Source organism: Caballeronia sp. LZ016 (assembly GCF_031450805.1).
Taxonomy (GTDB): Bacteria; Pseudomonadota; Gammaproteobacteria; order Burkholderiales; family Burkholderiaceae; genus Caballeronia.
This window is the reverse complement of record NZ_JARTVY010000002.1, coordinates 1-56,543: the sequence shown is the minus strand read 5'-3', so window position 1 is coordinate 56,543 and position 56,543 is coordinate 1. Positions and strand designations below refer to the sequence as shown.

53 protein-coding genes (1 of these 53 running past the window's edge) are annotated in these 56,543 nt (G+C 63.7%); 32 read left to right on the top strand and 21 right to left on the bottom strand.

The window, feature by feature from the left end; genetic code table 11:
- A protein-coding gene (locus P9220_RS13775; RefSeq protein ID WP_309765552.1) for a GntP family permease crosses the window boundary here: on the bottom strand, positions 1–590 show its beginning. It extends 811 nt beyond the left edge of the window; only the first 590 of its 1,401 coding nucleotides appear in the window; its start codon is at positions 588–590; the stop codon falls past the left edge of the window.
- 264 nt (positions 591–854) lie between these two features.
- Here P9220_RS13775 and P9220_RS13770 point away from each other — a divergent pair, with 264 nt between their 5' ends.
- Together P9220_RS13770 and P9220_RS13765 are read left to right on the top strand one after the other, a co-directional pair.
- Positions 855–2,297 (top strand): sigma 54-interacting transcriptional regulator, encoded by a 1,443-nt coding sequence (locus P9220_RS13770; RefSeq protein WP_309765551.1) that lies wholly within the window; start codon positions 855–857, stop codon positions 2,295–2,297.
- Between the two features lie 75 nt (positions 2,298–2,372).
- A complete protein-coding gene (locus tag P9220_RS13765; RefSeq protein ID WP_309765550.1) occupies positions 2,373–2,627 on the top strand; it encodes a hypothetical protein in 255 nt (84 codons plus the stop codon).
- Between the two features lie 27 nt (positions 2,628–2,654).
- On the opposite strand, the gene P9220_RS13760 is transcribed toward P9220_RS13765, so the two are convergent.
- Entirely contained in the window at positions 2,655–3,224 is a 570-nt protein-coding gene (locus P9220_RS13760) for a lipocalin family protein (protein WP_309765549.1), read from the bottom strand.
- Between the two features lie 409 nt (positions 3,225–3,633).
- Between P9220_RS13760 and P9220_RS13755 the strand changes: the two genes are divergently transcribed.
- The 3 genes from P9220_RS13755 (at position 3,634) to P9220_RS13745 (ending at position 5,724) form a co-directional block, all read left to right on the top strand.
- Positions 3,634–4,596, top strand: coding sequence for an AEC family transporter (locus P9220_RS13755; RefSeq protein WP_309765548.1), 963 nt, complete (start codon positions 3,634–3,636; stop codon positions 4,594–4,596).
- 128 nt (positions 4,597–4,724) lie between these two features.
- Positions 4,725–4,862 carry a hypothetical protein gene (locus tag P9220_RS13750; protein ID WP_309765547.1) on the top strand — a complete coding sequence of 46 codons (138 nt, stop codon included), beginning with the start codon at positions 4,725–4,727 and terminating at the stop codon, positions 4,860–4,862.
- Between the two features lie 307 nt (positions 4,863–5,169).
- A complete protein-coding gene (locus P9220_RS13745) occupies positions 5,170–5,724 on the top strand; it encodes an NADPH-dependent FMN reductase (RefSeq protein ID WP_309765546.1) in 555 nt (184 codons plus the stop codon).
- A 56-nt stretch (positions 5,725–5,780) separates the two neighbouring features.
- Here P9220_RS13745 and P9220_RS13740 read toward each other — a convergent pair whose 3' ends face one another.
- Together P9220_RS13740 and P9220_RS13735 are read right to left on the bottom strand one after the other, a co-directional pair.
- Positions 5,781–7,220, bottom strand: coding sequence for a hypothetical protein (locus P9220_RS13740; RefSeq protein WP_309765545.1), 1,440 nt, complete (start codon positions 7,218–7,220; stop codon positions 5,781–5,783).
- 124 nt (positions 7,221–7,344) lie between these two features.
- Positions 7,345–9,594: an ATP-binding protein gene (locus tag P9220_RS13735; protein WP_309765544.1), complete on the bottom strand. Its 2,250-nt coding sequence runs from the start codon at positions 9,592–9,594 to the stop codon at positions 7,345–7,347.
- 571 nt (positions 9,595–10,165) lie between these two features.
- On the opposite strand from P9220_RS13735, the gene P9220_RS13730 reads away from it, so the two are divergent.
- From P9220_RS13730 to P9220_RS13695, 8 genes are all read left to right on the top strand, one after another.
- A complete protein-coding gene (locus P9220_RS13730) occupies positions 10,166–10,534 on the top strand; it encodes a response regulator (protein WP_309765543.1) in 369 nt (122 codons plus the stop codon).
- A complete protein-coding gene (locus P9220_RS13725) occupies positions 10,527–11,150 on the top strand; it encodes a chemotaxis protein CheC (RefSeq protein ID WP_309765542.1) in 624 nt (207 codons plus the stop codon). The genes P9220_RS13730 and P9220_RS13725 overlap by 8 nt, the downstream gene beginning before the upstream one ends.
- A gap of 11 nt (positions 11,151–11,161) precedes the next feature.
- Positions 11,162–12,103, top strand: a complete 942-nt coding sequence (locus tag P9220_RS13720; protein WP_309765541.1) for a diguanylate cyclase — start codon at positions 11,162–11,164, stop codon at positions 12,101–12,103.
- A 1,352-nt stretch (positions 12,104–13,455) separates the two neighbouring features.
- Positions 13,456–14,304, top strand: a complete 849-nt coding sequence (hpnD, locus tag P9220_RS13715) for a presqualene diphosphate synthase HpnD (protein ID WP_309765540.1) — start codon at positions 13,456–13,458, stop codon at positions 14,302–14,304.
- Entirely contained in the window at positions 14,304–15,590 is a 1,287-nt protein-coding gene (gene hpnE / locus P9220_RS13710) for a hydroxysqualene dehydroxylase HpnE (RefSeq protein ID WP_309765539.1), read from the top strand. Before hpnD ends, hpnE begins: the two co-directional genes overlap by 1 nt.
- Positions 15,590–17,569, top strand: a complete 1,980-nt coding sequence (gene shc / locus P9220_RS13705) for a squalene--hopene cyclase (protein ID WP_309765538.1) — start codon at positions 15,590–15,592, stop codon at positions 17,567–17,569. Before hpnE ends, shc begins: the two co-directional genes overlap by 1 nt.
- 53 nt (positions 17,570–17,622) lie before the next feature.
- Positions 17,623–18,279, top strand: coding sequence for a phosphorylase (locus tag P9220_RS13700; protein ID WP_309766741.1), 657 nt, complete (start codon positions 17,623–17,625; stop codon positions 18,277–18,279).
- A gap of 103 nt (positions 18,280–18,382) precedes the next feature.
- On the top strand, positions 18,383–18,853 hold the full coding sequence (locus P9220_RS13695; RefSeq protein ID WP_309765537.1) for a hotdog domain-containing protein: 471 nt from the start codon (positions 18,383–18,385) through the stop codon (positions 18,851–18,853).
- A gap of 42 nt (positions 18,854–18,895) precedes the next feature.
- Here P9220_RS13695 and P9220_RS13690 read toward each other — a convergent pair whose 3' ends face one another.
- A complete protein-coding gene (locus tag P9220_RS13690) occupies positions 18,896–19,891 on the bottom strand; it encodes an MlaA family lipoprotein (protein WP_404989551.1) in 996 nt (331 codons plus the stop codon).
- On the bottom strand, positions 19,888–22,548 hold the full coding sequence (locus tag P9220_RS13685) for an MMPL family transporter (protein WP_309765536.1): 2,661 nt from the start codon (positions 22,546–22,548) through the stop codon (positions 19,888–19,890). Before P9220_RS13685 ends, P9220_RS13690 begins: the two co-directional genes overlap by 4 nt.
- 253 nt (positions 22,549–22,801) lie before the next feature.
- Here P9220_RS13685 and P9220_RS13680 point away from each other — a divergent pair, with 253 nt between their 5' ends.
- Positions 22,802–23,419 (top strand): ABC transporter substrate-binding protein, encoded by a 618-nt coding sequence (locus tag P9220_RS13680; RefSeq protein ID WP_309765535.1) that lies wholly within the window; start codon positions 22,802–22,804, stop codon positions 23,417–23,419.
- Between the two features lie 24 nt (positions 23,420–23,443).
- On the opposite strand, the gene P9220_RS13675 is transcribed toward P9220_RS13680, so the two are convergent.
- Together P9220_RS13675 and P9220_RS13670 are read right to left on the bottom strand one after the other, a co-directional pair.
- Positions 23,444–24,082 (bottom strand): response regulator transcription factor, encoded by a 639-nt coding sequence (locus P9220_RS13675; RefSeq protein WP_309765534.1) that lies wholly within the window; start codon positions 24,080–24,082, stop codon positions 23,444–23,446.
- The gene (locus P9220_RS13670; RefSeq protein ID WP_309765533.1) at positions 24,072–25,499 is read right to left on the bottom strand and encodes a cache domain-containing protein; all 1,428 of its coding nucleotides are present in this window, start codon (positions 25,497–25,499) and stop codon (positions 24,072–24,074) included. Before P9220_RS13670 ends, P9220_RS13675 begins: the two co-directional genes overlap by 11 nt.
- A 160-nt stretch (positions 25,500–25,659) precedes the next feature.
- Here P9220_RS13670 and P9220_RS13665 point away from each other — a divergent pair, with 160 nt between their 5' ends.
- From P9220_RS13665 to P9220_RS13650, 4 genes are all read left to right on the top strand, one after another.
- A complete protein-coding gene (locus P9220_RS13665) occupies positions 25,660–27,744 on the top strand; it encodes a carbon starvation CstA family protein (RefSeq protein WP_309765532.1) in 2,085 nt (694 codons plus the stop codon).
- 25 nt (positions 27,745–27,769) lie between these two features.
- Complete coding sequence (locus tag P9220_RS13660) at positions 27,770–27,964, top strand: YbdD/YjiX family protein (RefSeq protein ID WP_035962904.1); 195 nt, start codon at positions 27,770–27,772, stop codon at positions 27,962–27,964.
- A 127-nt stretch (positions 27,965–28,091) separates the two neighbouring features.
- Positions 28,092–28,328, top strand: a complete 237-nt coding sequence (locus tag P9220_RS13655; RefSeq protein ID WP_309765531.1) for a type II toxin-antitoxin system Phd/YefM family antitoxin — start codon at positions 28,092–28,094, stop codon at positions 28,326–28,328.
- Positions 28,325–28,720 (top strand): type II toxin-antitoxin system VapC family toxin, encoded by a 396-nt coding sequence (locus tag P9220_RS13650; protein ID WP_309765530.1) that lies wholly within the window; start codon positions 28,325–28,327, stop codon positions 28,718–28,720. Before P9220_RS13655 ends, P9220_RS13650 begins: the two co-directional genes overlap by 4 nt.
- A 66-nt stretch (positions 28,721–28,786) precedes the next feature.
- Here P9220_RS13650 and hpnH read toward each other — a convergent pair whose 3' ends face one another.
- A complete protein-coding gene (gene hpnH, locus P9220_RS13645) occupies positions 28,787–29,944 on the bottom strand; it encodes an adenosyl-hopene transferase HpnH (protein WP_309765529.1) in 1,158 nt (385 codons plus the stop codon).
- 13 nt (positions 29,945–29,957) lie between these two features.
- Positions 29,958–30,923 (bottom strand): 4-hydroxy-3-methylbut-2-enyl diphosphate reductase, encoded by a 966-nt coding sequence (gene ispH, locus P9220_RS13640; RefSeq protein ID WP_309765528.1) that lies wholly within the window; start codon positions 30,921–30,923, stop codon positions 29,958–29,960.
- Positions 30,924–31,310: 387 nt separating this feature from the next.
- Between ispH and P9220_RS13635 the strand changes: the two genes are divergently transcribed.
- Positions 31,311–32,513 carry a glycosyltransferase gene (locus P9220_RS13635; RefSeq protein ID WP_309765527.1) on the top strand — a complete coding sequence of 401 codons (1,203 nt, stop codon included), beginning with the start codon at positions 31,311–31,313 and terminating at the stop codon, positions 32,511–32,513.
- A 14-nt stretch (positions 32,514–32,527) separates the two neighbouring features.
- On the opposite strand, the gene P9220_RS13630 is transcribed toward P9220_RS13635, so the two are convergent.
- Together P9220_RS13630 and P9220_RS13625 are read right to left on the bottom strand one after the other, a co-directional pair.
- A complete protein-coding gene (locus P9220_RS13630) occupies positions 32,528–33,073 on the bottom strand; it encodes a hypothetical protein (protein WP_309765526.1) in 546 nt (181 codons plus the stop codon).
- 231 nt (positions 33,074–33,304) lie between these two features.
- Complete coding sequence (locus P9220_RS13625; protein ID WP_309765525.1) at positions 33,305–35,551, bottom strand: NADP-dependent isocitrate dehydrogenase; 2,247 nt, start codon at positions 35,549–35,551, stop codon at positions 33,305–33,307.
- A 592-nt stretch (positions 35,552–36,143) separates the two neighbouring features.
- Here P9220_RS13625 and P9220_RS13620 point away from each other — a divergent pair.
- Together P9220_RS13620 and P9220_RS13615 are read left to right on the top strand one after the other, a co-directional pair.
- Positions 36,144–38,546 (top strand): hypothetical protein, encoded by a 2,403-nt coding sequence (locus P9220_RS13620; RefSeq protein WP_309765524.1) that lies wholly within the window; start codon positions 36,144–36,146, stop codon positions 38,544–38,546.
- 222 nt (positions 38,547–38,768) lie between these two features.
- Entirely contained in the window at positions 38,769–39,626 is an 858-nt protein-coding gene (locus tag P9220_RS13615; protein ID WP_309765523.1) for a hypothetical protein, read from the top strand.
- 94 nt (positions 39,627–39,720) lie between these two features.
- On the opposite strand, the gene hpnA is transcribed toward P9220_RS13615, so the two are convergent.
- Positions 39,721–40,731, bottom strand: a complete 1,011-nt coding sequence (gene hpnA, locus P9220_RS13610) for a hopanoid-associated sugar epimerase (protein ID WP_309765522.1) — start codon at positions 40,729–40,731, stop codon at positions 39,721–39,723.
- A 168-nt stretch (positions 40,732–40,899) separates the two neighbouring features.
- Between hpnA and P9220_RS13605 the strand changes: the two genes are divergently transcribed.
- The 5 genes from P9220_RS13605 to P9220_RS13585 all read left to right on the top strand — a co-directional run bounded on the left by P9220_RS13605 (position 40,900) and on the right by P9220_RS13585 (position 47,064).
- Positions 40,900–44,058, top strand: coding sequence for a response regulator (locus P9220_RS13605; RefSeq protein ID WP_309765521.1), 3,159 nt, complete (start codon positions 40,900–40,902; stop codon positions 44,056–44,058).
- A 28-nt stretch (positions 44,059–44,086) separates the two neighbouring features.
- Positions 44,087–44,923 (top strand): CheR family methyltransferase, encoded by an 837-nt coding sequence (locus tag P9220_RS13600; RefSeq protein WP_309765520.1) that lies wholly within the window; start codon positions 44,087–44,089, stop codon positions 44,921–44,923.
- Positions 44,924–44,925: 2 nt separating this feature from the next.
- Positions 44,926–45,516 (top strand): chemotaxis protein CheB, encoded by a 591-nt coding sequence (locus P9220_RS13595; RefSeq protein WP_309765519.1) that lies wholly within the window; start codon positions 44,926–44,928, stop codon positions 45,514–45,516.
- Between the two features lie 41 nt (positions 45,517–45,557).
- Positions 45,558–46,697 (top strand): hybrid sensor histidine kinase/response regulator, encoded by a 1,140-nt coding sequence (locus P9220_RS13590; RefSeq protein ID WP_309765518.1) that lies wholly within the window; start codon positions 45,558–45,560, stop codon positions 46,695–46,697.
- A gap of 70 nt (positions 46,698–46,767) precedes the next feature.
- The gene (locus tag P9220_RS13585; RefSeq protein ID WP_309765517.1) at positions 46,768–47,064 is read left to right on the top strand and encodes an acylphosphatase; all 297 of its coding nucleotides are present in this window, start codon (positions 46,768–46,770) and stop codon (positions 47,062–47,064) included.
- Between the two features lie 3 nt (positions 47,065–47,067).
- On the opposite strand, the gene egtD is transcribed toward P9220_RS13585, so the two are convergent.
- Positions 47,068–48,036 (bottom strand): L-histidine N(alpha)-methyltransferase, encoded by a 969-nt coding sequence (gene egtD, locus P9220_RS13580; RefSeq protein WP_309765516.1) that lies wholly within the window; start codon positions 48,034–48,036, stop codon positions 47,068–47,070.
- A 197-nt stretch (positions 48,037–48,233) separates the two neighbouring features.
- Here egtD and rarD point away from each other — a divergent pair, with 197 nt between their 5' ends.
- On the top strand, positions 48,234–49,211 hold the full coding sequence (gene rarD / locus P9220_RS13575) for an EamA family transporter RarD (protein ID WP_309765515.1): 978 nt from the start codon (positions 48,234–48,236) through the stop codon (positions 49,209–49,211).
- A 131-nt stretch (positions 49,212–49,342) separates the two neighbouring features.
- Here rarD and P9220_RS13570 read toward each other — a convergent pair whose 3' ends face one another.
- A complete protein-coding gene (locus P9220_RS13570; protein WP_309765514.1) occupies positions 49,343–49,816 on the bottom strand; it encodes a hypothetical protein in 474 nt (157 codons plus the stop codon).
- Between the two features lie 356 nt (positions 49,817–50,172).
- Between P9220_RS13570 and P9220_RS13565 the strand changes: the two genes are divergently transcribed.
- Both P9220_RS13565 and P9220_RS13560 read left to right on the top strand, forming a co-directional pair.
- Positions 50,173–50,496, top strand: a complete 324-nt coding sequence (locus P9220_RS13565; protein ID WP_309765513.1) for a hypothetical protein — start codon at positions 50,173–50,175, stop codon at positions 50,494–50,496.
- Between the two features lie 94 nt (positions 50,497–50,590).
- Positions 50,591–51,037 (top strand): hypothetical protein, encoded by a 447-nt coding sequence (locus P9220_RS13560; RefSeq protein WP_309765512.1) that lies wholly within the window; start codon positions 50,591–50,593, stop codon positions 51,035–51,037.
- A 99-nt stretch (positions 51,038–51,136) separates the two neighbouring features.
- Here P9220_RS13560 and P9220_RS13555 read toward each other — a convergent pair whose 3' ends face one another.
- Both P9220_RS13555 and P9220_RS13550 read right to left on the bottom strand, forming a co-directional pair.
- A complete protein-coding gene (locus P9220_RS13555; RefSeq protein WP_404980249.1) occupies positions 51,137–51,745 on the bottom strand; it encodes a transglycosylase SLT domain-containing protein in 609 nt (202 codons plus the stop codon).
- A 69-nt stretch (positions 51,746–51,814) separates the two neighbouring features.
- Positions 51,815–53,224 (bottom strand): MFS transporter, encoded by a 1,410-nt coding sequence (locus tag P9220_RS13550; RefSeq protein WP_309766738.1) that lies wholly within the window; start codon positions 53,222–53,224, stop codon positions 51,815–51,817.
- A gap of 153 nt (positions 53,225–53,377) precedes the next feature.
- Here P9220_RS13550 and P9220_RS13545 point away from each other — a divergent pair, with 153 nt between their 5' ends.
- Both P9220_RS13545 and P9220_RS13540 read left to right on the top strand, forming a co-directional pair.
- Positions 53,378–53,698 carry a hypothetical protein gene (locus tag P9220_RS13545; RefSeq protein ID WP_309765510.1) on the top strand — a complete coding sequence of 107 codons (321 nt, stop codon included), beginning with the start codon at positions 53,378–53,380 and terminating at the stop codon, positions 53,696–53,698.
- A gap of 68 nt (positions 53,699–53,766) precedes the next feature.
- Positions 53,767–54,315 carry a DnaJ domain-containing protein gene (locus P9220_RS13540; protein WP_309765508.1) on the top strand — a complete coding sequence of 183 codons (549 nt, stop codon included), beginning with the start codon at positions 53,767–53,769 and terminating at the stop codon, positions 54,313–54,315.
- 9 nt (positions 54,316–54,324) lie between these two features.
- Here the strand turns inward: P9220_RS13540 and P9220_RS13535 are convergent, their stop codons facing one another.
- From P9220_RS13535 to P9220_RS13520, 4 genes are all read right to left on the bottom strand, one after another.
- Positions 54,325–54,573: a hypothetical protein gene (locus P9220_RS13535; protein ID WP_309765507.1), complete on the bottom strand. Its 249-nt coding sequence runs from the start codon at positions 54,571–54,573 to the stop codon at positions 54,325–54,327.
- A 318-nt stretch (positions 54,574–54,891) separates the two neighbouring features.
- Complete coding sequence (locus P9220_RS13530) at positions 54,892–55,266, bottom strand: VOC family protein (RefSeq protein ID WP_309765506.1); 375 nt, start codon at positions 55,264–55,266, stop codon at positions 54,892–54,894.
- An 11-nt stretch (positions 55,267–55,277) separates the two neighbouring features.
- A complete protein-coding gene (locus P9220_RS13525; protein ID WP_309765505.1) occupies positions 55,278–55,601 on the bottom strand; it encodes a hypothetical protein in 324 nt (107 codons plus the stop codon).
- A 129-nt stretch (positions 55,602–55,730) separates the two neighbouring features.
- Complete coding sequence (locus tag P9220_RS13520; protein WP_309765504.1) at positions 55,731–55,937, bottom strand: hypothetical protein; 207 nt, start codon at positions 55,935–55,937, stop codon at positions 55,731–55,733.
- A gap of 210 nt (positions 55,938–56,147) precedes the next feature.
- Here P9220_RS13520 and P9220_RS13515 point away from each other — a divergent pair.
- On the top strand, positions 56,148–56,543 hold a 396-nt coding region (locus tag P9220_RS13515; protein ID WP_309765503.1), incomplete at its 3' end, for a DUF2380 domain-containing protein.

The window sequence follows — 56,543 nt, the reverse complement described above, 5'->3', positions numbered from 1 at the left end:
AAGCTCAGGCCCACGACGATGATGAACGCCGAGCCGATCACGCCCAGCCAAGGCGCGGCCCAGCCGGTCGTCTTGAAAAACGTCGTCGGAATGATGTTCTGGATTTGCGGCGTGCCGGGAAGCGAATCCATCGTGAACGAGAACGCGCCGAGCGCGATCGCACCGGGCATCAGCCGCTTCGGGATATTGCTTTGCCGATACATCTCCGCCGCGAACGGATAAACGGCGAACACGACGACGAACAGCGACACGCCGCCATAAGTGAGCAGCGCGCACACCGCGACGATCACCGCATTCACCCGCGACTTGCCGATGTAACGGATGGCGGCCGCGACGATCGACTCGGAGAATCCCGACAGTTCGATCACCTTGCCGAACACCGCGCCGAGCAGGAACACGGGGAAGTAGAGCTTCACGAAGCCGACCATCTTCTCCATGAAGATGCCCGAGAAAACCGGCGCGACGGCGGCGGGATCGGTGAGGAGGACGGCCGCGAGCGCGGCTATCGGCGCGAAGAGAATGACGCTGTATCCGCGATAGGCGGCCAGCATCAGGAACGCCAGGGCGGCGAGCACGATGAGGAACGACATTGAGTCTCCGTGATGGTTGTTTTTTGCAATGATTCCGCGCGCCTTGTCAGAGCGCTTTCGGCGAGCCGCGTGATGCAGGTTCCGTGCCAATGGCCGTCCTTGCTCACGGCGAGGGCGTCGGCAAGATGAACGCGAGTCTCGATACCGCGAAAGTGTCCACAAAACGAGACGTCCCCGCTAGCCGGAGCCGATCTGCCGCGCAGCCGCTAGTCTCCGAAATGAGATACCCTGTCGCCGATACGAGAAAAACGGAGACATGCGCTCATGCGCAACGACTGGATCAACGTGCCGCCGGACTACAGCGACGTCCTGCGCCGCGCGATGGAATCGCTATTCAAGACCTTCGAAAATCTGAGCGAAGGCACGTTCATCGTCGATGCGGACTCTCGCGTCGTGTGGATCAACAAGCGCTATGCCGCGCGCTTCGGCTTCTCCGATCCGAACGACGCCATCGGCCTCGATTGCGAAGCCGTTATCCCGAATAGCCTGATGCGCGAAGTCGTCGCGACGGGCAAGCCGATCCTGCTCGACGTGCTCGAGACGGACCGCGAGCCGCTCGTCGTCACCCGGCTGCCGCTCAAGGACGATCAGGGCGCGACGGTCGGCGCGATCGGCTTTGCGCTCTTCGACGAGATGAAGGCGCTCACGCCGCTGTTCGCACATTATTCGCGCGTGCAGCAGGAACTGATCGCGACGCGTCAGTCGCTCGCGCAGGCGCGGCGCGCCAAGTACACGTTCGCGAGCTTCGTCGGCACGAGTCCGGCGAGTCTCGAAGTCAAGCGCCAGGCGCGGCGCGCGGCCCTCGTCGATTCGCCGGTGCTGCTGCTCGGCGAAACCGGCACCGGCAAGGAACTGCTCGCCCACGCGATCCACGGCGCATCGACGCGCGCCGCGAAGCCGCTCGTCACCGTGAACGTCGCGGCGATCCCGGACACGCTGCTTGAAGTGGAATTCTTCGGCGCGGCGCCGGGCGCGTACACCGGCGCGGAGCGCAAGGGGCGCGTCGGCAAGTTCGAACTGGCGCACGGCGGCACGCTCTTTCTCGATGAAATCGGCGACATGCCGCTGCCGCTGCAGGGCAAGCTGCTGCGCGTGCTCCAGGACAAGGAGTTCGAGCCGCTCGGGTCGAATCGCATCGTGCGCGCCGATGTGCGGATCATCGCGGCAACCTCGGCGGACTTGCCGACGCTCGTTGCGTCGGGGCGGTTCCGCGCGGATCTGTTTTACCGGCTGAACGTGCTGACGATTCACGCGCCGCCCTTGCGCGAACGTCTCGGCGATATCGAGGCGCTCGCCTATGCGATCCTCGAAGAGCTGTCGGGCGAAGCGCGCACCGGTCACATCAGCCAGTTCGTGCTGCATGACGACGCATTGCGTCTGCTCACCGCCTGTGCGTGGCCCGGCAACGTCCGCGAGCTGCGCAATACGCTCGAACGGGCGCTGATGCTGTCGGAAAGCGAGCATATCGATGCGCGCGCGCTTGCGCCGTTCATCGACTCGAAGCCCGCGACGCTGCCCATGTTGGATGAAGGCGTGTCCTCCGTGTCACCGATGCCGTACACCGAAGCGATGAACGACTTCGAACGGCGCTTTCTGACCGATGCGCTGCGCGCAAGCGGCGGGCGTGTCGCGGATGCGGCGCAGCGCATCGGCATCGGACGCGCGACGCTTTACAAGAAAATCGCGGCGCTCGGCATCGCGGTGTGATGCGAAAGCATCGCGTGGCATACTCGCGCAATTCATCGGAATCAAGAATAACGAACCGGAAACAAGGGGTGCGCAATGCAAATCGGCAAGGGAATCGGCCTGTTCGTCATGTTCGCGGCGGGCGCGCTGGCGCTCGGCGGGTGCAGCAGCTCGCCGCCGCTTTTCTCCGCCGATGGCCGGCCCACCCAACTCGTCACGTGCCCGGCTTATGGCGGCTGGCGTCTTTGTACCGATAACGCGAAGGTCGCGTGCCCCGGCGGCTACGACGTGCTCGATCAATCCAGCGAGAACAACCAGAACGCGCTGCTGCTGGCGTGCAAGGCAAATTGACGCGGCACGGCCGGTAAGCGGCGCGCTTCAGTCGTGCTGCGTTTCCCGCAACATCGTCACGTCGTAGCCGAGCGCGCTGGCGCGTGCGAGCAGCGTGCGGCGCAGTTCCGCCGAAGGACGCGCCTCACGCGTGAGAATCCAGAGATAGCGGCCCGTCGGTTCGCCGACGATCGACCACGTGTAGTCGTCGGCGTGATCGAGAATCCAGTAGTCGCCGACATAGAACGGACCGAAGAACGACACCTTCAGCTTCGCGCCATTCGAGCCGGCGACGACTTTCGCGCGTCCTTCCGCTGCGCGATATCGCCCAGATAGTCCGCCCTCGCGGCACGCATTGATGACCGAAATGAGTCCGTCATCGCGGCGCGCATAGTTCGCCGTGACGGCTTCGCAATTGCGCTCGAAGCGGTTCTCGTAACGCGCGAATTCGAACCAGTGGCCGAGGTATCGATCGAGATCGACGGCCTTCGACGGTTCCGGCACGTTGTCGTTACCGCTCGGTGTCGCTCCCTGCACCGCACACGCGGCCAGTGCGCCGATGCCCCCGATCAAGACGAGCACTGCCGCACCGTACGTCCAAGGTCTTTTGATTTTCATTGCTGTTCGAATCCGAGTGGGACCCCGAGGCAAGCAAGGCCCGTTCCGGCTCTCCCGCAAACGCTCACCTTTGCGGTGGCGAGCGTGTCGGCGGGGCGCAGCGGATACGTCCGCTCCCGTGCGCGACGCACCCGGATTCAGCGTAGCCGAGGCGGCTCCCGAATCTTCTCACCGAAGGACCAAAGGACGGCTCTACAGCGGCAGGCCGACATTTCGCAGCAATACGGCACCGGCTCCTGGAAACGTTGTGCGTCAAGCACTTGCACAACCTGGCGATGCCGATGAACGGTCCATCCGTGAGCCGATGCCGTCGCTGCCGTCTCACCGTTGCCCGGCTCCCGAACTCTCTCACCTCTGCGATGAAGGGTATGCTTTGGCTCCTTTCCATCGCGTCGCGCAAGCGCCTCCCATGTCATCGCTGGTTTCCACGCTGCCCGCGCTTCTCGCCCCGCTTTTCTCGATCATCCTGCCGGTCTTCGGCCTCATCTTCGCCGGCTTCGCATGCCGCAAGCTCGACAAGCTGGGCCCGGCGGCGGCATCGGAACTGAACCGGTTCGTCGTCTATCTGGCGTTGCCCGCGCTGCTTTTCGACACGATGGCGAAAACGCCGCTCGCCATGCTCGATCAGCCCGCGTTCATCGCGGTGTTCGGCATCGGATCGGCGGTCGTGTTCGCGGTGACGCTCGGCGTGCGGCTGATGCAGTCGCGTCCGCTCGCCGACGCCAGCATCGACGGACTGAACGCCGCCTATCCGAATACCGGCTTCGTCGGCTTGCCGCTTTGCCTGCTCGCGTTCGGCAAGGAGAGCCTGGCGCCGGCCGTCATCGCGACGATCATGACGGTGTGCGTGCTGTTCGGCGTGGCGATCGTGCTGATCGAACTCGGCTTGCAGACGCAGCGGCACATCGGCGCGACGCTGTGGCGAGTGGGGAAATCGCTCGGCAAGAATCCGTTGCTGATCGCACCGGTCGCGGGCGCATTGCTGAACGCATCGGGACTGGCCGTGCCGCAAGGCGGCGAAGCGCTGATCAAATTGCTCGGCGGCGCGGCGAGTCCCTGCGCGCTTGTTGCGCTCGGACTTTTTCTCGGCGGCAAGAGCGAGGCGCACCGCGTCAGGACGACGGGCACGCTCGTCGCGCTCAAGCTGATCGCGCAGCCGCTTCTGACGTGGTGGCTCGCGGTTCAAGTCTTCGCGCTGCCGGGCTTGTGGGCGAAGACCGCGGTCATCCTGAGCGCGCTGCCGACCGGTACCGGCCCGTTCATGCTCGCGGAATTCTATCGGCGCGATGGAAGCGTGACGTCGAGCACGATACTTTTCTCGACCGTGGTGTCGCTCGTGACCGTCACGCTGTGTCTTGCCGTCATGCTGTGAGCCCCCGGCGATTATTACGCTGGCGACAAGAATTACTTCAGGGGAATGCGCTTTTTCGGCAGACGCGGCCTCGCTAAAGTTCGCTCATCGATCGAGTCCGATCGGCAAACGAAACTTGGAGGTGTCTCATGAAGCGCATTCTTGCCCTTATCGCTGCATCCGTTGCTCTTCTCACCGCTGCGGGCGCGGCACAAGCAGCCGACGCGCAACAGGCCTCGTCCTGCCAGGGCCCGGCGTCGCAGTGCAACGTTTTCTTCGGGCAGTAAGGCCGGCGAAAAGCGATCGTTCGAAGCAACGACCGCGCGCGTTGTTTCATCCTTGAATCGAAACTCGCTGCCGCTCGTCCGTCATGCCGACTTATCCACAGATTCTGTGGATAAACTTGGGGATAGCTGGGCGCAAACCGAGTGTTGACGCGGCACGAACTGGACTGCGCGATTCATCACAAAAATGGATTCAATCGCAGCGGCAACCGGCTTGCGTGACGCATCGCCGTCGATCCGAATATGATGTGTCCTCGCGCCCGGCGGAAGCTCGCCGGCTCACTCACTTTCATCGACGGGGGATCAGGTCATGGCCTACAAGATCGCGGTGGTCGTAGGAAGCCTTCGACGCGATTCGTTCAACAGGCAACTCGCGCACGCACTCGAAACACTCGCACCGGACGATTTCACGTTCGAGCACGTCGATATCGGCAGCCTTCCGCTGTACAGCCAGGAATACGACAGCGACTTTCCGGAGTCCGCGCGTACGCTCAAGCAGAAGGTCTCCGAAGCCGACGGCCTGCTGTTCGTCACGCCGGAATACAACCGGTCGATTCCAGGCGTGTTGAAAAACGCGCTCGACTGGGGCTCGCGTCCGTGGGGGCATAGCGCCTGGGGCGGCAAGCCTGGCGCGGTCATCGGCACGTCGCCGGGTGCGATCGGCACCGCCATTGCCCAGTCGCATTTGCGGGGTGTCTGCGCCTATCTCGATATCGCGCTGCTCGGCCAGCCGGAGATGTACATCAAGCACGACGAGAAGCGGATCGACGCGAACGGGAACATCGTGAGCGAAGACACGCGGAAGTATCTGCAGAACTTCATGGACAAGTACGTCGCCTGGGTGCGGGACCACGCCGCCGCCTGACGCGATGAAAACGGCCCGCGCAGGCGGGCCGTGTCTCGCTAGCGAACAACCAGGCGTCAGATGTGATGCTGCCCCGTCACGCGATCCCAGCCGTGGCGGATCGCCGCCTTGAAGCGGTCCCACGTATCGCCTTCCGGATGCCGCGTCTCCCAGTCGCGGCGCATTTCATACTCCATCTGATCGTCCCACGCGCGGCTGCGGAAGCGGTCGTCGTTGCCGAGCGTCGCGCCGTAGCGATACGCGCCCTGGTAGTCCTCGTACGGCTCGCCGGTCGCCGCATACTTCGCGTCGTAATCCGCGCGGAAGTCCTCCTCGTACTCCATGTACTCGTTCGGCGTCGTGCGCGGGCCGAGCGGCACGGCCGCCTGCGACGCCGCCGAGGTGCCGATGGGATCGCCCGACGCGCCCATCGCCGGCATCGATTGCGATTGCGCCTGATTCTGCATATTCAGTTGCTGCGGCCTGGCAGGTTCGTCGAGCGTGCTGAGCGGTTCGATCGAATCGATCGAACGCCAGTCCGTGTCCGGATCGACACGCACGCCCGGCAACGGATCGCGCTTCGCTGCCCCCGGCAACTCGCCCACATCCGCGCCGACTTCCGAACCTGACGCGAGCGGATCGGCGGGCGTGCCGGCGAGCGGATCGACGCCCGTGGTCGCGAGCGGATCGCGGCCGGTGACGGGATCCCGCCCCGCAAGCGGGTCACTGGCGCTGGCGCTGCGGGCGGCCGTCTTCGTTTCGACCTGCTCGTACTGCACACTCGACGGCTCGGCGACGTCGCGCTGCGGGCGCGTGTCAGGCATCAGCGCATCGTCGGCAGGATCGCTCACGTAATCGCGGGAGGTGAGCGTCGCGGGATCGGTGCGGGCGGGCACGTCGACCCGCGGCGCGCCGACCGGATCGACCAGCGGATCGGAAAGCGGCGTCACGGCCGGATCGCCGACATCCGCACGCGGATACGCCCGCGCGCGCGGCGCCGTGTCGACGCGCGGTTCGTTCACCGGCGCCTTGCCCGGCACGCCGCTGCCTAGTCCGAGACCCAGTTCGTCGAGGATCGAATGATCGCGGCTGTCGCTTGCGGCGGGCGTCGCGCTTGCGCCCTGAGAGAGCGTCGACCAGCTCGCCGCGCGTTCGTCGATATCGATCGCGCCCCGGTCCGACAGCGTCACGCGGGCGATTTCCGCCTGCTCCTGGCTCGATGTATCGACGGCGACCAGCACCGCGCCGCGCCGCACGGCTTCGGAATAATGCGCGACTTCGGGCGGATGGTCGCGCCCGCCGAACAGCATGCTGAAGAAGCGCTCGATGTTCGCGAGCACGCCCGGCTCCGCGTGCGTCTGGGCGTCGGGGATATCGGACGGCACGGCGGCGTCGTCGCGCTTCGGGTTCGCCTGCAACTCGATGTCGGTGCGCGCGAAGCCTGCGGTGATCAGCGCCGAGCGCGCATCTTCGGCCTGGGCGTAAGTGTCGAAAACTCCGATGACGGTATGTCGCATGGTCGCCTCCTCGCTTCTCGCGGATTTCCGGGGATCGGCAACCCTCGGTCGCCGCACGTGCGGTTGATGCACGCAACAGACGTGCCGGATCGCCAGTGGTCCGAAAGCGGCCGCAAGACCGCGCTCAGCGATCGACCGAGCGCGCCGCCTGCCCTTCGCGGACGCCGCGCAGCAGGGAATCGAGCAGGGCGATGTCGAACGGTTTCGACAGCACGCGCGCATCGACCTGTCGCGCGCGGTCCAGTTCTTCCGCGTAACCGGTGACGAGAATCACCGGGATGCGTGGCTCGAACCGCTGCATGCGTTCGGCAAGGTCGATGCCGTTCGATTGTCCCGGCATGTGAATGTCGGAGAGGATCACGTCGAACGGAAAACCCGATGGCGAAGCGGCATCGCGCGCGCTTTCGAGCACCGTGATGGCGGTGTCGGCGTTAAAGACGTAGGTGACCTGGTGACCCATCATCGTGAGGAGCGCCTCGGTGCCCGCCGCGACCTCCTCGTTGTCTTCGACGAGCAGCACGCGCAGGCCGTCCGCTTCGGGGACGGCGGCGGCGGCCGGGTCCGCGCTGCTGTCGGCGGTGCCGGCCGCGCTCGCCCGCGGCAGATAGAGGCGCACGGCGGTGCCTGCGCCGACGGCGCTGTCGATGGTCGCCAGCCCGCCCGCGCGCTCGCAGAACGCGAAGACTTGCGGCAGGCCGAGGCCGGTGCCCATGCCTTTCGGCTTCGTCGTGAAAAGCGGCTCGAACGCGCGCCCGAGCACATCGGGACGCATGCCGACGCCGGTGTCTTCGAGCGTGATCTGCACGAAATCGCCGGTGAGCGGAAAGCCGTCTTCGTGACGGAAGCGCACGTTGTCGGCGCGCACGGTGAAGGTCCCGCCGTTGGGCATCGCGTCGCGCGCATTGACCGCGACGTTGATGAGCGCGAGCTCGAGTTCGGCGGGATCGACGCGAACCGTCCCGACATCGGCCGATACCTCGACGTTCAGCGCGACCTTCGCGCCCAGCGACGCGCGCAGCAGTTCGCGCACGGCCGACACCCACTGGCCGAACGCGATGACCTCGCTCCTCAATGGCTGCTTGCGCGCGACGCCGAGCAACTGGCGCGTCAGCGACTGACCGCTCTTGAGCGCGCGTTCCATCGCGGACAGTTCGCGGTCGAGGCCCGTCCCGCCGCGCCGTCGCGCGATCTGCACGTTGGTCGAGACGATCATCAGCAGGTTGTTGAAGTCGTGCGCGACGCTGCCGACCAGATTGCCGAGCGCTTCCATCTTGCGCGCCTGCCGGTAAGCGGACTCGATCGAGCGGCGCATCGACGCTTCCGCCTGCCAGCGCTCCCACGCTTCCTCTTCGATCGCGAGCCGCCGCAGCGACTGGCCGATCACGCCCCACAGCACGACGCACGGCGCAAGAATCGAGAGTGCGAGCACGCTCAGGTGCCGATACCACTGATCCCAGATCGTCGAAATGGGAAAGCCGCTCGATACATAGACCGGATAGCCGCCGACCCGCCGGAACGCGACGATCTTCAGTTCGTCGTCGAATCCCGACACCATCTTGACGACCCCGCTGCGCGCGCCCGACTTGTATGCCGCGCGTAGCGGCGAGTTCGCGGTCAGTGCGGTACGGGCCGCGGGGCGGTCGGGATACCACGCGAGCACTTCGCCGTCGGCGCGGGCCAGGCCGAGCGAGACCGTCGGGCTGTCGCCGAGCAATTCGCGATAGAACGCGTTGAAGTACGGCGGCCGCAGCGCGATCGTGACCATTCCCATGAACCGGCCGTCGGTCGCCCGACGCGCGATCGCCGTGTTGAACACGCGCTCCTTCACGACGCTGCCGACCATCACGCGCGAAATCTGCTCGAGGTTCTTGCTGTTGCGCAGCCCCTTGAAATCCTCACGATCGCCGACGGACACATCGGGCGTGGGCCACGCACGGCTCGTCGCGAGCAGTTTGCCGTCGGGGCCGAACACCGATGCGGCCGCGACCTGCGGATAGCTGCCGATCATCTCGGCGAGGCGTTCGTGAATGATGACGTCCTGCTGATGGATCGCGTTGGCTTCGAGATCGTCGAGCAGATCGACGATGCGCTCGTTCAGCGTCACGTTCAGATCGAAGACTTTGAGCGCGTGCTCTTCGGCCACGCGCGCATTGCGCGCGACGAGCTCCGATGCGCTCGCTTCGCGGGCGCGGTAGTCGGAGATCGCGGTGATCGCAACATAGACGCACGGCAGCACGACGGCTGCGATGAGCAGCGCATAAAGCGTCAGGCGTTGCGCCGCGAAGTTCCTCTCCGGGACGACCGGGAAGGGCGGCTCTTCCTGCCGGTGATCGGAGGCGGGATCGCCGTGGGGTTCCTCACGTTGCAGCGTCATTTTGGCAGCGAAGTGGAAAACTTTACTTATGAGGTGTGTCGTTTCTTCTTCGCAACGAGGCGGGACAGGGCCGCGCGGAGCGAATGTTTGTGGCACGCACGAAGTGTACCGAGCGGCGGCTCTTGCACGCAGGTTCATCGGACGAATGTGCGTGCGACCGAGTTAGCGAGTTTATCGGAAGCGCAAACGTACACAAAAGGATGTACTTGAAACCGTGGCGAACCTGCTGGGCGGCATTTTCCGAAACATTGCCGTAAACGAGATTATTTCTCCTACTTTCACACTTTGGCGAGTTGCCTTGGCAACACCTTCAGCCCACAATGCAATCCTCTGATTTATGCCCGGCGAGTGCATCCACCGCGAATCCGCAAAGCAAGCCCGGCTTTATGCCCATCGCGAGTCTCGATGTTCAAGGCCCGGCGGGTCGCCGCGCCCGCCGTTACGTTGACCGGCAACTCACCGCGCAGCGAAGAACTTAAGAATTCCGCGGCAACGCCGTAAACACATGCGAGAGCATGCCGTGTCTGTCGTGACGGCGCCTGGCTCGAAACGCTCATTGACCCGACCGACCATGCCTTTCCCGATTGTCATTGCCGATGATTCCCTGCTCGCCCGCAAGGTCCTGACGCGCGCGCTGCCCGAGGACTGGAACGTCGAGATTTCCTACGCGACGAACGGACGCGAGGCGCTCGAGCTTTATCGCGCGGGCCGCGCCTCGGTGATGTTCCTGGACCTGACGATGCCCGACATGACCGGCTATCAGGTGCTCGATGCGCTTCAGCACGAGGACCTGAACACGTTCGTAATCGTGGTTTCCGCCGATGTCCAGCCGATGGCTCAGGAACGCGTGCGGGCGCTCGGCGCGATCGCCTTCCTGCCGAAGCCCGTCACCTCCGAAGCGCTGCGTCCCGTTCTGAAGGAGTACGGACTCCATGGTTGACCCAGCCCTCAACGAAGATCAGCGCGATGCGCTGCAGGAAGTCGCCAACATGGCGATGGGCCAGGCCGCGACGCGCCTGTCGAAGCTGCTCGGCACGTTCATCGAGTTGTCGGTGCCGCGCGTGCGCGTCGTCGGGGTGGCGCAGGCGTCGCAGGCGCTGCGCGAGATGACCGGCATCACCGATGCCGTCACCGCCGTGCGCCAGGGATTCCGCTCGGACATCAAGGGCGAAGCGATCGTGTTGTGCAAGAGCGGCAGCGTGGATCAGCTTTGCGCGCTCGTCGACGATCCGTACACCAAGTCCACTTACGAGACCACCACGCGCACGGAACTCATCTTCGACGTGGCGACGGTGCTGATGGGCGCATGCGTGTCGTGCATTCTCGAGCAGCTCGGGCGGGCGCCCATTTTTTCGCCGCCGGGCATGCTCGGACTGGAACTCGCGCTGGACGATGTATTCCAGCCGGCGATGCTCGCCTGGAAGTCGGCGCTTTTGCTCGAAGTGAACTTCGCGCTGGAGGATCACAGCTTTCGCGCGCATCTGGTCATGTTGATGGCCGAGGATGCGATCCAGCATCTGCGCGACGCGCTCGATGCACTGCTTTCGAGTCTCTGAGCCGCATCGACATGGAAGAACTGCGGCATGTGTTGAGCGAACTGGTGATCGAGCGTGTGGGCTTCGGCATTTTCGTGCTCGATCGCGATCTCAACGTGCTGATGTGGAATCGCTTCATGGCGGATCACAGCGGCAAGACGGCCGAGCAGGTCACGGGCGAGTCCATTTTTGCGAGCTTTCCCGAACTGCCGCGCGTGTGGCTGACGCGCAAGGTCGAGAGCGTGTTTCAGCTTGGCAGCTTCGCGTTCAGTTCGTGGGAGCAGCGGCCGTATCTCTTCAAGTTCGATCATGACCGGCCGATCACGGGCGGTGTCGATTTCATGCAGCAGGATTGCACGTTCATGCCGCTCGCGCACGATCGCGAGGTGCGCGCGGTGTGCGTGACGATCTGCGATGCGACGCACGCGAGCATGATGCAGCGCGCTCGCGATGAGGCCGTGGCGAAACTGCAGGAGTTCGCGGATCGCGACGGGTTGACGGGCATTGCGAACCGGCGCTATTTCGAACTGCGCCTGAGCGATGAGTTCTCGCGCTGGCAGCGATATGACGGCGATCTGTCGATGCTGCTTTTCGATCTGGATCACTTCAAGCGGATCAATGACGAGCTCGGGCATCTCGTGGGCGATACGGTGCTGCGCGTGATGGCGGCGCGCGTCGCCGCGGCGGTGCGGGTGCAGGATGTGTTCGGGCGCTTCGGCGGCGAGGAGTTCGCGCTGCTGCTGCCATGCACGGGTTTCGACGATGCGATGATCGTCGCCGAGAAAGTGCGATGCGCTATTTGCGAGACGCCTATCGATGTGCAGGGGGCGCGGGTGCCCGTTACGGCTAGCGTCGGCGCCGCGTGTGCCAGGCGAGGTGTCACTACTTCATACGAAGCGCTTATCAACGAGGCCGATGCGGCGCTTTATGCCGCGAAGCGTGGGGGGAGAAATCGGGCTGTGGGCTTTGCTTAGGGTTGTGGTCGCATGCAAAGGAAGTGACTAAAGAAAGCAGATTTTTTCTGAACCGCCCGATGCACTGATTAGTTTAGTCACTCCGTAGAACACCCTCAGCCTGACAAAGCCTTGAATCACCTTCCACGCCCACTGATGTCTTACGTCCTCTGAGCTCCTTGGGTCGATAAAACCAATGAGCACATAAATACCTCGCACATAATCGACGTTGAGCGGCACGCTACCCTTTCAGACTAGGGTAACGTACTCACCCCTATCGCAATTCTCGACCTAGCGCGCCGCGCCTTCAGGGAATTGAGAGTCTTGTTATGACTTAATAATTCCGTCGGTTTCATCGTGCCATGATGCACGAGCGTCGACGGCGTTAGTCGTCAGCCGCGGGAAAGTGTGTGAATTCGCTGTTCTGTGCGAGTGCCGCTGAATTAGCCTGGCAAGTCCGTTCTTCGCATCCGAAAGCACAATACTTCCGACGAGTATTGCTGTGCAAAGGTTATCTGATTGTCCACTCCACAACGACTCCGCCGTTGCTCGCATCTCCCCATTGCTCGATCAAGCATGATCTTTCCTCTGAGGACCCATAGAACGTTTCGAGCAATTGAAGCATAGCGGCGCGGAAGTTGGACGTTTGCCCCTCACCTGAGCGGCTCGTCTCCGCTTTCCCAGGCTTGTGCTTTGTTCGAGCCGGAAATTTCCACTGATAGAGCCTGCTGGCTCGATCAACTGCGCGAGCTACTGCGTTCGCCGCAGTCCTGTATCGCTTGTATTCGCTTTTTTCTTTTCGGTAGGCTTTAGCCCCTGCCGCGCCGAAGCGCTCAAAAATGTATCGCTCAATGGCGTTCCGCCTTGCTTCCCGCAACTGCTGCGGGTTTCTGACGTGAGCGAACCATTCGATAGGCACGGCGTGTTGGTTCAAATACCCATGTCCAAATGACGATTCCGTTCGTACTCGTGCTCGAACGTTGACTTGTAAGCTCTTGACTTGTTGGAACATGCGTGTGGACGGTTGGGGTCAGTAGGTGCGGTCGAGCGCAATCGAAAAGAAGCGCCCCGCCTTCAGGCAGAGCGCGGTTCGCTGCTGTCCTTGTACGATGTGCCGCCATCACAGGTCAATTAGCGCTTCCAAGAATAACAATCGAATGCCGAGAGCCCGCCGGTGCAGACTACCTCTTGCTGCTGTGACGCCGCCGCCCAACAATTGATATACTCTGTGCCGCTTCCGGCGCGCTATTGCCGCCGGCGCATCGGTGATTCTCGCCGGTCCGTTCCTTACAGCGCCAAGCGTTTCCGCGCGCTCCGCGGAACTGCTGCAAACTCATAATCCAGCCCTTGGGGGCGCCACAGCGGAGTCCGTCTTGGCCGTTTCCAACATCATCGCTGACGAATCCACCACCGACGCCGCAAAGGCATCGTCGGGAAGTTCGTTCTATCTTGCGATGCGCATCCTCCCGGCGGCGCAGCGAGACGCGATGTACCAGATCTACGCCTTCTGCCGCGCTGTCGACGACATCGCGGACGAAGGCTCGCTGCCGCGACGCGAACGCGCGCTCGCACTCGAACGCTGGCGCGAAGACATCGACGCCTGCTATCGCGGCGCGCCCAGACGCTCGATCGAACCGCTCACCCGCCACATCCACGCATTCCAGCTCTCGCGCGACGACTTCCACGCCGTCATCGACGGCATGGCAATGGACGCCGCGTGCGACATCGTCGCGCCCGACGAAGCCACGCTCGACCTGTATTGCGACCGTGTCGCCAGCGCAGTCGGACGGCTATCGGTGAGAATCTTCGGGATGCACGAAGACGCCGGCCGCCGGCTCGCGCATCATCTGGGGCGCGCGTTGCAACTGACCAACATCCTGCGCGATATCGACGAAGACGCCGCCATCGGCCGCGTCTACCTGCCGCGCGAATTGCTCACGCGCGAAGGCATCTCGACGACCGATCCGGCAAGCATCGTGGGCGATGCGCGCCTGCCGCGCGTCTGCGCCGTGCTCGCCGAACGCGCGAAAGGGCACTACGCGCAGTCCGACACCATCATGGCCGCTTCACCACGCCACGAAGTGCGCGCGCCGCGCATCATGTCGGCGGCCTACCGGACCGTGCTCGACGCCAATCTCAAACGCGGCTTCGACCTGCCGCGCACGCGCGTGCGCACGCCGCGTGCGCGTCTGCTGTGGATCGTGGCGCGCAACCTTCTCTAATGTCCCGGCGGGTGTTCGTGGTCGGCGCCGGCGTCGCCGGGCTCGCCGCCGCAGTGCAGGCGCAACGGCGCGGCGCGCGCGTCGTGCTCATCGAGGCCGCACCCAACGCCGGAGGCCGCAGCCGCTCCTATTTCGACGCAAGGCTCGGCGCCACCGTCGATAACGGCAGTCATCTGCTGCTGTCCGGCAATCATTCGACGCTCGCCTACCTGCGCACGATCGGTTCGGCAGACAATCTCGCCGGCCCGACGCAGCCCGACTATCCATTCTTCGACGCCCATGCCGGCGACGCGTGGACCATCCGCATTTCTCCGGGACGCTTGCCGCGCTGGATCTTCGACGCCGATGCCCGCGTGCCCGCCACGCAGCCCGCCGACTACCTTCAGCTTCTGCCGCTATTCTTCGCGAAACCCGGGCGGACGATCGAGCAATCGATGCGCGCGAGCGGTCGCGTCTGGGACCGCCTCGCGCGACCGCTGCTGCGCGCGCTGCTGAACGCCGATCCCTCGCGAGCCAGCGCGACACTGGCCGCAAACATGTTGCGGGAGACGCTTGTGGCCGGCGGGCAGGCGTGCCGGCCGCTCGTTGCGAGAAACGGCCTTGCGCACGCGTTTGTGGAACCCGCGCTGCGGCTCTTGCAATATGGCGGCGCGGAGATTCGGCTCGGCGCGCGCGTCGCGGCGATCGGCTTGTCGGGCACGGATTCCAGGGAACGGGTAAGCTCCCTCGCTTTCGACAACGCGGGCGAGCCCGTATCGATCGAGCCGGGCGATGGCGTCGTGCTCGCCGTCACGCCGGACGCCGCGCGGCGGCTCGTGCCGGATGTCGCCGCGCCCGACGAATTCCGCGCGATCGCGACCGTGCATTTCGCGGTCGACGTGCCGATCGCCTTTGCCGGCTCCGGGCGGCTGACGTTCTTCGTGAGCGGCGCCTCGGACTGGCTCCATGCGAGCGAGGGCCGGCTCACGGCCACGATCGCCGATGCCGACCGCCTCCTTGCGACGCCTCACGAAGATATCGCGGCGAGTGTCTGGCGGGATGTGGCGAAGGCGGCGCGCATGCCGGAAGCGCCGATGCCGCCGTGGCAGGTCGTCGTCGAAGAGCAGGCGACGTTCGCCGCCGTGCCGTCGCAGGAAGGCTTGCGGGCCGCGACGCGCACGCGCTGGCAAAATCTCACGCTCGCGGGCGACTGGACGGCGACCGGCCTGCCCGCGACGATCGAAGGCGCTGTCCGCTCGGGCCAGAAGGCCGCGGATGTGCTGATGAACCCATCGATGGAATACTGATGAACGATTTATCCCCGTCGGCCGTGGGCGCGCCGGTATCGAACGCCGCGCTGGACCACGCCGTCACCGAAGCCACCGACGCGCTGCTCGCGGCGCAACATCCCGAAGGCTACTGGCTGTACGAACTCGAGGCCGACGCCACGATTCCCGCGGAATACGTGCTGCTCGTCCACTATCTGGGCGAAACCGCCGATGTCGCGCTCGAAGCGAAGATCGGCCGCTATCTGCGCCGGATCCAGCTCGCCGACGGCGGCTGGCCGCTCTTCACCGACGGCGCGATGGACGTTTCCGCGTCCGTGAAGGCGTACTTCGCATTGAAGATGATCGGCGATTCTCCCGAGGCCGAGCACATGCAGCGCGCCCGCCGCGCAATTCTGGCCGCTGGCGGCGCGGAGAAGGCGAACGTCTTCACGCGCATCCTGCTCGCGCTGTTCGGCGTGGTGTCCTGGCGCGCGGTGCCGATGATGCCGGTCGAAATCATGCGCCTGCCGGTGTGGTTCCCGTTCCACTTGTCGAAGGTGTCGTACTGGGCGCGCACGGTGATCGTGCCGCTGCTCGTGCTCAACGCGAAGCGCCCGATGGCGCGTAATCCGCGTGGCGTGCGCATCGACGAAGTGTTCCGCGATTCGCCCGTGAACACCGGCATGCCCGAGCGCGCGGGGCATCAAAAACGCGGCTGGTTCGCGTTTTTCCGCGTGGTCGATTCGATCCTGCGCGCCACCGACGGCGCTTTTCCCAAGGCGGGCCGTGAACGTGCAATCGCGGAAGCGGTGCGTTTCGTCGATGAGCGCCTCAACGGGGAAGACGGCCTCGGCGCGATTTTCCCGGCGATGGCCAACTCCGTCATGATGTACGACGTGCTCGGCTATCCGCCGGAGCATCCGAACCGCGCGGTTGCGCGCAAGTCCATCGACAAGCTGCTCGTCATCGACGAATCGGACGCCGGCGAAGCGTATTGCCAGCCGTGCCTCTCGCCGGTGTGGGACACGTCGCTCGCTTCGCACGCACTGCTCGAAACGGGCATGCCGAAGGCGCGCGCGGCGGTGGCGCGCGGTCTCGAATGGCTGCGGCCGCTGCAGATTCTCGACGTGCGCGGCGACTGGTTCCTGCGCCGCCCGAACGTGCGGCCCGGCGGCTGGGCATTCCAGTTCGCCAATCCGCATTACCCGGATGTCGACGATACCGCCGTCGTCGCGATGGCGATGGAGCGCGCCGATCGCGAAAACGGCACCGCAATGTACGGCGAGGCGATTTCGCGGGCGCGCGAATGGGTGGTCGGCATGCAAAGCAGTGACGGCGGCTGGGGGGCGTTCGAGCCGGAGAACACGCAGTTCTACCTGAACAACATCCCGTTCTCGGATCACGGCGCGCTGCTCGACCCGCCGACCGTCGATGTCTCCGCCCGTTGCCTCTCGATGCTCGCGCAACTCGGCGAAACGCCGTCCAACAGCGAGCCCGCGCGCCGCGCGCTCGAATACGTCGTGAAGGACCAGGAGCGCGACGGAAGCTGGTACGGGCGCTGGGGCATGAACTACATCTACGGCACGTGGTCGGCGCTGTGCGCGCTGAACGCGGCCGGCGTCGCGCCGACGGATGCCCGCGTCAGGCGAGGCGCGGAGTGGCTCATCGGCATTCAGAATGCGGACGGCGGATGGGGCGAGGACGGCGACAGCTACAAGCTCGACTATCGCGGATACGAGCAGGCGTCGAGCACCGCATCGCAGACGGCGTGGGCGCTGCTCGGGCTGATGGCGGCGGGGCTGGTCGAGCATCCGGCAGTCGCGCGGGGCATCGCGTACCTGGTGCGGACACAGGCCAAAGACGGCCTGTGGGACGAAGCCCGCTTCACCGCCACCGGCTTTCCGCGCGTCTTCTATCTTCGATACCACGGCTATCGCAAGTTCTTCCCGCTGTGGGCGCTGGCGCGGTATCGCAATCTGACGCGCGAAGGCCAGACGCGCGTGACGGTGGGCGTGTGAACACGCCGCGCGGCCAGCGGCCGGAGGGCGTGCCCGTCGTCGCGGTGACGGGCATGGCATTCGAGGCGAAGATCGTGCGCGGACGCGGCGTCGATGTCGTCTTCGCCGCACGGTCGGACTGGCTGGAGCGCGCGTTGTCGGATGCGGTCGCGCGCGGCTGCTGCGGCATCATCAGCTTCGGGACGGCGGGCGGCCTCGCGCCGGATCTCGAACCGGGCGCGCTCGTCGTCGCGCAAAGCGTCTGCAGTTCGTTCGGCACGCTGCCGGTGGACGACGCGTGGAGCGCGCGCATCGTCGAAGCAATCGCCGCCACGCCGCTCGGGCGCGTCACGCGGCGCGGCCCGATGGCCGGCGTCGCGGAGCCGGTCAAGAGCGAGGCGGAGAAGCGGTCGCTGTATTCGTCGACGGGCGCGCTCGCCGTCGATATGGAATCGCATATCGCCGGGGCCATCGCGACGGCGCGCGGGCTGCCCTTCGCGGTGTGCCGCGCGATCGTCGATCCCGCCTGGCGCACGCTGCCGCCCGCCGCGACCGCCGGCCTGCGCGACGATGGCACCACGGCCATCGGCCCGATTCTGCGCGAGCTTGCGCGCCAGCCGTCGCAATTGGGCGCGATGCTCAAGCTCGCAGCCGATGCGCGCGCCGCCCGGACAACGCTCGTGCAGGCGCGGCAGGCGCTCGAGAACGCGCGGGCGCTGGCCTTCGCCTGAAGCCCTTGTCTTCTGCGGGTTAACCCTCATCTCGGTATAATCAGGGAAAACCCTAGGCGACGACGCGCTCAGTGCGCCGCCGCAGGAACGCAAGGAAGCGCAAGTGAATTTTCATACTCGCAAGTGGGTCAAGCCGGAAGACCTCAATCCCAACGGCACCTTGTTCGGCGGCAGCCTGCTGCGCTGGATCGACGAGGAAGCCGCCATCTACGCCATCTCGCAACTGGGCAACCAGCGCGTCGTCACGAAGTTCATGTCGGAAATCAACTTCGTCAGTTCGGCGCGGCAGGGCGACATCATCGAACTGGGCATCACCGCGACGCACTTCGGCCGCACGTCGATCACCCTGCGCGCGGAAGTGCGCAACAAGATCACGCGCAGAAGCATTCTGACGGTCGAGAAGATGGTGTTCGTCAATCTGAACGAACGCGGCGAGCCGGAGCCGCACGGCCGCACGCAGATTCGCTATGCCGACGAGCTCTTCGAGGCCTATCGGCGCGATCAGCGCGCAGTGGAAGCGCCGACCGCATCGCGCGATGACGTAGCCCGCGAAGAGACGGCGGAAGCGCATTGAGAAACGAAAACGGGCGCATGAGCGCCCGTTTCTTCGAGCGACTTACTTGCTCTCCGCCGGGTCTTCGTACTTCGGCAATCCCTGCCCCTCGCTGGAACCTGGCGATACCGCGCCTTCGTCACCGGGCGCAGGCTGCTTCGTGCTTTCCGCCGCCGCGGGCGCCGGCGATTTCGGCCCGATGCCCCCGGCCGGCGACGCTGCCGCGCCCGGATCGACGTAAGTCGGCAAGCCCTGCTCGCTGCTGCCTCCGCCCGTCGCGCCGGGCGCACTCGCGCCGTCTGGCGCGCTGACGCCTTCGTCGCCGTAATCGGGCAGCGTCGCGGACGACCCGCCGCCCGTCAGCAGATACTGGCGGCGCTGCGTGTACGCATCGCGCACGAATGCGTACTTGTCGAGCGCGGCTTGTGAGAGCAGGTCCGTGGCGCCGAGCAGGTCGGCCCGCGCGCTGACGAAATTCACGCCATAAAGCGGCCAGCGAATCTCCGAGCCGGCATAGCTCACCGGATTCACGCGCCAGTCGACGAGCCACGTCGTCGAATCGCGGACGGAGCTGGGGCCGAGCAGCGGCAGCACCAGATACGGCCCCGAGGGCATGCCGTAATGCCCGAGCGTCAGCCCGAAGTCCTGATGATGCTTCGGCAAGCCGGCCGGCGATGCAATGTCGATCAGGCCGCCGATGCCGAACACCGAGTTCATCGCGATACGCATCAGGTCTTGCGTCGCATCGGTGATCTTCAGTTGCAGCAGGTTGTTGGCGAAGTTGCTGAAGTCGCCGATATTCGAGAAGAAGTTGCTGACGGCCGTGCGGAACGGGCTCGGTGTCCAGTCGACGTAAAACTGCGCGACGGGCCGCGCGACGTAGGTATCCAGCCCGTCGTTGAACTTGAAGATGGTGCGGTTCATCGGTTCCAGCGGATCGCGCGGATTGCGATCGGGGCCGGTTGCGCATCCCGCCATCAAAAGCGCGCCTGCGATGACGGCGCCGGTAGTCACCCGGCGCACTGCGGCAGCGGCAGGCGCCGCTGAAGCCATTCTCATTCTTCAATTCCTCTTAGATTGTCATGACGCTGGCTCGCGCGCAGCTTCGCCCGGTCCGCCGCCCGCACCTTGCGCGGCTTGCCCATCAGCACAGGCTGGAACACCACCGCGCCGATCAGCGTGCAGAAAAGCGACAGCGCGAGCAGCCGTCCCATGCTGGATGTGCCGGGGTGATGCGAGAACCAGAGACTGCCGAACGCCGTTGCGGTGGTCGCCGCGCTGAACATCACGGCGTGCGTGAGGCTCGATTGCAGCAGGCGGGTCTGCCCCGACCGCCACGCCATGACGAAGTAGATCTTGAACGCGACGCCCACGCCCAGCATTAGCGGCAACGCGATGATGTTGGCGAAGTTGAGCGGCATCCGGAACACGACACACAGCTCCAGCGTCACGACGGCCGAGACGAGCAACGGTACCAAAGTTCGCAGGACATCGCCGAAACGGCGAAGCGCGAGCCATAGGAGTACGGTGATGGCGATCAGCGAGTAGAGCGCGGCGTGCAGGAAAGCCTGGATGATGACCTCCGCCGAATGACGGACGGAAATCGGCCCGCCGATCGCGTTAGGCTCGGCCTTGACGACGGCATCGGCGAAGCGGGCGAGCAGCGTGTCGTCGTTCGGATCGACGCCCGGCGGAATCTTCGGCGAGACGTTGACGAGCGCCTGGCCGTTCCCGGTGACCCACGTCTCGGCCATCGATGGCGGCAGCGTCGCGCGCGTGATTTGCGTCGGCTGCAGCAGCGCGCGCAGTTGCGCGAGCGCGAGGCGCAGCGGCTCGGCCATCGCGTGCTCGGCGCGATCGCGGGCGGCGGCATCGGCGGCGGCGAGCCTGGCAAGCGTCTGCGACAGATGCTTCGCTTCGGCAGCGCCCGCGCCGGGGTGTTCGTCGGCGGCGAGCGAGAGCTGGTTCGACACGCGCTTCAGGGTCGCGACGCGCACCGTGTCCGTCACCGGCGACGCCACCGGCTGATCGAGCGCGGGCAGCAGCTGATCGGCGGCGGCCTTGATCAGTTCGAGCTTCTTCGGCTGTTCGGCCGGGATCAGCGACGACAGCGTCGTCGCGCGCTCGACTTCCGGCAGCTTGTCCAGCTTCGCCGCGATGCGATCCGCCTCCGCGAGCGAAGGCGCGAGCACGGCGACATCGTTGACCGCGGCTTCGGGCGAGCTTTCGAGCGAGATGAGCGTCGCCATCGATTCCGTATGCGGGTCTTTCAGGTGCAGCGGATTGAAGTCGAAACGCAGGTACGCGAGCAACGGCAGCGCGCCGATCACGACGACGAGCGTGCCGATCAGCACCGGCTTGCGATGCCGGTCGAGGAATTCATCGACGGGGGCGAGCAGCGGAAAACCGGGCGCCTGCGCTTCGCCCGGCGGCGCGAACACTCTGATCAGCGCGGGCAAGAGCGTCATGTTGGTCAGATACGCGACGAACATGCCGACGCCCGCGATCAGCCCCAGTTCCGATACGCCGCGATACGCGGTCGGCAGGAACGAGAAGAAGCTCGCGGCGGTGGCGGCGGCGGCGAGCGTCAGCGGCACCGCGACGTGCCGCGCCGTCTCGGCGAGGGAGACATCGAGCCGCTTGTGCCTGTGCCGTTCCTCGCGATACTTCACGCCGAACTGAATTCCGAAGTCCACGCCCAGGCCCACGAACAGCACCATGAACGCGACCGAGATCATGTTGAGCGCGTGGACCATCATGAGGCCGAGCGCGGCGGTGATCGACAGGCCGACGAAGAGCGTGATGAACACCGCGAGAATCATGCGCTTCGAGCGCAGCGCGACCCACAGGATCATCAGCACGACGAGAAACGTCAGCACGCCGTTGAGCACCGCGCCGTCCTGCACGGAGGCGAATTCCTCGTCCGCGAGCGGCTGCGCGCCGGTGAGATGCAGCATCGCGCCGTATTTCCTTTCGATGCCGATCTTCGCGGCCACCGCGCGTATTTCATCGGACGTGCCGGCTGCGGCCTTCAGTGCGTTGAAGTCCAGTTCGGGCAGCACGGTGACGAACGCGCGCCCGGGCCCGCTCTTCTTCGACGCATCGGCGACATCGCGCCATGAAAAGGCCGTCGGCTGATTCGCGAGCACGCGGTCGAGCACGTCGGCGCTGCGACCGAGCAGGCCGGCCATCTGGCCGAGATTGACCTGGCCCAGCATCAGCGGCACATTCAGCGTGGTGTTCAGCGTCTGCGCGAGGCCGGTGAGCGTCGGGTCGTGGGCGAGCGTGTTGATGAGCGGCCGCGCCTGCACGAGTTGCTTCGTGACTTCATCGACCTTGTTCGCGGGCAGATAAAGCAAGCCGTTGTGCGCGAAGAACGCGCCGCCTTCCGGTTGCGATACCGACTTGAACCGCGCCGGTTCCTTTGCGAGCGCGGCGGCGAGTTCGCTTGCGGCGGCATCGGCGAACTCGGGGGCGGGCGCTTCGACGACGATCAGCAGCGTGGCGCCGCGCTGCGGGAATGCGGTCTCGATTGCCTTGCTGCGCGCAGCCCACTCGGGCTCGGTTTCGATCAACTGGCTGACATCGGTGCTGATGCGAAAGTGATGAACGACATAAATGGTGCTCAGAACGCCGAGCAGCAGTGAAACGGCGATAATCCACGCCGGCCGGCGGATCGCGAGTGTGACGAAGCGGGTGATGTTGGACGTCAGCATGAAGACGCTACCTGGTGTGTCCTGTTATTTTTTCGGGCGACGCATGAAGCGGGCCGCGTGAAACGCGCTGCCGGGCCGGTGCGCCGCTTGTTGCTTCGGCGACCGAACCACGAGTCCAACGACGACGATCGATGCCGCGCAAGTATACCGGTCGGGGCGGCGGTGAACTGTCGGCCCGCCGGTGTGTCGATATACTGGCTCGACGCCCTGACGAATCCGCGCCAACACACACTGAAATTAGAGAACGGGTGCCATGAAACGCTATCTGTCTGTCTGCTTCGCTTTCCTCGTCGCTGTCCTGTCGTTTTCGAACGCGGCGCTGGCGCAATCCAATCCCGACGCCGTCGTCAAGAGCGCCGTCGAGGGCACTGTCAACGCGATGAAGGCCGACCCGCAAGCGCGCGGCGGCGACATGGCGAAAATCACTCAGCTCGTGGAGACGCGCTTCCTGCCCGCCACGGACTTTCAGCGCACCACGCGCATCGCGCTGGGCAAGGCCTGGGCCACCGCCACGCCGGAACAGCAAAAGCAGCTCTACGACCAGTTCCAGACGCTGCTCGTCAGGACCTATGCGGCGTCGCTGTCGCAGTTGCGCGATCAGGACGTCAAGTTCCGCTTCGATTCCCCGAACATCGACGCCAGCGCGAAAGACGCCGTCGTCGAGTCGCATGTGATTTCCACGGGCGGCGACAACCCCGTGCGGTATCGCCTCGGCAAGACCGCGCAGGGCTGGAAAATCTACGACATCGACATGATGGGCGCGTGGCTCATCCAGGTCTACCAGCAGCAGTTCGCCGGCCAGCTTCAGAAAGGCGGCGTGGACGGACTCATCAAGTACCTGTCGGAGCACAACGCCCGCTCGGCGGGGTGATGCAACGCGTCACGTCAGGTCACGTCAGGCGCGCCGGTGCTCGACGGCGTATTTGATCAGTTCGGCCTGACCGTCGATCGAGAGCTTGCGCTTCAGATTCAGCCGGTGCGTCTCCACCGTGCGCACCGATAGCCCGTGCTGCTGCGCAATCTGCTTGCTCGACAAGCCCTGCGCGAGTGCATCGAGCACGTCGCGTTCGCGGGGCGTCAGGCGGTCTTGCGGCGTCTGCATCGCCTGTGCCTGGATCATCCGCGCGGCGAGACCCGCCGAGAAGAACGTCTTGCCGGCGAGCACGGCGTCGATCGCGTGGATGATCTCGGCGGCGGGCGAATCCTTCAGCACGTAGCCGCTCGCGCCGGCCCGCACCGCCTGCGTCACGTATTCGACGTTGTCGTGCATCGACAGCATCAGCACGCGGATCGCCGGGAAGCGCTCGTGAAAGCACGCCGCCAGTTCGATTCCGCTCATCCCCGCCATCCCCACATCCATCAGCACGAGATCGGGCCGGCTCGCTTCGTCGGCGGCGAGCGCGAGCGCTTCGGCGCCGTTGGCCGCTTCGCCGGTCACGCGAACATGCGATACGGCGTCGAGCCGGGCGCGCAGGCCGTCGCGCACGAGCGGATGATCGTCGACGATGACGATGCGGGCAGGTTCAAAGTTCATCGGAAAGTCCTGACAGGTTGGGGGCGGCGAGCGGCAGCGGGACGGTCGCCGCGATCGCCGTGCGGCCGAGTTCCGACTGGATGGCGAGCGTGCCGCCGAGCGCGTCGAGCCGTTCGCGCATGTTGCGCAAGCCGAGGCCGCTCGCCGGGCCGTAGAGCGCGGCTTCGGCGTCGAAGCCGCGTCCGTTGTCGCTGACGACGAGGCGCACCGCATTCGCCGCGATATCGAGTGCGACGCTCGCGCGCGTCGCCTGCGCGTGACGCGCGATGTTGTTCAGCGCTTCCTGCGCGATGCGAAACAGCACTGTGTTGACCGGATCGGGCAGCGTCGGGCGCGGCGCGGGGCTGGCCTTGCCGCCCGCCGTCGATTCGAAACGCACTTCGATGCCGTCCTGCCCGTCGAGTTCGCGCGCGAGCTGCTCGAGCGCGGCGGCGAGGCCGAGGTCGTCGAGCATCGCGGGGCGCAGCGCGTGGGAGATGCGGCGCACTTCGCGCAGCGTTCCGGACAAACGCCCGAGCCCGGTCGCGAGCGCGGCTTCCGCAGCCGGCTCGCGCGCCTGGCCGCGTTCGAAACGCGTCAGCGCCGATTCGAGCAGCAGCTTCACGGAAACGAGCATCTGACTGATGCCGTCGTGCAACTCGCGCGACAGCCGCGCGCGTTCCTGTTCCTGCGACTCCACCACGCGCCGCGCGAGGCGCTTCAGCTTCGCGTCCGCGCTGCGATGCTCGCTGATGTTGAGCACGGCCCCGCACAACGCGATGGCCCCGAGCGCCGCCAGCGCGATGCCGCCGATCCACATCACCGTCCGGTCGATGTTCGCCGCCGCCTGCGCATCGATGCGCCCGAGCGTCGCTTCCACATCCTCCAGATAGATGCCGGTGCCGATCATCCAGCCCCAGCGTTCGAGCGGCACGACGTAGCCGAGCTTCGGTGCGAGATGTCCGGTCGATGGCCGCTGCCACACGTAGCGCACATAGCCGCCGCCCTTCGACGCCTCCCGAATCAGCTTCTGGATGGTGAGCGCGCCGGCGGGGTCGCGCATCGTCCACAGATCGCGGCCGACGAGATCCGGCTGGCGCGGATGCATCAGCGACGTGCCCTGCATCGTGTAGACGAAAAAGTAGCCGTCGGGGCCGAAGTCCAGCCGATGCAGCGCGTCGAGCGCGAGGCGGCGGCGCGCGTCGTCGGTGAGCGGATCGGCTGCGGGGGCGTCGTAGTACGGGGCGATGGCGCTGCGCGCAAGCTCGACGTAGTGCCGCAGTTCGATTTCCTTGCTCGACATGTACGCCGATTGCAGGGTCGCGTGCTGCGCGTGCGCGAGCGTCGTCGCCTGATGGCGCACGCCATATTCGATGCCGCCGATCGCCAGCGCAAACGGCACGATCGCCAGCAGGAAGATCTTCGCTTTCAGTTTCATGAAGCTGGAACGCTTGGTGCTCTACGTAATTTCACGTAGGCGGCATACGTAGTTGTCCGGTTGTAAGCGCCCGGACGAAGGCGAATACTACACGCCCGAAGCGTCCGACGGCTCATGCCGCGCGCGCGGACATCGAAGGGCAACTAAAACAGGAGACACCATGAATCGGGCTTCCGGATTCCTGGTCTGGATCGCGCTCGCGCTGCTGGGCGCGTTCGCATTCGGCACCATCGCGCTCGCGCACGGCGAGCGAATCAGCGCACTCTGGATCGTCATCGCGGCGGTCTGCGTGTATCTCATCGCGTACCGCTTCTACTCGCGTTTCATCGCGGGCACCGTCCTCAAGCTCGACGGCTTGCGCATGACGCCCGCCGTTCGTCACAACGACGGACTCGACTACGTACCCACTAACAAATACGTGCTGTTCGGCCATCACTTCGCGGCGATTGCGGGCGCGGGTCCGCTCGTCGGGCCTGTGCTGGCCGCGCAGATGGGCTACACGCCCGGCATGTTATGGATTCTCGCGGGCGTGGTGTTCGCGGGCGCGGTGCAGGATTTCATCATCCTGTTCATCTCGACGCGCCGCGACGGCCGCTCGCTCGGCGATCTCATCAAGATGGAGCTGGGCACGGTGCCTGGCGTGATCGCGCTGTTCGGCGCGTTCCTCATCATGGTGATCATTCTCGCGGTGCTGGCGCTGATCGTCGTCAAGGCGCTGACGGGCTCGCCGTGGGGCACGTTCACCGTCGCGGCGACCATCCCGATCGCGATCTTCATGGGCGTGTACACGCGCTACATCCGCCCCGGGCGTATCGGCGAAGTGTCGATCATCGGCTTCATCGGCCTGATGCTGGCGATCGTCTATGGCCAGCACGTCGCCGAATCGCCGACGCTCGCGCCGCTCTTCACCTTCACCGGCGTCCAGCTCACCTGGATTCTGATCGGCTACGGCTTCGTGGCGTCGGTGCTGCCGGTGTGGCTGCTGCTCGCGCCGCGCGATTATCTTTCGACGTTCCTGAAGATCGGCACGATCCTCGGCCTCGCGATCGGCATTCTGATCGTCGCGCCGGAACTCAAGATGCCTGCGTTCACGAAGTTCGTGGACGGCACCGGGCCGGTCTGGGCGGGCAACCTGTTCCCGTTCCTCTTCATCACGATCGCGTGCGGCGCGGTGTCGGGATTCCACGCGCTGATTTCCTCGGGCACGACGCCCAAGATGATCGACAACGAAGTCAACATGCGCCTGATTGGCTATGGCGCCATGCTGATGGAATCGTTCGTCGCGATCATGGCGCTGGTTGCCGCGTGCGTGATCGAACCGGGCGTCTACTTCGCGATGAACAGCCCGGCTGCGGTGCTCGGCACGACGCCCGAAGCGGTGGCGCAGACGGTGACGTCGTGGGGCTTCACGCTCACGCCCGACATGCTGACGTCGACGGCGAAGGCGGTCGGCGAGACGACGATCATCGCGCGTGCGGGCGGTGCGCCGACGCTGGCTGTCGGGATGGCGCAGATTCTCCATCAGGTGATCGGCGGGCCGACGATGATGGCCTTCTGGTATCACTTCGCCATTCTCTTCGAGGCGCTCTTCATCCTGACCGCCGTCGATGCAGGCACGCGCGCCGGCCGCTTCATGCTGCAGGACCTGCTCGGCACGTTCCATCCGGCGTTGCGCCGCACCGAGTCGCTTCCGGCGAACCTCGTCGCGACCGCGCTGTGCGTCGCTGCCTGGGGCTACTTCCTGTATCAGGGCGTGGTCGATCCGTTCGGCGGCATCAACACGCTGTGGCCGCTTTTCGGCATCTCGAACCAGATGCTCGCGGGCATTGCGCTGATGCTCGGGACAGTCGTGCTGTTCAAGATGAAGCGCGAGCGTTTCGCGTGGGTGACGGTGGTGCCGACGGTGTGGCTGCTGATCTGCACGCTGACGGCCGGCTGGCAGAAGATTTTCGATGCGAATCCGAAGGTCAGCTTCCTTGCGCACGCGGCAAAGCTGCGCGAGGCCGCCGATGCAGGCAAGGTGATGGCGCCGGCGAAGTCGCTGGCGGAGATGCAGCGCATCATCGTGAACGACTATATCGATGCGGCGCTCGCCGGGCTGTTCATCTTCGTGGTGGTGAGCATTGCGGTGTATGGCGTGTTGTCGGTGCTGCGCGCGCGTCGCGAGGCGCGTCCGACGGTGCGCGAGACGCCCTTCGAGCCGATGCCGACGGGCGGCGCGGCGGCCGTGCGCTCCGGCCATTGATACTGCGCGAGGCTAGGAGGCGGCGATGTTCAGCGATCTTCGACAAGCGGGACGATATCTCGGCCAGGCGATGCGCCTGATGGTCGGCATGCCCGACTATGACGCCTACGTCACGCATATGCAGAACACGCACCCGGATCAGCCGGTGATGACGTATGCGGAGTTCTTCCGCGAACGTCAGGAAGCGCGGTATGGGTCGGGGGCGGGGAAGTGTTGTTGATGTAGCCTGCTGCGAGGCATGAGCGATGAAACGCGACGGTGACGAACCGTCGCGTTTTTTTTGCATTCCGCCTATACCGTTCGGACGGGGGTAAAATGACTAGTTCCATGTGACTAGGAACGATATCATGGCTGTCAGGCGAGTTTCAAAATCGGAGTTCAAGGCCAAGGCGCTCGAATACTTCCGGCTCGTGGAATCGACAGGAGAACATATGATCGTGACAGACCACGGAAAGCCGGTGCTAGAAGTCCGGCGTTACGAGCAAACGGCGCTTACGCCTTTGGAGGAACTGCGCGGGAGCGTGTTGTTCTACGAGGACCCTCTCGAACCGGTAGGGTTGGAGGATTGGGAGACGCTCCCATGATCGTCCTGGACACGCACGCGCTTCTGTGGTGGATCGAAGGAAAGGGGCTGAGCAAGCCGGCGCGGGTCGCGATCGATCGGGAAATGAAGGAAGAGGGCGAGATCGCCGTCTCGACGATGACAGCATGGGAGATCATGCTCCTCATCAAAAAGGGACGACTCCGGCTGGCCACGGATGTTGCAATCTGGCTCGACAAGGTCAGCAGAATCGAAGCCGTGCGCTTCGTGCCGGTCGATCGCCACATTGCAATCGCATCGGCCGATCTCCCCGGTAACTTTCATCAGGATCCGGCGGATCGAATGATTGTCGCAACGGCACGCTTTCTATCCGCCCCCTTGCTCACGAAGGACGAGCAAATCAGGACTTATGAGCACGTCAGGACGATCTGGTAGCGGCCAATAGAAAGGGCGGATGCCCAAAGCCATCCGCCCTTCATCATCTGCAACCCAAAGCAAAACTCAATGCGCCGCAGCCGCCGTCTTGGCACCCTTGCCATTCTTCTGCGCGCGCCCGATCTCTTCCAGCTTGATCTCGACGTGCTTCGAGAACACATACTCAGCCGGACGCTGCTTGTCGATCGGCAGTTCCTTCGCATACGCGCCTTCGGTGCGCGGGCCGCGCATCGATACAGCCAGCGCCTTCAGCGGATGCGCGACGGTATCCATCACCGCCGTCGCCTCGAAGCCGCTATGCACCATGCAGTCCGCGCACTTCTCGTAGTTGCCGGTGCCGTACTTGTCCCAATCGGTGGTTTCCATCAGTTCCTTGAAGGTCTTCGCATAGCCTTCGCCGAGCAGATAACACGGGCGCTGCCAGCCGAACACCGTGCGCGCCGGATTGCCCCACGGCGTGCACTGATACGTCTGATTGCCCGCGAGGAAGTCGAGGAACATCGCGGACTGGCTGAACGACCAGTTCTTGCCATTGTTGCCGCGCTTGAAAATTTCCCGGAACAGCGTCTTCGTCTTGTCGCGGTTCAGGAAGTGCTGCTGGTCCGGCGCGCGCTCGTAAGCATAGCCCGGCGATACCGTGATGCCATCGACGCCCATCGGGCCGAGCGTATCGAAGAACTTCGCAACGCGTTCGGGGTTCGCATCGTTGAACAGCGTGCAATTGATGTTCACGCGGAAGCCACGGCGCTTCGCCTCGCGAATGGCCTTGGTCGCCTTGTCGTACACGCCTTCCTGCGACACCGAATGGTCGTGCATTGCTTCGTCGCCGTCGAGGTGGACGGACCAGACGAAGTACGGGCTCGGCTGGTAATCGTCCATCTTCTTTTCCATCAGAAGCGCGTTCGTGCAGAGATACACGAACTTCTTGCGCTCGATGATGCCCCGCACGATCTGCGGCATTTCCTTGTGCAGCAGCGGCTCGCCGCCCGCAATGGATACGACCGGCGCGCCGCACTCGTCGACCGCGCCGAGGCATTCTTCGAGCGACAGGCGCTGATTCAGGATCGGGTCCGGATAGTCGATCTTGCCGCAGCCGTTACACGCCAGATTGCAGCGGAACAGCGGCTCGAGCATCAGCGCGAGCGGATAGCGCTTGTTGCGCGTCAGGTGCTGCTTGAAGATATAGGCGCCTACGCGGGCCTTTTGAAGCATCGGAATAGACACTGATGTCCTCTCCTTATTCTTCGCGAATCGCCGTCGTTGCCGACAATGCGGCAAGCGGCTGCAAGAGCTTCGCGGGGAGTTTGAATTCGACCTTTTCCTCGCGGCCGTTCATCGTCGTGACTTCGACGTGGCCGATCGCGCGCAGGGCATCGATCACATGTTCGACCATTTCTTCGGGCGCCGAAGCGCCGGCCGTGATGCCGACCGTCTGCGCATGCGCAAACCATTCGGCCTTGATCTCGGAACCGTCGGCGACGAGATAGCTCGGCACGCCGCTCTCCGCGCCGATTTCGCGCAGACGGTTCGAATTGGAACTGTTGGTGGCGCCGACCACGAGAAGCACGTCCACCTGCGTGGACAGCTCGCGCACGGCGGCTTGCCGGTTCTGCGTCGCGTAGCAGATGTCCCGCGTGTCGGGGCCGACGATATCGGTGAAGCGGCGCTGCAGGGCATCGATAATGCCGCGCGTGTCGTCCACGGAAAGCGTCGTCTGCGTGACATAGGCGACGGGCGTATTGGCGGGCAGGGCCATGTTCTGCACTTCGGCTTCGCTTTGCACGAGCACGACCTTGCCCGGAATCTGACCGATCGTGCCTTCCACTTCAGGATGTCCCGCATGGCCGATCAGAATCAGCGTGCGGCCCTGCGATACATACTGCCGCCCCTGCACATGCACCTTGGTGACGAGCGGGCAGGTGGCGTCGAGCACGTCGAGGCCGCGGGCGTCGGCATCGCGTTCGACGCTCCGGGCGACGCCATGCGCGCTGAAAATTGCGACTGCGCCGTGCGGCACTTCTTCGAGTTCCTCGACGAAACGCGCGCCCTTGCCTCGCAGGTTATCGACGACGTGCCGGTTATGCACGATCTCGTGACGCACGTACACGGGCGCGCCGTGCCGTTCGAGCGCCCGATCGACGATTTCGATCGCACGGACCACGCCCGCACAAAAGCCGCGGGGTTGAGCAAGGATGATACGCATGTTCGAACGAACTCCGACTGGCGCGGGTTTCGGGTAATCGGGCGGGCCACACATGCTTTCGCTGTCGGGACGCTTCACGCTAACGAGCGCAACGCCCCGGAAAACAACCGGAAAATGAAGGTCCGGTAAGTTTGTCTGCTCGCCGAAGTTGACCGCGTATTCTAACGCGTTCCCTTTTTTAACGCTTGCAGTCGCACGCCTTTGCCTGACGCTGCCGCGCGGTCAAATACGGCGATCGGCGGAAGTCATTACACTATCGGACGCTCGAAGGCGCGCCGGCTGCTTCGTCCGCATTCTTTCATGCGATAGCGTTCGCCCGCCCGCTGCCGTCGCGCATGCCGTCCTCGTTCGTCACCCCTCGTCACCACTGACCGCCCAAGTCTGTCCATGCTACTGATCGCCTGGTTGTCCCTGCTCATCTGGATCGTGCTGCTCTTCGCGCGTGGCGGCTTCTGGCGCGCGCTGCCCGCGCCCGCCTTGTCGCCGGCGACCGTCCATGCCGTCGGCAACGCCGAGATCGCGCGGCGTGGCGCGTGGCCCGCGCTGGTCGCCGTCGTGCCGGCGCGCAACGAAGCCGATGTCATCGGCCGCGCGGTCGGCTCGCTGCTCAGGCAGGACTATGCGGGCGCGTTTCACGTGATCGTCGTCGACGATCACAGCACCGACGGCACCGCCGCCGCTGCGCTCGCCGCCGCCCGCGACCTGGGTCTCGACGACCGCCTGACCGTGCTGACCGGCAAGCCGCTGCCGCCGGGATGGTCGGGCAAGGTGTGGGCGCAGTCGCAGGGCATCGAGGCAATCGACAAGCTCGGCTTGCCCGCCGAATTCCTGCTGCTCACCGACGCGGATATCTACCATCCGGCCGATGCCGCCACGCAACTCGTCACCCGCACGATCCTGGAAGACCGCGATCTGGTCTCGCTGATGGTCCGTCTGCGCTGCGACTCGCTGTGGGAAAAGGCGCTGGTTCCCGCTTTCGTGTTCTTCTTCGCGAAGCTGTATCCGTTCGCGTGGGTCAACGACGCCAGAAAGATGACGGCGGGCGCGGCGGGCGGCTGCATGCTCGTGCGCCGCTCGGCGCTCGCGGAAGCAGGCGGCATCGAATCGATCCGACGCGAACTCATCGACGATTGCAGTCTCGCGCTGCGCATCAAGCATCGCGCGGGCAAGGCCGATGCACGGCCGATCCGGCTCGATCTCGCACAAAGCAGCGAATCGCTGCGTCCATACGACGACTGGCGTGAAATCTGGAACATGATCGCGCGCACGGCGTTCACGCAGTTGCGCTATTCGCCGCTGCTGCTCGCGGGCACGGTGCTCGGCATGGCGGTGATTTATCTGGCGCCGCCGGTGTTGTCGCTCGCGTGGGGCACGCGCGCCTGGCCGGCTTGCGCCGCATGGGCGATGATGTGCATCGCCTATGGTCCGATGCTTCGCTATTACCGCAGGTCGTTGCTGTGGGCGCCGCTCTTGCCGCTCGTCGCGCTGTTTTATGTCTCGGCGACGATCGGTTCGGCTGTGCGTTACTGGCGCGGCAAGGGCGGGCAGTGGAAGGCGCGCGTTCAGGCGCCGACGCAGGAGAATCTGTGACGATGCGGGCCGGCTCAGCGCTTCGTCAGCATCGCGTATAGCTCGACGACCATATCCGGCGAAAACGTGAACGGCACCCAGCCGTGACCCGTGTGACGCATGAGGAGCAGGCGGTCGCCATTGGCCTGCTTCTGTACCGCCATCACCGGATTCTTCGTCGATGCGAAACGCCAGCCGGGCGCAACGCCCATCGGCTGTTCGGCCGACATCGACGCCCGCACGTTCGACAACTCCTGGATCAACTCCGAAACGCCCTCGGGATTCAGCAACACGGACTGGCCCGCGATGGTCATCTGGATCGCATCGCGGTCGGGCCGCGACACCGTGAGCGTGGGGGGTGTCGCTGCTTCGGGCTCGCTCGCCGTTTTCAGCGCGCCGGGCTCCGCCGGCACGCCGACCTGCTCGTCATCGAGAGCATGAACGGGCAGCGGCGCGGGTGCATCGCTGGCGGTTTCGTCGGATGATGAGACAGCGGGCGCAACGGAAGCGGGAAGGGTGGCGGCCCGGAGGAGCGTATCGAGGCTCGACTCCAGCGCGCCGAGCTGGTCATGTAGATTCATGCGAGTGTGTATGTCTTGCGAAGCTGGCAGCGAGGCAACGATTCTACCCGCTCGCTTACGCGCGAGCCGGCACACGTTGTAACCAAATGCGTGAGAACGCGAAGCGGACGGCGTACATGCGTCCGCGTGCTGACGGAAAACAGCGAGGAGGGTGCGCGGCGGCGTCGCTCGAAACGAACCGAACGACGCCGCGCGAGAGGCGCGAGCCAAAGCGCCCGCGCCAATACGGCGTTACTTGACCTGCGCTTGCGACAGCACGGCGTTGAACGTCTTGCTCGGACGCATGACCGCTTCGAGCTTCGCGTCTTCCGGCTTGTAGTAGCCGCCGATATCCGCTTCGCTGCCCTGTACGACGGTCAGTTCCTCGACGATCTTCTGCTCGTTCTCGGCCAGGCTCTTTGCCAGCGGCTTGAAGAACTCGGCGATGTCGCGGTCTTCCGACTGGCCCGCGAGCTCCTGCGCCCAGTACATCGCGAGATAGAACTGGCTGCCGCGATTGTCGAGCTGGCCGGCCTTCGGCGACGGGCCCTTGTTGTTGTCGAGCAGCTTGCCGGTCGCGGCGTCGAGCGCCTTCGCAACGAGCTTCGCCTTCGCGTTATTGCTCTTGATGCCGAGCTCTTCCAGCGATACCGCCAGCGCGAGGAACTCGCCGAGCGAATCCCAGCGCAGGTGATTTTCCTGCACGAGCTGCTGCACATGCTTCGGCGCCGAGCCGCCCGCGCCGGTTTCGTAGAGGCCGCCGCCCGCCATCAGCGGAACGATGGACAGCATCTTCGCGCTCGTGCCCAGTTCCATGATCGGGAACAGGTCGGTCAGGTAGTCGCGCAGGATGTTGCCGGTGGCCGAGATGGTGTCGAGACCGCGAATCACGCGTTCGAGCGTGTAACGCATCGCGCGGACTTGCGACATGATCTGGATGTCCAGGCCTTCGGTGTCGTGATCCTTCAGGTACGTCTCGACCTTCTTGATGAGCTCGTTCTCGTGCGGACGATACGGGTCGAGCCAGAACACCGCCGGCATGCCGGAGTTGCGCACGCGCGTGACGGCGAGCTTGACCCAGTCGCGGATGGGCGCGTCTTTCACGAGGCACATGCGCCAGATGTCGCCTTGCTCGACCTGCTGCGTGAGCGATTCGAGGACTTCGTTCGTCGCGTTGTCGACGATGCGCGCCGTGCCGTCCTGCGGAATCTCGAAGGTCTTGTCGTGCGAGCCGTATTCTTCGGCCTTCTGCGCCATCAGGCCGACGTTCGGCACGGTGCCCATCGTGCGCGGATCGAATGCGCCGTTGGTCTTGCAGAAGTTGATGATTTCCTGATAGATGCGCGCGAACGTGCTTTCCGGAATCAGGCACTTCGTGTCTTGCGGGCGGCCATCGGCGCCCCACATCTTGCCGCCGGCGCGGATCATCGCGGGCATGGAGGCATCGACGATCACGTCGTTCGGTGCGTGCAGGTTCGAGATGCCCTTTGCGGAATCGACCATTGCCAGCGACGGACGGTTTTCATGGCACGCGTGCATGTCGCGGATGACTTCATCGCGCTGGGAATCGGGCAGCGCCTCGATCTTCGAGTACAGATCGACGAGGCCGTTGTTCACGTTCACGCCGAGTTCTTCGAAGAGCTTAGCGTGCTTGGCGAACGCATCCTTGTAGAACACCTTGACGGCGTGGCCGAACACGATGGGGTGCGAGACCTTCATCATGGTCGCCTTCACGTGCAGCGACAACATGACGCCGGTCTTGCGCGCGTCTTCCATCTGGTCTTCGTAGAACGCGACGAGCGCTTTCTTGCTCATGAACATGCTGTCCACGATCTCGCCGTCCTGCAACTTGACCTTCGGCTTCAGCACGATGGTTTCGCCGCTCTTGGTGACGAGTTCCATGCGCACTTCACGGGCCTTGTCGTTCGTGATGGACTTTTCGCCGTGATAGAAGTCGCCATGCTTCATGTGCGCGACGTGCGTGCGCGAAGCCATGCTCCATTCGCCCATGCTGTGCGGATGCTTCTTCGCGTAGTTCTTGACGGCGAGCGGCGCGCGGCGGTCGGAGTTGCCTTCGCGCAGGACCGGGTTCACCGCGCTGCCGAGGCACTTCGAGTAGCGTTGCGCGATGGCCTTTTCTTCGTCGTTCTTCGGCTCTTCCGGATAGTTGGGCACCTTGTAGCCCTTGCCCTGCAGTTCCTTGATGGCCGCGACGAGCTGCGGCACCGACGCGCTGATGTTCGGCAGCTTGATGATGTTGGTGTCGGGCAACTGCGTGAGGCGGCCGAGTTCCGCGAGGTTGTCCGGAACGCGCTGTTCTTCGGTCAGAAACTCGGGAAATTCGCCGAGGATGCGGCCTGCGAGGGAGATGTCGCTTGTTGCGACGTTGACGCCGGCCGGCGTCGTGAAGGTGCGGATGATCGGCAGAAAGGCGCTGGTCGCGAGCAGCGGAGCTTCGTCGGTCAGGGTGTAGATGATGGTGGGTTGCTGATTACTCATCGCTAGTCTCGACATCCAGAAACAGGTTGGGAAGAAATCCGCCGGTCGCACCACCCCGGCATCAATCCGCTATTTTGCCTCATTTCAGGCGCGAGGCGTGTGAAAGCCGGTGCGCCATCGGGTATGAAACGGCAGTTTTTCCTTTCCGATCAGCGACTTAATAATTTTTGGGTCTTATAGAAGAGTTGGTTCTAAAGCTTCCTTGCTGCCTAGTTTTCCTCCATCCTATGTCGCTCTTTGATGGAGTTCGACGCCCCAGCGTCTCACGTGTGCGGTAAGGCCGCAGCCGGGTAAAAGCGGTTAGTCGGAATTAACCGTTGCTCCGTCTGCCGAATTCATCTCGAAAATTGCATTCGTCTCTAATTTCAATTAAAAGACGCCTTTCGCTAACCGAGGTAGAAGAGCCGGAACTCCCGCGACAATCGGACTTCGCTCTGAAACGTAACGTAACAAGTCGGTATCGGCGAACGGCATCTGAGGAGTCGGACATTAATGAGCGTGTGAGCACTTCACGAATCTAGAGTTTCGCTAAGCATGTCCACAAGTTGGTTCGCCGAGAATCAACAGCAGATATTGATATAAACATCCGACAATGATCATTACGTTTCCATTTGAAGACGATCCGTATTACAGTGCGCCGCCACCAGCGTCCTACGCGACATCGGCTGCGGCGGCACTCACTACGCCCGGCCTGGTTAAGAAGTACTCCGATTTGGCGCGCGGCGCTAATGGCGGCAATTTTCCCGTCGGCAAAAATCGCTTCTGGCACGGAGGGGTGCATCTCCAGGGAACAAGGCCGATCCGTGCGGTTGCCGATGGGACGGTCGTTGCATACAGACTGGATAGTGATTACACGGACAGTGCGCTCGATGTCCAGACTCAAGAGGAAAGCCAAGGAAATGCGAAGCAAATTCGCCCTCGGCAATTCAGCGCTAGCTTCCTTTTAATTCGGCACGAATGCGAGAAGAACGACGGCGGGAACGCGCTGAATCGCTACACAGGGGCACACTTCTATTCCTTGTACGCGAACCTGATGCCAAAGCGCGCTCTCAACGACAAGCCTGCGTTGCCGCCATTCCTAACGACTGGAGAAGACGTTCTGTTCGTCAGCGGACTCCGTGGCGACAAAGTGACGGTACTGGAGGTCAACAGCGACTTGCACCGCATGACGAAGGTGCGAGTGACCGATATCAATACGAATGCAGCCGTGGAGGGGTGGCTTGACCACATCTATCTGGACCTCGATCCTGCCAGGCCCCCTAGGGTTTCTGACCTTGTTCGGCTTAGCTATCCCATCTGCGCGCTTTACGCTTGCCATCCGTCGGAGAGAAGATGGCGGCCCTTGGACGCCGTGAGAACGATCTCGCATCCGGTGCGTGTCGGAGAGATCATCGGTTATGCCGGAAAAACCGACGGACCATCGGGTGTGCTCGAAGACTCGTTCCACTTCGAGATATTCACCGCAGAGAATACGTTGGTAAGGCAGATGATGCCGCTCGAGCCTGGGAGAATCGCGGATCCTTACGCAGCACATCAGGAATATGCAGATGCGCGAGACGGCCGAAGCGATGGCATGGGAAAGGTCTGGTTGACCAGAAATGCCAACCTGGTAAAGGACAAATTCCCAGCGACCGTCGTCGCTCCGACAGACCTGGTTTTGTTTCCAGCGGGATCGTGCTTCGTCACTGCTGTTCCCTGCAGCGCGGAAGGTCGGTCGGGAATCGTTCCGTCGGAACTCAACGCTTACAAGCTGTTTGACCTCAACCGCGATATCTATTACGCGTACGCTTCGGAAGACCATGCCACGGCAGATGGCCGCGAGCTCTTGAAAGATGCCTGGGTTACGTTGACGACGGACGCCGACTGGAGTTCACGTGGATGGCACACTTACAAGGACAAAGAACTCAAGGCTACGGAAGATGCTTTCGTAGAGGACGACGATGCAGTCATGCAAGCGATACTGAACGCGGCGCACAGCTCTACATCAACTTTCAGTCTCACTGACTTGCAAACCGAAGGTATGGAAGTACTGCTGCGTAGAACCGCTGTCCATTTCCACACCGAATGGGACAGCGATGACAATGCGAGGCGCTACGACAGGCTCAGGACCGGCGAAGATCATCCGTTACCTGGACTCACGGAAAAGCAATTTGGTGCGTACTTGCGCGATATGGAACAGCAGCAATTTTGGTCCAAGGCAGCGGTCGCGTCTGATGGCGTGAGCGGTTCCAAACTCGAGCTCTTGACTGTTCCGATGAATGCAAAGAATTGGCATTTTCATCCCATCGGTTTTCTGGCAGACATCCGGGAGTGTTTGACCACCAATGCGGCGCTTTCGGAAGAGTCTTTCGAAATCGAGATCCGTGCCAATTGGTATATCGCACTGAAGCTCATAGAGAAGCGGCTTGAGCAACTGAACCCGTGGAAGGATGCGGACGCGCTTCTTCCGCCGCCGCCTCCGCCGAACAAGCACATCTCACAAACAAGCCCGAATCATCAAGAAGCCGGGAAGCAGTCCGATCGAGTACTCTGGGAGAAGTTTATCTATTGGTTCGGCGTCGATCCGAACACCATCACGATGCCCGAAACGTTACACGGCCAACTTCCGGCAGCGCCGGCAGGTCATCATGTGTGCTCTTACCTCCAGGGCATGCGCCAGTTCTTTCGTCATCTCTCGATGCACCGTGTGACCAAGGGCTCGCATGGACTTGAGGCTGGCGCTTGGGTATTCCCTGCGCACTACCCATGCCGACCGCTCGTGCCGGCCGAAGCGAACTTCGAGATGGAGTTCATCAACATCGGGCCTCAATACGGTCTTCGCTTTGCTCCCTTTCGGCAAACAATGCTTTTCATCGATCAAAATCGATTGCAAGTGCAACTGCATGAGGTCGCGCATCTTGAAACACCGCTCATGCAAAAGACCAGAAGGTCTCGCTTCCCGCCGGAGTGGACGATCCCGATCGGATCAACGGTACCACCGCTTATCATCACATGACGGCGCGGATTCTTGCTGAATATTGTCCCGAGCGAGCATTAGCTAACGCTGAAAACATTTCCTTCTTCATCGAGAGCGTAAAAGATGAACTGTAATCCCGTGCGCGTGCGCGGCAGTTCTCGTTGCGCATATGCAATCGCGTGTCTCATTTTTTTTATGGGGTACGCTTGTTCTGAACCAACGCCCGCGGCAACCGTAGACGACGGCGAGAGAAACAGTAGTATGGTAAGCAAACAACCAACGGCTGATTCAGCAAATCAAACAATGATCCCCGACAATAAGATCAACTGGATCAAGAATCGGCTTGTAGCCACGATATCTTTCATAGATGGTACTGTTCGGAGCGACAGCGTAAAGGTAAGAATCAATGTGATGATTACCAATCCGACCGACGATGATATCCGTGCGACGTGGATGCCTACGCCAGATGATTATCCTATTCGACTGTACTGCAACGGCAAACAGATAAATCCTTTTCCTGCAGAACCCGTCGACCGGCCCTTATCGACTGTTATGCCACCGTCTGACGAACAACTTCTGGCCAATCGGTATGTGATCAAGGCGAAAGAACATATGAAAAGCCCGATTCCCTTGGGCCTCGCCATCGAGAATAGTCGATTGCTGACTGGAACACATACCTACGAGATAGTTTATTGGCAGACCCAACTCGACTGGATCGACGTGCGCGATGTGCTCGAGCGCACGGACGCGCAGGGCAGGGGCCGCATGCGGTATCCGATCACCGACAACGCGCCATCCAATCGCCTTTACTTCAAGGTGTACAAGCCGACCGAAGAGGATGCGGCGCGGGGGCGCAAGATCGAGTTTCTCGGCGAGGTGGATGCGAAGACGCAAGTGCCGCCTCCGCCCCGCGCGCGTCCCGGCGATTTTGCCCCGCAAACGGGCTATTGGTCTGCTGTCGGCGATTCCATCAGAGCGATTGGGGGTTACCACGAGGTGTTCGTTAAGGGCGGTGACTCAATGCCCAATCTTCCCGGCAATCTAGGCGTTGATCCTTTCAGCTTTGAATGGCAGTACGTCGGCGACGCCTCAGCAAAGCAAGGCGAAAGCGGCCAATAGACCGACTCGGCCAGTACAGCCGTGACCGGCTACAAGCCGTCAACAGTCCAAATCCAGGTGCGCCCGTTGAACCGGCGAGGCGCGCCGGGCCATTTCACCCCCCCAAATACCCATTCTCCCGAAACCACTCCAGCGCGTCCCGCAGCCCTTCGCGGTACGGCCTCGCCCGATACCCCAGCTCCCGCTCGGCCTTCGCCGACGTGAAGTACATCTTGTTCTTCGACATCTTCAGGCCGTCGACGGTCACGAACGGCTCCTTGCCGCTGACCTTCGCGTACAGTTCCGCGCCGATCGCGAGCGGATACAGCGGGCCGCGCGGCAGGCGGATCGTCGGCGGCTTGCGGCCGACCAGGCCCGCGATATCCCCGAGCATCTGCTGCAACGGCAGGTTCTCGCCACCGAGGATGTATCGCTCGCCGATGACGCCGCGCTCCAGCGCGAGGAAGTGACCATGCGCGACATCGTCGACATGCACGAGATTGAGGCCCGTATCGACGAACGCGGGAATCTTGCCCGTCGCCGCCTCGACGATGATGCGCCCGGTCGGCGTCGGCCGCACGTCGCGCGGGCCGATCGGCGTCGACGGGTTCACGATCACGGCGGGCAGGCCGTCGTTCGCGACCATGCGCTCGACCGCGCGCTCGGCCAGCACCTTGCTGCGCTTGTACGCGCCGATGGTGCTTGCCGCATCCGAGGGCTTCGTCTCGTCGACGATCGCGCCGGAACTCGTCACCTTCAGGGTCGCGACGCTGCTCGTGTACACGATCCGCTCGACGCCCGCCGCGAGCGCCGCGCGCATCGTGGCTTCCGTGCCCTGCAGGTTCGCGCGCTCGATTTCGCCGGGATCGGGCGCCCAGATGCGATAGTCGGCGGCGACGTGGATGAGATAGCGCACGCCTTCGAGCGCCGCGCGCATCGACGCTTCGTCGCGCATGTCGCCCACGACGATCTCCGCATCGAGCGATTCCACGTTCTTGCGCGGACTCGTCGCGCGCACCAGCATGCGCACGTCGAAACCGCGTTCGATGGCGAGCCGCGCAACCGCGGACCCGACGAACCCCGAAGCGCCGGTGACGAGCACGCGTGAGCCGGAATAATCAGTCATTGTTACCTCTTCGATGCGCCTCGCGCGCGGGGCTTCGGAACAAGTTCCGCGCGGAAATCGCCGTTTCAATCGGCCGCTCAAGCCCATGTGACAAGGCGTTGCGGCTCGTGCTATGGTCCGTGCCTGCTGCGGGGCGCGCGGCCTCGCAAACGTCACTACCGGTCAACGATGCAAGAAGACAATCGCCACCACGCTCTGTGGATCTACATCGCCATCACGCTTTCGCTCGCGGTGGTGTTCGCCGTCGACGTCCTCACGCCGATGCGCTCCGCAATCTGGGTGTTTTACGTGCTGCCCGTCGTGCTCTGCATGTGGGTGGACCGGCCGGGCGTGCCGCTCGTCACGGCGGGCGCCGGGTCGGTGCTGATGATCCTCGGCTACGTGCTCGCCACCGGCGATGCGCCCACTTCGCACGAAGTGCTCCAGCTCAATCGCGCGATGGGCATTTCCGTGCTGCTCGTGCTGGCCGTGGTGGCGCATCTATATATCAAATCGCGGCTCGCCATACAACGCACCGCCTGGCTGCAGCAGGGCATCATGCAGATGAGCCTGCAATTGCGCGGCGAACAGTCTCCCGCTTCGATCGGCGTCAGCATCCTTCGTTCGCTCGTGCCCTACGTGGACGCGAAGGTCGGCGTCGTCTATTCGCTGGATGGCGACGCGCTCGTCCGCATCGCGGCCTGGGCGCTTCCCGATGAAAACGGCGCGCCGCGCAGAATCGCCATCGGCGAAGGGCTCGTCGGCCAGGCCGTGCAGGACAAGCGCCTGCTCGCACTCGGCGATGCCTCCGCGCATTATCTCAAGGCCGGTTCCGCGCTCGGCTCGGCGGCGGCGTCGCGCGTGGTGATCGCGCCGCTTTTCGCCGATGGCGATATCGCCGGCGCGGTCGAAATCGGTTTCGTCGGCAAGGAAGGCCGTTTCGACGATGCCCGCACGCTGCTCGAAATGGCCGCCGAAGCGATGGGCATGGCCATGCGGTCGGCGCGGTATCGCACGCGGCTCGTCGAATTGCTGGAGGAAACGCAGCGGCAAAGCGAAGAGCTTCAGGTGCAGCAGGAAGAACTGCGCGTCTCGAACGAGGAACTGGAAGAGCGCGGCCGCGCGCTGCAGGATTCGCAGGCGCGCCTCGAGCAGCAGCAAGCCGAACTCGAGCAGACCAACGTGCAGCTCGAGGAGCATGCGCAGCATCTGGAGCGCCAGAAGACCGAACTGCTCCACGCGCAGCAGGAGCTGACCGCGAATGCGCTCGAAATGGAGCGCGCGAGCCAGTACAAGTCGGAGTTCCTCGCGAACATGTCGCACGAACTGCGCACGCCGCTCAATAGCTCGCTGATTCTCGCGAAGCTGCTGGAGGACAACCGGCAGGGCAATCTCACCGAAGAGCAGGTGCGCTACGCCGCGACGATCCATTCGTCCAACAGCGACCTGCTTTCGCTCATCAACGACATTCTCGATCTGTCGAAGGTGGAAGCCGGTCAGATGGACGTGCAGTTCGCTCCGGCCGCCGTCGAATCGCTGATGCAGGCGCTCCGGCAATCGTTCGCGCCGGTCGCGGAAACGAAGGGGCTGCAGTTCGTCACCGAAGTGGCCGGCGATGTCCCGCAATACTTCGTCACCGACAGCCAGCGGCTCTTGCAGGTGCTGCGCAATCTGCTCGCGAATGCGTTCAAGTTCACCGAGCGCGGCAGCGTGACGGTCGCGGTGCAGCGCGCCGGCGACGACGCGGTGCGCTTCGAGGTGCGCGATACCGGCATCGGTATTCCGCGCGACAAGCAGGACCTCATCTTCCAGGCGTTCCAGCAGGCCGACGGCACCACGAGCCGCAAGTACGGCGGCAGCGGTCTGGGGCTCTCGATTTCGCGCGAGTTCACGCGTCTTCTGGGCGGCTCGGTCGGCGTATCGAGCGAAGTGGGCCGTGGCAGCGTGTTTTCGGTGACGCTGCCGATTACCGCGCGCGAAGGCACCGTCACCGCGAAGCTGGATACGATCGGCCACATGAGCGAGCCGGAGCCCGCCGCGGTCAAGCCGCCGCCCCCGCCGATGCCCGCGCCCGTGCAGCCGCCAGCGCCACCGCAGCCGCAGCCGGAACTGCAGACGCCGAGGCCCGAGCCGCAAGGCATTGCCGATGACCGCGCGAACCGGCAGCGGCCGGACCGCGTGATTCTCGTCATCGAGGACGACCGGCGCTTCGCGAATATCCTCTACGATCTCGCGCACGAACTGGACTTCGATTGCGTGCACGCCGCCACCGCGACGCAAGGCGTCGAGCTCGCGCGCTCGCTGCAGCCCAATGGCATCCTGCTCGACGTCGGCTTGCCGGATCAGTCCGGCCTCACGGTGCTCGAATGGCTCAAGCACGATCCGCTCACGCGTCATATCCCGATCCATATCGTGTCCGCGACCGATCATGCCGATGTCGCGCTGCATCTCGGCGCAATCGGCTACACGCTCAAGCCGAGCGCGCGCGACGAACTCGCGCAGGCCATCCGCAAGCTCGAAGCGCGGTCGTCGCAAGGCATGCGGCGCGTGCTCGTCGTGGAAGACGACCTCGTGTTGCGGCAGAGCATTCACGCGTTGCTTGCAAGCGAGACCGTGGGCATCGTGGAGGCGGGATCGATCGCGCAGGCGCTCGAAGAACTGCAGCGCGCGAGCTTCGATTGCGTCGTCATGGACCTGGCGCTACCCGATGGCTCGGGCTATGAACTGCTCGAGAAAGTATCGACGAGCAGCGAGTTTTCGTCGCCGCCGGTCATCGTCTATACGGGGCGGCAGATTTCGCAGGAAGAAGAGCAGCGGCTGCGCCGTTACTCGAAATCGATCATCATCAAGGGCGCGAAGTCGCCGGAACGCCTGCTCGACGAAGTCACGCTTTTCCTGCATAGCGTCGAGAGCGCGTTGCCGCCGGAACAGCAGCGCATGCTGCGCGCGGCGCGTCAGCGCGACGACGTCTTCGAGGGCCGCACGATCCTGCTCGCGGAAGACGACGTGCGTAACATCTTCGCGTTGTCACGCGTGATCGAGCCGCTTGGCGCGAAGCTCGAAATCGCGCGCAACGGACGCGAGGCGCTCGAGGCGCTGGCGCGCCATGAGGACATCGATCTCGTGCTCATGGACGTGATGATGCCCGAGATGGACGGGCTTACCGCGATGACCGAAATCCGCAAGCGGCCGGAGCACGCGCGCCTGCCGATCATCGCGCTGACCGCGAAGGCGATGCAGAGCGATCGCGAAAAATGTCTCGAGGCGGGTGCGGACGATTACATATCGAAGCCCATCGATGTGGATAAGCTCGTTTCTCTGTGCCGCGTGTGGTTGCGGCAGCGATGAATCAAAGACCGACGCAACGACCGACGCGATGAACGACAGCAAGCACGATGAAGAAGCCACGTTCGACATCGAACTGAAGCTGATTCTCGAAGCCATCTATCTGAGGTATCAGCACGACTTCCGGCACTACTCGGTGAGTTCGCTGCGGCGCAGGCTCGCGCAGGCGGTGCACGATCTCGACTGCGCGACGCTCTCGCAATTGCAGGAGCGCATACTGCGCGAGCCGGCGCTGTTCGCGCGGCTCTTTCAATACCTGACGGTGCAGGTCAGCGAGATGTTTCGCGATCCCTCGTATTTCCGTGCGATCCGCGAGCAGGTCGTGCCCGTGCTGCAGACTTATCCGTCGATCAAGGTGTGGGTGGCGGGCTGCAGCAGCGGCGAGGAACTATGGTCGCTCGCCGTGCTGTTCGCGGAAGAAAAGATCGCGGACCGCACCGTGTTCTATGCAACCGACATCAACGCCGAGGCGCTGCGTCAGGCCGAAAGCGGCATCTATCCGCTGGAACGGCTCGCGGGCTTCAGCCAGAACTATCTCGCGGCAGGCGGCAAACGTTCGCTTTCCGATTACTACCATGCGGCCTACGGCGCGGCGAAGTTCTCGCAAACGCTCAAGTCGCGCGTGGTGTTCGCCGACCATAGCCTCGCCACCGACAGCGTGTTTCTCGAAGCGCAGCTCGTGTCGTGCCGCAACGTGCTGATCTATTTCGATCGCGCATTGCAGGACCGCGCGCTCGGTCTGTTCAGCGATTCGCTCGTGAGGCGGGGCTTTCTCGGGCTCGGCAGCAAGGAGAGCCTGCGATTCTCGAAGCACGCCGACAGCTTCGCGGACTTCAATCCGCGCGAACGGCTTTATCAAAAGGTATAGCGATGAGCACCATCGACGCCATCGTGATCGGCGCTTCGGCGGGTGGCGTCGAAGCGCTCAATCTGCTGCTGCCCGCGTTGCCGCGCGACTTCGCACTGCCGGTGCTGATCGTCGTGCATGTGCGGCAGGGGCAGCCGAGCCTGTTGCCGGGGCTTTTCGCCGAGCGGTGCAACATCGCCGTGCAGGAGCCGTTCGACAAGGACGTGATCGCGCCCGGCGTCATCTATTTCGCGCCGCCCGGCTATCACATGATGGTGGAGGCCGAAGACGGCGCGCCGCCCGCGATTGCGTTATCCGTCGATCCGCCCGTGCGCTTCTCGCGGCCTTCCGTGGACGTGCTCTTCGAATCGGCGGCGCATGCGTATGGCGAGCGGCTGCTCGGCGTCGTGTTGTCGGGTGCGAACGATGACGGCGGGCGCGGCGCACGCGCCATTCGCGATGCAGGCGGCGTGTGCTGGGCGCAGGACCCGAAGACGGCCTCGGCGCCGGCGATGCCGCAGGCGGCTATCGCGCAAGGCGCGGTCAGCGACATCCTGACGCTGGACGACATGGCCTCGCGCCTCGCCGCGCATACACGCCGGACGCAAAGATGAACGCTATGAACGAAGGCATGGCCCAAGCAAGGAGTCACCAGATGACGCAACCCATCCACGTGCTGATCGTCGATGACATCCGCAACAACATCACCGCGCTAGAAGCATCGCTCGCGCGGCCGGATCTGTCGGTGCTGAAGGCCGAATCCGGGCCGGCGGCGCTCGAACTGCTGCTCAAACACGAAGTCGCGCTCGCGATCCTCGATGTCAACATGCCCGGCATGGACGGCTTCGAGCTCGCCGAACTGATGCGCGGCAGCCCGCGCACCGCGCACGTGCCGATCATCTTTCTCACTGCGACCGCACAAGACACGAACCGCACCTTTCGCGGCTATGAAGCCGGCGCGGTCGATTTCCTCTACAAGCCATTCGATTCGCGCATCCTCAATTCGAAGGTGGATGTGTTCATCCAGATGGAGCGGCAGAAGCAGCAACTCGCGACGCAGCTCGCGACGATGCAGCAACTGCTCGACGCGAACGAAATGCTGATGGCCGTGCTCGGCCACGATCTGCGCACGCCGCTGTCGGCGGTGATCGCATCGGCGGAATATCTGTCGCGCTTCGTGAAGGACGAGAACGTCGCGAATATCGGCACGCGCATCAAGTCGAGCGGCATGCGCATGGTCCGCATGGTCGATCAGCTGCTGAACCTCGCGCGTCTGCGTGGCGGGCGTGTCACGTTGCAGCCGCGCGCCGTCGAACTGGCGACGCTCGCGAAGAATATCGTCGAGGAATACGAGGCGCGCGTCGGCAAGGGGCGCATCTTCGTGCTGCGTCAGGGCGATACCTTGCTGCAAGGCGATGGCGACCTGCTTTCGCAAGTGTTTTCGAATCTGATCGGCAATGCGCTGCAACACGGGCTCGAAGGATCGTCGATACAGGTCAGGCTCGAGGGCGGCGCGAACGACGTGAAGATCGTCGTGCAGAACGCGGGCGAGATTCCGGCAGAGATCCTGCCGACCGTCTTCGCGCCGTATCGCTCGGGGCGGCGTCAGAACGAATCGAGCGGCCTCGGGCTCGGGCTCTACATCACGCGCGAGATCGCGGAGATGCACGGCGGCGAAGTGAAGGTGCGCTCTTCCGCCGAAGCCGGCACCGCGTTCGAAGTGACGCTGCCGCGCATCGTGCGTCCGCATGCGGGCGATCGCGCGGATATGGCACAGCCGTTCAGGCTGAGTTGAGCCGGCTCATACGCGCAGTCCCAAGCGTGTCTACAATGCGGCCATGTGTAAGACACGGAGGGAATGCGCGATGCCGGGCCCCGATCTGGATACGAGAATCGAAACTTACTATGTGCGTGTGAAAGGCGTGGTGCAGGGCGTGGGCTTCCGTCATCACACGGTGAGGCGCGCGCATTCTCTCGGCGTGCGCGGCTGGGTGGCCAATCTCGATGACGGCTCGGTCGAAGCCGTCATTCAGGGCGCGGCCAATCAGGTCGACCTGATGCTCGAATGGCTGCGCCGTGGACCGCCCCATGCGCGCGTCACCGAGTTCTTCAGCGAGGAACGCTACGTCGAAAAGCGTTATGAACGCTTCGAGCAGCACTGAGCCCTAGCGCGCAACGAGCAGGCTTTCCGCGAAGGGCCACTCGTCGTCGCGCCATTGATGCGTGCATTCGAAGCCCGCATCGGCGGCGATCGGCGCGACTTCTTCGGCCGCATACTTGTGGCTGCTTTCCGACCAGATCGTTTCGCCCTCTTCAAACTCGACGTGCAGGTCCGCGTCGCGCACACGCACGGACAACGCGCGCTTCGCCCGCAAGTGCATTTCGATGCTGCGTGCATCGGGATTGAAACGCGCCACGTGCTCGAAGGCATCGAGCGGAAAGTCGCCGCCAAGCTCGCGATTGATTCGCGCGAGCAGGTTCAGGTTGAAGGCGGCCGTCACGCCGATGGCATCGTCGTAAGCCGCGATCAACGTGGGCAGCGGCTTGATGAGGTCCGTGCCGAGCAGGAGGGCATCGCCGGGTTCGAGCATGCTGCGGATCGAGCGAAGGAACCTGGTCGCGGCAAGACGCGCGAAGTTGCCGATGGTGCTGCCGAGAAACAGCACGAGCAAATGCTCGCCCTTGTTCCGCTTCGCGCTCACTTCGGCGAGGCCCGCAAGATAATCGCGTTCGTATCCGACGATCGACACGCGCTCGATATCGCCGAGTTCGCGATGACACAGCTGCAAAGCGGTCCGCGATATCTCGATCGGGTAATACGCGGTGGGCTGCCTGGTGCAAAGCGCTTCCAGGATGCGCCGCGTCTTGCGCCCGCTGCCGCTGCCGAGTTCCGCGACTTTCACGTTCGCGGGCAACGCATTCACGATATCCACCGCATGCGCCTTGAGCACGCGTTCTTCGGCGCGCGTGACGCCGTATTCGGGCAAGGCGGTGATGACTTCGAAGAGAGCGGAGCCGACTTCGTCATACAGATACATCGACGGCAGCTCTTTCTGCGGCCGTCTGGAAAGACCGGCGTGGACGGCTTCTGCGAAGGCGCTGGAAAAACGGGGCGACAGGGCGGGCTGAGTCATGACGTCTCCATCGATGCGGCGTTTTCTTCGCGTGCCTCTTCGTAACGAGGCACAGCGCTCGGATGCTGCGGATGCAATGACGCTTTCGGGAGATTGCGATTCGGCGGTCAAGCAAAAAGCACGCTAGACGCGGGTCACGCGGATGCTGCGTTTAGAATGCCGTTCAACGCATTCTGGCGATGGAGCGCGAAATATCGATGAATCAGCACGTCATGGGCCGCGGCATTGCATTGTCCGTTGCCGCTTCCGCGTTGTTCGCGCTCATGTCCGCCTATACGAAGTGGCTCGCCCCGCTCGATGGTCTCGACATCTTCGCGTGGCGCATGGTCTGGACATTGCCCGGCGCGTTGCTGCTGGTGGCCGTGCGCAATCGATGGCCGCAATTATGCGCGCTCGTCGTGAAGCTTGCCGGAAATGTGCGCATGCTTGCCGCATTCGCCGTGTCCGCCGCGCTGCTCGGCCTGCAATTGTGGATATTTCTCTGGGCGCCGCTGCACGGCCGCGCGCTCGAGGTGTCGCTCGGCTATTTCCTGCTTCCGCTCGTAATGGTGCTGCTCGGGCGCTTCTATTATCACGAGCGGCTCAATGCGCTGCAGTGGGCCGGTGTCGCGGCGGCGGCGATCGGTGTCGCGCATGAGTTCATCGTCACGCAGGCGTTCGCCTGGCCGACGCTCGTCGTCATGCTGGGCTATCCGCCCTATTTCGTATTGAGGCGGCGGCTCGACGCGGACCCGCTCGTTGCGTTCGCGGTCGAGATCCTGTTGATAGCGCCTTTTGCGCTCATCACGCTGTTCGCTCGCGGCTCCTTCGCGGTGGTCGCCGGCGCGCCGCTTCTGTCGATGGTGCTGCTGCCCGGTCTCGGCGCGCTCAGCACGATCGCGCTCGCTTCCTACCTTCGTGCGAGCCGTTATCTGCCGCTCGCGCTGTTCGGGATACTCGGTTACGTCGAACCGGTGTTGCTCGTCGGCGTCGCGGTCATGTTACTAGGCGAGCCGTTCTCGGCGAACAAGCTCGGCACGTATGCTCCGATCTGGCTGGCGGTTGCGCTCACCGCCGTCCATAGCGGACGACTGCTCATGCATGAACGCGCGCGAAATCGCGTATCGCCGATGAGCGAGCATCATGCGAGCGCCGAGCATGAGGTCGGTGCGGCGGAGACCGAACGTATCGATTGAATCGATGCGATGAAAAAAGCGAGCCCGAAGGCTCGCTTCCCGTGAACGCACTGGACCGGACGACTCGACTGAGCGACGACTCGACGGCCCGCATGCGCGATGCGATGGTCGGTTGAATCCGCCGGCTTCCCTTACTTCTTCGCGGCGTCGACCTTCGCATCGGCGGCCGCCTTGTTAGCGTCGCTTTGCGCCTCGACTTTTTCCTTGTCGGCCTTGGCTTGCGCCACGTTGGCATCCTTCGCTGCGTCGTGCTTCTTTTCATCGGCCTTGGCCTGTGCAGCGTGCTTCTTCTTGTTGGCTTTCGCCTGTGCCTTCGTGGCATCACCGCGCGCGTCGGAGGCTTGCTCCGGCGTGGTCGCCCGCGCTACCTTCGCGGCTTCCTTGTTGGCGTCGGCTTGCGCCGATGCCTTGTCCTCATTCGCCGATGCCTGTGCCTTCGCGGCGTCGTGTTGAGCATCGGCCTTCTTCTTGTTCGCCGTGGACTGCGCCTCGGCCTTTTCGTGATTCGCCTTCACTTGCGCCTTGTCCGCGTCGGTCGTGACGGTCTGCGCGAATACGGTGGTAACCAGCAGCGTGGATGCGAGAGCAGCGACGATTTTCTTCATGATTGTTCGACTCCTGAGATCCTGCGTTTTACAAGGACGCATGCCAATGCGCGGCATGTGACGATGAAAACGCGGCGTCGTCGCATGTCGTTGACCGCCTTCTGGTGACAAACAGTAACGAGTCGCTAGCAAATGAAACTACGCGTCTTTGCGTCACGCCGGCGCAAAAGGCAAGCTGGCCAGTGTTACGGAAACGTGAATTCTGCCGAAGGTGTAACGTCGGCAAATTGATTCGGTATCCGAATGACGTATTTGTAATCCTCGAAATGTACCGTTACCAACTGCATCAGTTATTTCTTTTGCGCCTGCTTAAGATGCTCCTCACAAACCCGGACAACGGGATCAGGAGAAAAGCCATGAAGCGCGCAGCACTTGTCTTAGTGATGATCAGTAGTCTGTCGATGGCCGGCCAGGCGTCGGCGCACGGACGCGGCGGTGGATACGGCGGCGGACACGGCGGTGATGGCGGTGCGATCGTCGGCGCGTTGATCGGCGGTGCGGTGCTGGGCGCGCTCGTGACGTCCGTCGTCAATGCTCAGCCGGCCTATGCCCAGCCCGCTTATGCCGAACCCGCCTATGCGCAGCCCGTGTATGCGCAACCGTCACCGCCTGCGGGTTATTGCTACGACGGCTATCGGCGCGCGTATGTCCCCTGCGCGCCGACAGGTTACGGTTACTGACGCGTCATCGAACGCGGCATGCTGCTTGCGCTTGAAGGGAGCGGCTGCGCCAGCCTATTCGCGCAGCCGGTACGCTAACTTTGGGAGATTCGCAATGAAAGCGATCACGATGAAACTAGTGGCATCCGCGCTCGTCCTCGGCTTGTCGGGCGGCGTCTATGCGCAAGCAGGCGGCGGGGGCGGCGGTGCAGGTGGTGGCGGCAGCGCGGGTGGCGGCGCGGGCGCGGCAGGCATGGGTGGCGGCATGGGCGCGGGCGGCAACGGCGCGGCGGGCGCCGGCACGGGCGCAGCGGGCAAGGGCGGCGGTGTCGGCATGGGCGGCAGCGGCATGAGCGGCAGCGGCGTGGGCGGCTCGAGCGACGGCACCAGCGGCACCGGGACCGGGACCGGGACCGGGACCGGCGCCAAGAGTGGCATGGGCAACAACGGCGTGAACAACGGCATGGGGCAGGGCACGATGCAACGCAGCGGCCCGGGAAGCACCGGCAGTGCAAGTCCGGGCGGGATGTCGCACGGCAGCGGGCAGCAACAAGGCTATTGATGCAACGAGTGCGCAGCGGGTGCGATCGTCGCGAGCCTCGAATGGCTATGCGGCATCCGCCACGCGGCGGCGCGCCAATAGAAAACCAGAAGAGCGGTCTTACTGAGCGGGTGCGGTGACCGGCTCAAACGTTTTCGCGCGAAGGCTGACTTTCTGCGCGTATGCGCTCGATCCGCCGTAGTTCTTCAGCGCGGCATCGACATCGCCTTTTGCGGACTTCAGATAGCCATGCAGGATGGCCGAGCCGACCTCGATATTGGCTTCCGGCTCCGTCAGGTCGACGTCGCGCACGAGCTTCTTGTGCGCCGAAGGCACGACCTGCATCAGCCCCGTGGCGTTATTTGCGCCTTTGGCCGTTTCTTTGAAGCGCGATTCGATCGAAATGATGGCGAGCAGAAGCGCCGGGGGAAGCGAATATTTCGATGCCGACGACATGACCGCCGTCGCGATGGCCTGCGCCTTCTCGCGCGCCACGCCGAAGCGGCGCGTGATGGTTTCCGTGACCTTGTGACGCGCTTCGTCGATTCGCGAATCCTGCTGAACGGCTTCCTGCACGGCCGCATCGGAGGCGACCGGCGCGCTTTCCTGCGCGAAGGCGGCCTGGGCGCAAATCAGCAAGAGGGCGGTTGAGAGGATCTTTCGGCGCATCGGACTCGGATCGAAAAGTGGAGCCGCATTATAGCCCGAAGAATTTCCCCTCCAGATCATGGACTTGTCCTAGATCTGAAGAATTGTTTCGGCAAGGTGGCAGAACTTACTGGATTCCGCTGCCAAACCCTATGTCCGCCCCGCACGCTTGGCCGACGAAGCGGAAATGCCTTCGCCCGCGTCGTGCGGCAGGCGCGCGAACATCGGCAGGGAAGCCAGCACGAGAAGGGCGGTTGCGGCGAATCCGCACGCGAGTTGCCATCGTTCCGTCTGCGTGTTGCCCGATACGAGCATCGTGGCCTGGATCGTCCCGGCGGCGACCGTGACGCCGAACGCCTTCATCAACTGCTGCGCGGTGCCCTGAAACGAGGTGGCGGCGGCAAGGCGCGGTTTCGGCACGTCGGCGAATGCGAGCGCGCCCATCGTGGCGAAACTGAGCGAACGGCCGAGGCCGCCGACGAGCAGCAACAGAAAGATGGCGCTCGCGGGCCACGCTTGCGACATCGTCGAGCAGACAGCCAGCACAGCGGCGAAGCAGACGCTGCCCGCACATAGCACCGAGCGCACGGAGAATCGGCGCAGCGCGAGCGCGGTCATCGGCCTCATGCAAAACGAGCCGAGTGCGCTTGCGAACGTGATGAGGCCGCTCGCCGACGCGCTGTAACCGAAGCCCGCCTGCAACGTCAGCGGCACGAGAAAGGGAAGCGCGCCGGCGCCCGCGCGAAACAGGCTCCCCGCGATAGTTGCCGCATGGAAAGTCGGAATCGACAGCAAGGAGAAATCGATGGCCGGATTCGGCGTCTTCCGGCAATGCAGTATCGTCGCGCGAAACAACAGCAAGCCGGCCGCGACGCAGATCCACGGCACGCCAGCGGGCAACACGCCGCGCCCGGCGCTCTCGATGCCGATCATGAACAGACTGAGCGATGCGCCCGACAGCAGCATCCCGCGCAGGTCGGGCGGCGTGCGGCTTTCCGGTGGCGATGGCGGCAACAGCTTCCACGTCAGCCACATCCCGATGACGCCGACCGGCACATTGACCCAAAAGATGCTGCGCCACGACAGCGCATCGGTGAGAAAGCCGCCGAGCGGCGGGCCGAGCAAAGGGCCGACGAGCGCGGGCATCGTGAGCCACGTCGTGGCTTGCAGCAACTCTTCGCGCTTGACGCCGCGAAACAGGATGAGCCGGCCGACGGGCACCATCATCGCGCCGCCCAGGCCTTGCACGATGCGCGCGGCAATCAGTTGCGGCAGATTCATCGCGGCGGCGCACGCGATCGAGGCGAGCGTGAAGGTGGCGATGGCCCACATGAACACGCGGCGTGCGCCGAAGCGGTCGGCGACCCATCCGCTCGCGGGAATGAACACCGTCAATGCGACGAGATACGCAGTGATCGCGCTGCTCAGATGGACCGGATCGACACGGAGATCGCGGGCCATCGTGGGGATGGCGGTCGCGACGATGGTCCCGTCCATGTTCTGCATGAAGAGCGCACTGGCGACGACCGCCGCCGTGATCCGAAAGTTGCCGCCCTTCATGACGCGTGGCTCGCGGATGCCCTCACGAGCAGCGGCCACGCGATTCCGGTTCGATTAACGTACATGCGTACCAGTCTACTCGATGCATCCGAACGCCGTCGGCGCGTTATGCTTGATGCATCCTCAAGCGCCGATGGTGCAGCTTCATACGTCATGCCATTCGCTTTTCGCGGACGCCCCGAACTCGCCGGCCTCGATCGCAGCGCAAGACGCGACGTGCGACGGCTCGCCTGGCATTTTGCGCAGCGGCACTGGAGCCTGCATGCGCCGGCGTTCGCCTGGCTGCTCTTCGTGCTGCTGCATACGCGCTATGGCGTCGTCGCCGGGCGCAGCGAATATCTTTGGGCGACGCTCGGCTTCTTCATCGTCGCGGTGATCGTGATCCGGCTGCACATCGCGCATTACCTGAAGCCGGCGCGCGCCATCTACGATCTGACGGGCGCAGCCGGCGTTCGCGTCATCACGCGGCGCTAGCCCTGAGAGGCGCGTTTTTGCGTGTTAGGATGCCTGGACACCCATTCAACGAACGCTGAAGAACGCTGATGGCAACGCTATACGAAACGCTGGGCGTGCAAGAGCACGCCACCGAAGACGAGATCAAGCGGGCGTATCGCAAGGCTGCGATGCGTTGCCATCCTGACCGCAACGTCGGCAACGAAGAAGCGGCGCATGCGAAGTTTCACGAGATAAAAGAGGCTTACGCGATATTGTCCGACCCCGCGCAACGCGAGGTGTACGACCGTATCTTTGCGGAAGAAGTGGCGCGCCGCGAAGCGCAGTTGCGTGAAGAAGAAGCGGCGCGCGAGGCGCTTTATGCGAAGCGTGTATCGCTTGCCATGCGCTTCGCATCGCAAGGACATAACGGAGACGTCGTGTTCGGCGTGTTGCTCGGTCACGATTGCGATGAAGCGACCGCGCGGCATATTGCTGAGAGCGTCGTCGCGCTGCATGCATCGCGGGAAGCCAAGACAAAGACCGAACCCGCGCCTGATACCAGAGAAGAGCCGGCTCAGGCCGCTGATCAAAGCGCCAGTGGGATGAATCCTCTCGGCGCGATGTGGTTTCAGTTCTTCAACAACATGCGTCTTTGACTATCACCATCAGGCCGCGAGCCGCTCTCGCCTCTTGTTCGTCCGCTGCGGCGCTGGCGGATAAACGCACCACTGTCCGTCATCGTGACGAAAGAAGAACAACGCTCTCGATGCCGCGCCCTGCAATGTCTCGACACACACATACCGCGTGTGATCCGCGCGCGTGCGGCTGAACTTCGTGACATGCACCGGCACGCTTGCCGGCGCGAGCCATTTCTCCACTTGATGACGTAGGGATCGTTCCTTGATGCTTTTCATCTGAAGTCTCCTGCACGCGGCGTTTCATGACTGGATATCGGCTAAACGCGCAAAAGGCTTTAAGCCGCATGAATACGCCTGCCGCAACGCACCACACTCGTGACAAAGCACTTTAACTCTACGCCGCGATTCCGGTGGCCGTATGCCCTTTTGCGAAATAGCAACAGCACATGATCGAGCTTTCACGTAGGCGGATGTGTGCTTATATCTTCGACGCGTGCGGTGTGCGGGTATGTACGCGAACGGCCATATCATCGAGCCGGTGCGTTCGTTGCCCGTCATAAGCTGATTAGCGAAAGGCATGCCCGGCCGAGTGAGTTATAGCGGGCGTGCGAAGCTGAGTTCGTGACCGTCGGGATCGGTGAGATGGAAATATCGCTCGTTCCACGGCGCATCGCGCGGCTCGAATTGCGGTTCGATGCCGTTTGCGCGCGCCTTGCGATAGAACGCGTCCACGTCGGACACGTAGATGATGACGCGGCCCCACCACTGAACGGGACCGTGCGTCTCGCGGGTGATGTTGAGAAACGAGCTCCCCAGCGCGAAAGAGGTGAATGCCTGGTCAGCGCCGCCGTGAACGATGCGAAAGCCGAGCGCTTCATAGAAACGCACCGCGCGCGGCATGTCGCAGGTCGCAAGCGTGATGGCGCTGAGACTTTCGACGCGCGCATCGTCGTGATCGGAAGGCGTCATGTGTGGCGATGTCATTCCGGATGATGATGCGAAACGATCGATAGCACCGATAAATCCGGATGCGTGCCGTCGACGATGCTCTTGCCGATATGCCGCGCATCGTTCACGGCGTCTTGTGGCGTCTTGTATTCGTCGTCGCCATCGGCGTGGAAATAAACGGCTTCGGCGGGCGTATCGGCATTCGTTCCATGGCGGCATACGCGGCCGATGAACACGTATCGCTCGGTCGCGCGCGGCGGCGCATGTTCCGGCGTCGGCTTGACTTGCGGCAGCACGTGTATGTCGAAGCCTTCGTACTCGAAGACCTGCCAGTGTGAAGCGGGTTCGCCGGACATCATTGCCTCCCTGTCGTTGCCAGGCTCGCATCAGCAACGTTACTCCACTTCGGGAAACGAATCCATCGGGAAGCACGGCTTGAGAGACAGCGGCCCGCACGCGGCCGGCACGAGCCGCTGACGCCCGCATCACACGATATAAGGCCCGCTAATGCGCCCTTCGAAGATGGCGATGTTGATGTCCCAGTCATCGACTGTTCCGGGCGTGCGGCCGTCGACGACGGCGGACACGGCTCGTCCGCCTGTGATGCGCTGCATCTGTTGATGCGAGAGCGTGGCTTCGTTGCCGGCCTGCGTGTCGAGCGGCAAGTCTTTGATGGCGAGAGTGCGTTTCATGATGGTTCTCCTGGCGGGTAGCTTGAGGTGAATCGAGCATGTCAATGCTCGCCAGAAGTTTTGCAAGCGCTATGCCAATTTCTCACCGCTTGCGGCGGGCAAGGCGCACCGTGCGACAGCGGCGCTTGATCGAGTCCGCACGCGGCGGTATGTTGGAGTCGCGCGAACAGATGAGCACCATGGTGTTGGCGCATCTATCGAGACTGGAACATGACGATCATCGTTCGAGCAATGAGTTTTATCCTCGCGGGCGCAATGTTGCTGTGCGGCTCGGTTCTCGCGCAAGACGCGCGGCAATCGATTGCACTGCTCGACTGCACGCTCATCGACGATAACGCCGTCTATAACGATGCCGAGATCAACCGCATTCAGAGCCAGCGGCTTCAGATGATCGGCCACGCATTGCGCGACGATATGCAGGAACGCGCGCTCTTTCGCGTCACGGACAACGCGCCTGCGAGCGGTCTCATCGCCTCGCTGCAAAGTGATCAGGACCTGAGCGCCTGCAACGGATGCGAATTGCGCGTTGCGCGGGAACTGGGCGTGTCGCGGGTCGGCGTGTGTTGGGTACAGAAAATCAGCAACCTGATACTCAACATGAATCTG

Excerpts from the sequence above, each read along its gene's own strand:
- P9220_RS13770 (WP_309765551.1), top strand. The coding sequence starts at position 855 with ATGCGCAACGACTGGATCAACGTGCCGCCGGACTACAGCGACGTCCTG.
- P9220_RS13765 (WP_309765550.1), top strand. The coding sequence starts at position 2,373 with ATGCAAATCGGCAAGGGAATCGGCCTGTTCGTCATGTTCGCGGCGGGC.
- P9220_RS13760 (WP_309765549.1), bottom strand. The coding sequence starts at position 3,224 with ATGAAAATCAAAAGACCTTGGACGTACGGTGCGGCAGTGCTCGTCTTG.
- P9220_RS13755 (WP_309765548.1), top strand. The coding sequence starts at position 3,634 with ATGTCATCGCTGGTTTCCACGCTGCCCGCGCTTCTCGCCCCGCTTTTC.
- P9220_RS13750 (WP_309765547.1), top strand. The coding sequence starts at position 4,725 with ATGAAGCGCATTCTTGCCCTTATCGCTGCATCCGTTGCTCTTCTCACC.
- P9220_RS13745 (WP_309765546.1), top strand. The coding sequence starts at position 5,170 with ATGGCCTACAAGATCGCGGTGGTCGTAGGAAGCCTTCGACGCGATTCG.
- P9220_RS13740 (WP_309765545.1), bottom strand. The coding sequence starts at position 7,220 with ATGCGACATACCGTCATCGGAGTTTTCGACACTTACGCCCAGGCCGAA.
- P9220_RS13735 (WP_309765544.1), bottom strand. The coding sequence starts at position 9,594 with ATGACGCTGCAACGTGAGGAACCCCACGGCGATCCCGCCTCCGATCAC.
- P9220_RS13730 (WP_309765543.1), top strand. The coding sequence starts at position 10,166 with ATGCCTTTCCCGATTGTCATTGCCGATGATTCCCTGCTCGCCCGCAAG.
- P9220_RS13725 (WP_309765542.1), top strand. The coding sequence starts at position 10,527 with ATGGTTGACCCAGCCCTCAACGAAGATCAGCGCGATGCGCTGCAGGAA.
- P9220_RS13720 (WP_309765541.1), top strand. The coding sequence starts at position 11,162 with ATGGAAGAACTGCGGCATGTGTTGAGCGAACTGGTGATCGAGCGTGTG.
- hpnE (WP_309765539.1), top strand. The coding sequence starts at position 14,304 with ATGTCCCGGCGGGTGTTCGTGGTCGGCGCCGGCGTCGCCGGGCTCGCC.
- shc (WP_309765538.1), top strand. The coding sequence starts at position 15,590 with ATGAACGATTTATCCCCGTCGGCCGTGGGCGCGCCGGTATCGAACGCC.
- P9220_RS13700 (WP_309766741.1), top strand. The coding sequence starts at position 17,623 with ATGGCATTCGAGGCGAAGATCGTGCGCGGACGCGGCGTCGATGTCGTC.
- P9220_RS13690 (WP_404989551.1), bottom strand. The coding sequence starts at position 19,891 with ATGAGAATGGCTTCAGCGGCGCCTGCCGCTGCCGCAGTGCGCCGGGTG.
- P9220_RS13685 (WP_309765536.1), bottom strand. The coding sequence starts at position 22,548 with ATGCTGACGTCCAACATCACCCGCTTCGTCACACTCGCGATCCGCCGG.
- P9220_RS13680 (WP_309765535.1), top strand. The coding sequence starts at position 22,802 with ATGAAACGCTATCTGTCTGTCTGCTTCGCTTTCCTCGTCGCTGTCCTG.
- P9220_RS13675 (WP_309765534.1), bottom strand. The coding sequence starts at position 24,082 with ATGAACTTTGAACCTGCCCGCATCGTCATCGTCGACGATCATCCGCTC.
- P9220_RS13670 (WP_309765533.1), bottom strand. The coding sequence starts at position 25,499 with ATGAAACTGAAAGCGAAGATCTTCCTGCTGGCGATCGTGCCGTTTGCG.
- P9220_RS13665 (WP_309765532.1), top strand. The coding sequence starts at position 25,660 with ATGAATCGGGCTTCCGGATTCCTGGTCTGGATCGCGCTCGCGCTGCTG.
- P9220_RS13660 (WP_035962904.1), top strand. The coding sequence starts at position 27,770 with ATGTTCAGCGATCTTCGACAAGCGGGACGATATCTCGGCCAGGCGATG.
- P9220_RS13655 (WP_309765531.1), top strand. The coding sequence starts at position 28,092 with ATGGCTGTCAGGCGAGTTTCAAAATCGGAGTTCAAGGCCAAGGCGCTC.
- P9220_RS13650 (WP_309765530.1), top strand. The coding sequence starts at position 28,325 with ATGATCGTCCTGGACACGCACGCGCTTCTGTGGTGGATCGAAGGAAAG.
- ispH (WP_309765528.1), bottom strand. The coding sequence starts at position 30,923 with ATGCGTATCATCCTTGCTCAACCCCGCGGCTTTTGTGCGGGCGTGGTC.
- P9220_RS13635 (WP_309765527.1), top strand. The coding sequence starts at position 31,311 with ATGCTACTGATCGCCTGGTTGTCCCTGCTCATCTGGATCGTGCTGCTC.
- P9220_RS13630 (WP_309765526.1), bottom strand. The coding sequence starts at position 33,073 with ATGAATCTACATGACCAGCTCGGCGCGCTGGAGTCGAGCCTCGATACG.
- P9220_RS13625 (WP_309765525.1), bottom strand. The coding sequence starts at position 35,551 with ATGAGTAATCAGCAACCCACCATCATCTACACCCTGACCGACGAAGCT.
- P9220_RS13620 (WP_309765524.1), top strand. The coding sequence starts at position 36,144 with ATGATCATTACGTTTCCATTTGAAGACGATCCGTATTACAGTGCGCCG.
- P9220_RS13615 (WP_309765523.1), top strand. The coding sequence starts at position 38,769 with ATGGTAAGCAAACAACCAACGGCTGATTCAGCAAATCAAACAATGATC.
- hpnA (WP_309765522.1), bottom strand. The coding sequence starts at position 40,731 with ATGACTGATTATTCCGGCTCACGCGTGCTCGTCACCGGCGCTTCGGGG.
- P9220_RS13605 (WP_309765521.1), top strand. The coding sequence starts at position 40,900 with ATGCAAGAAGACAATCGCCACCACGCTCTGTGGATCTACATCGCCATC.
- P9220_RS13600 (WP_309765520.1), top strand. The coding sequence starts at position 44,087 with ATGAACGACAGCAAGCACGATGAAGAAGCCACGTTCGACATCGAACTG.
- P9220_RS13595 (WP_309765519.1), top strand. The coding sequence starts at position 44,926 with ATGAGCACCATCGACGCCATCGTGATCGGCGCTTCGGCGGGTGGCGTC.
- P9220_RS13590 (WP_309765518.1), top strand. The coding sequence starts at position 45,558 with ATGACGCAACCCATCCACGTGCTGATCGTCGATGACATCCGCAACAAC.
- P9220_RS13585 (WP_309765517.1), top strand. The coding sequence starts at position 46,768 with ATGCCGGGCCCCGATCTGGATACGAGAATCGAAACTTACTATGTGCGT.
- egtD (WP_309765516.1), bottom strand. The coding sequence starts at position 48,036 with ATGACTCAGCCCGCCCTGTCGCCCCGTTTTTCCAGCGCCTTCGCAGAA.
- rarD (WP_309765515.1), top strand. The coding sequence starts at position 48,234 with ATGAATCAGCACGTCATGGGCCGCGGCATTGCATTGTCCGTTGCCGCT.
- P9220_RS13570 (WP_309765514.1), bottom strand. The coding sequence starts at position 49,816 with ATGAAGAAAATCGTCGCTGCTCTCGCATCCACGCTGCTGGTTACCACC.
- P9220_RS13565 (WP_309765513.1), top strand. The coding sequence starts at position 50,173 with ATGAAGCGCGCAGCACTTGTCTTAGTGATGATCAGTAGTCTGTCGATG.
- P9220_RS13560 (WP_309765512.1), top strand. The coding sequence starts at position 50,591 with ATGAAAGCGATCACGATGAAACTAGTGGCATCCGCGCTCGTCCTCGGC.
- P9220_RS13555 (WP_404980249.1), bottom strand. The coding sequence starts at position 51,745 with ATGATCTGGAGGGGAAATTCTTCGGGCTATAATGCGGCTCCACTTTTC.
- P9220_RS13550 (WP_309766738.1), bottom strand. The coding sequence starts at position 53,224 with ATGAAGGGCGGCAACTTTCGGATCACGGCGGCGGTCGTCGCCAGTGCG.
- P9220_RS13545 (WP_309765510.1), top strand. The coding sequence starts at position 53,378 with ATGCCATTCGCTTTTCGCGGACGCCCCGAACTCGCCGGCCTCGATCGC.
- P9220_RS13540 (WP_309765508.1), top strand. The coding sequence starts at position 53,767 with ATGGCAACGCTATACGAAACGCTGGGCGTGCAAGAGCACGCCACCGAA.
- P9220_RS13535 (WP_309765507.1), bottom strand. The coding sequence starts at position 54,573 with ATGAAAAGCATCAAGGAACGATCCCTACGTCATCAAGTGGAGAAATGG.
- P9220_RS13530 (WP_309765506.1), bottom strand. The coding sequence starts at position 55,266 with ATGACGCCTTCCGATCACGACGATGCGCGCGTCGAAAGTCTCAGCGCC.
- P9220_RS13525 (WP_309765505.1), bottom strand. The coding sequence starts at position 55,601 with ATGTCCGGCGAACCCGCTTCACACTGGCAGGTCTTCGAGTACGAAGGC.
- P9220_RS13520 (WP_309765504.1), bottom strand. The coding sequence starts at position 55,937 with ATGAAACGCACTCTCGCCATCAAAGACTTGCCGCTCGACACGCAGGCC.